Origin of the sequence: Serratia sp. PF-27, from assembly GCF_030053255.1 — a bacterium.
GTDB classification, from domain to species: Bacteria; Pseudomonadota; Gammaproteobacteria; order Enterobacterales; family Enterobacteriaceae; genus Serratia; species Serratia bockelmannii.
The window spans coordinates 23,953-79,313 of sequence record NZ_JASGBT010000008.1 but is presented as its reverse complement, the minus strand read 5'-3'; the positions used below and the strand labels follow the sequence as shown (position 1 = coordinate 79,313).

60 protein-coding genes and 2 pseudogenes are annotated in these 55,361 nt (G+C 56.4%); 48 read left to right on the top strand and 14 right to left on the bottom strand.

Annotated elements, in window-relative coordinates; all coding sequences use genetic code 11:
- Positions 1–190 precede the first annotated feature (190 nt).
- From QMZ29_RS03865 to repA (QMZ29_RS03780), 19 genes are all read left to right on the top strand, one after another.
- Positions 191–739, top strand: a complete 549-nt coding sequence (locus QMZ29_RS03865; RefSeq protein WP_283225738.1) for a conjugal transfer protein — start codon at positions 191–193, stop codon at positions 737–739.
- Positions 711–3,761 carry an ATP-binding protein gene (locus tag QMZ29_RS03860; RefSeq protein ID WP_283225737.1) on the top strand — a complete coding sequence of 1,017 codons (3,051 nt, stop codon included), beginning with the start codon at positions 711–713 and terminating at the stop codon, positions 3,759–3,761. Before QMZ29_RS03865 ends, QMZ29_RS03860 begins: the two co-directional genes overlap by 29 nt.
- Before the next feature lie 18 nt (positions 3,762–3,779).
- Entirely contained in the window at positions 3,780–5,003 is a 1,224-nt protein-coding gene (traW, locus tag QMZ29_RS03855; RefSeq protein WP_283225736.1) for a conjugal transfer protein TraW, read from the top strand.
- A 17-nt stretch (positions 5,004–5,020) separates the two neighbouring features.
- Complete coding sequence (locus QMZ29_RS03850) at positions 5,021–5,782, top strand: prepilin peptidase-dependent protein (protein ID WP_283225735.1); 762 nt, start codon at positions 5,021–5,023, stop codon at positions 5,780–5,782.
- Positions 5,779–6,351: a conjugal transfer protein TraX gene (gene traX, locus QMZ29_RS03845; RefSeq protein WP_283225734.1), complete on the top strand. Its 573-nt coding sequence runs from the start codon at positions 5,779–5,781 to the stop codon at positions 6,349–6,351. Before QMZ29_RS03850 ends, traX begins: the two co-directional genes overlap by 4 nt.
- Positions 6,352–6,363: 12 nt before the next feature.
- Positions 6,364–6,774 (top strand): hypothetical protein, encoded by a 411-nt coding sequence (locus QMZ29_RS03840; protein ID WP_283225733.1) that lies wholly within the window; start codon positions 6,364–6,366, stop codon positions 6,772–6,774.
- A gap of 20 nt (positions 6,775–6,794) precedes the next feature.
- Positions 6,795–7,211 carry a hypothetical protein gene (locus QMZ29_RS03835; RefSeq protein ID WP_283225732.1) on the top strand — a complete coding sequence of 139 codons (417 nt, stop codon included), beginning with the start codon at positions 6,795–6,797 and terminating at the stop codon, positions 7,209–7,211.
- 88 nt (positions 7,212–7,299) lie between these two features.
- Positions 7,300–7,503, top strand: a complete 204-nt coding sequence (locus QMZ29_RS03830) for an Hha/YmoA family nucleoid-associated regulatory protein (RefSeq protein ID WP_283225731.1) — start codon at positions 7,300–7,302, stop codon at positions 7,501–7,503.
- Positions 7,504–7,578: 75 nt separating this feature from the next.
- Positions 7,579–7,872 (top strand): hypothetical protein, encoded by a 294-nt coding sequence (locus tag QMZ29_RS03825; protein ID WP_283225730.1) that lies wholly within the window; start codon positions 7,579–7,581, stop codon positions 7,870–7,872.
- Between the two features lie 72 nt (positions 7,873–7,944).
- Positions 7,945–10,080, top strand: a complete 2,136-nt coding sequence (locus QMZ29_RS03820) for a DotA/TraY family protein (protein WP_283225729.1) — start codon at positions 7,945–7,947, stop codon at positions 10,078–10,080.
- 66 nt (positions 10,081–10,146) lie between these two features.
- Positions 10,147–10,830 carry a plasmid IncI1-type surface exclusion protein ExcA gene (gene excA, locus QMZ29_RS03815; protein ID WP_283225728.1) on the top strand — a complete coding sequence of 228 codons (684 nt, stop codon included), beginning with the start codon at positions 10,147–10,149 and terminating at the stop codon, positions 10,828–10,830.
- Between the two features lie 103 nt (positions 10,831–10,933).
- A complete protein-coding gene (locus QMZ29_RS03810; RefSeq protein WP_283225727.1) occupies positions 10,934–12,148 on the top strand; it encodes a secretion/conjugation apparatus DotM-related subunit in 1,215 nt (404 codons plus the stop codon).
- Positions 12,149–12,158: 10 nt separating this feature from the next.
- Positions 12,159–13,265, top strand: coding sequence for a thioredoxin fold domain-containing protein (locus QMZ29_RS03805; protein WP_283225726.1), 1,107 nt, complete (start codon positions 12,159–12,161; stop codon positions 13,263–13,265).
- Positions 13,252–15,444: an F-type conjugative transfer protein TrbC gene (trbC, locus tag QMZ29_RS03800; RefSeq protein WP_283225725.1), complete on the top strand. Its 2,193-nt coding sequence runs from the start codon at positions 13,252–13,254 to the stop codon at positions 15,442–15,444. Before QMZ29_RS03805 ends, trbC begins: the two co-directional genes overlap by 14 nt.
- A 19-nt stretch (positions 15,445–15,463) precedes the next feature.
- Entirely contained in the window at positions 15,464–16,135 is a 672-nt protein-coding gene (locus QMZ29_RS03795) for a hypothetical protein (RefSeq protein ID WP_283225724.1), read from the top strand.
- A gap of 175 nt (positions 16,136–16,310) precedes the next feature.
- Positions 16,311–16,844 (top strand): phospholipase D family nuclease, encoded by a 534-nt coding sequence (locus tag QMZ29_RS03790; RefSeq protein ID WP_283225723.1) that lies wholly within the window; start codon positions 16,311–16,313, stop codon positions 16,842–16,844.
- 115 nt (positions 16,845–16,959) lie between these two features.
- Positions 16,960–17,211 (top strand): replication regulatory protein RepA, encoded by a 252-nt coding sequence (gene repA / locus QMZ29_RS03785; RefSeq protein WP_283225722.1) that lies wholly within the window; start codon positions 16,960–16,962, stop codon positions 17,209–17,211.
- A gap of 240 nt (positions 17,212–17,451) precedes the next feature.
- Complete coding sequence (gene tap, locus QMZ29_RS25805; protein ID WP_071825190.1) at positions 17,452–17,523, top strand: RepA leader peptide Tap; 72 nt, start codon at positions 17,452–17,454, stop codon at positions 17,521–17,523.
- Positions 17,516–18,382, top strand: a complete 867-nt coding sequence (repA, locus tag QMZ29_RS03780) for a plasmid replication initiator RepA (protein WP_283225721.1) — start codon at positions 17,516–17,518, stop codon at positions 18,380–18,382. Before tap ends, repA (QMZ29_RS03780) begins: the two co-directional genes overlap by 8 nt.
- Before the next feature lie 1,432 nt (positions 18,383–19,814).
- On the opposite strand, the gene QMZ29_RS03775 is transcribed toward repA (QMZ29_RS03780), so the two are convergent.
- Together QMZ29_RS03775 and QMZ29_RS03770 are read right to left on the bottom strand one after the other, a co-directional pair.
- Positions 19,815–20,324: a hypothetical protein gene (locus tag QMZ29_RS03775; protein WP_283225720.1), complete on the bottom strand. Its 510-nt coding sequence runs from the start codon at positions 20,322–20,324 to the stop codon at positions 19,815–19,817.
- A gap of 44 nt (positions 20,325–20,368) precedes the next feature.
- Positions 20,369–20,926, bottom strand: a complete 558-nt coding sequence (locus QMZ29_RS03770; RefSeq protein ID WP_283003293.1) for a methylated-DNA--[protein]-cysteine S-methyltransferase — start codon at positions 20,924–20,926, stop codon at positions 20,369–20,371.
- 166 nt (positions 20,927–21,092) lie between these two features.
- Here QMZ29_RS03770 and def point away from each other — a divergent pair, with 166 nt between their 5' ends.
- Positions 21,093–21,593 (top strand): peptide deformylase, encoded by a 501-nt coding sequence (gene def, locus QMZ29_RS03765; protein WP_283003294.1) that lies wholly within the window; start codon positions 21,093–21,095, stop codon positions 21,591–21,593.
- Positions 21,594–21,636: 43 nt separating this feature from the next.
- On the opposite strand, the gene QMZ29_RS03760 is transcribed toward def, so the two are convergent.
- Positions 21,637–22,308, bottom strand: a complete 672-nt coding sequence (locus tag QMZ29_RS03760; protein WP_283003295.1) for a DNA-3-methyladenine glycosylase family protein — start codon at positions 22,306–22,308, stop codon at positions 21,637–21,639.
- A 256-nt stretch (positions 22,309–22,564) separates the two neighbouring features.
- On the opposite strand from QMZ29_RS03760, the pseudogene QMZ29_RS25800 reads away from it, so the two are divergent.
- The 12 genes and pseudogenes from QMZ29_RS25800 to QMZ29_RS03705 all read left to right on the top strand — a co-directional run.
- Positions 22,565–22,819: pseudogene (locus QMZ29_RS25800) on the top strand (hypothetical protein); the annotation flags it as partial.
- Positions 22,820–22,825: 6 nt separating this feature from the next.
- Positions 22,826–23,092 (top strand): annotated as a pseudogene (locus QMZ29_RS25795) (methylated-DNA--[protein]-cysteine S-methyltransferase); the annotation flags it as partial.
- On the top strand, positions 23,089–23,829 hold the full coding sequence (locus QMZ29_RS03750) for a 2OG-Fe(II) oxygenase (protein WP_282981183.1): 741 nt from the start codon (positions 23,089–23,091) through the stop codon (positions 23,827–23,829). The pseudogene QMZ29_RS25795 and the gene QMZ29_RS03750, both read left to right, overlap by 4 nt.
- Positions 23,830–23,836: 7 nt before the next feature.
- Complete coding sequence (gene alkB, locus QMZ29_RS03745; RefSeq protein WP_282981184.1) at positions 23,837–24,475, top strand: DNA oxidative demethylase AlkB; 639 nt, start codon at positions 23,837–23,839, stop codon at positions 24,473–24,475.
- A gap of 379 nt (positions 24,476–24,854) precedes the next feature.
- Positions 24,855–25,727: an alpha/beta fold hydrolase gene (locus QMZ29_RS03740; RefSeq protein WP_282981185.1), complete on the top strand. Its 873-nt coding sequence runs from the start codon at positions 24,855–24,857 to the stop codon at positions 25,725–25,727.
- 59 nt (positions 25,728–25,786) lie between these two features.
- Positions 25,787–26,851, top strand: a complete 1,065-nt coding sequence (gene ada, locus QMZ29_RS03735) for a bifunctional DNA-binding transcriptional regulator/O6-methylguanine-DNA methyltransferase Ada (RefSeq protein WP_282981186.1) — start codon at positions 25,787–25,789, stop codon at positions 26,849–26,851.
- On the top strand, positions 26,848–27,585 hold the full coding sequence (locus QMZ29_RS03730; protein ID WP_282981187.1) for a 2OG-Fe(II) oxygenase: 738 nt from the start codon (positions 26,848–26,850) through the stop codon (positions 27,583–27,585). Before ada ends, QMZ29_RS03730 begins: the two co-directional genes overlap by 4 nt.
- A gap of 7 nt (positions 27,586–27,592) precedes the next feature.
- Positions 27,593–28,261 (top strand): DNA oxidative demethylase AlkB, encoded by a 669-nt coding sequence (alkB, locus tag QMZ29_RS03725; protein ID WP_282981188.1) that lies wholly within the window; start codon positions 27,593–27,595, stop codon positions 28,259–28,261.
- Between the two features lie 3 nt (positions 28,262–28,264).
- Positions 28,265–28,513, top strand: coding sequence for a hypothetical protein (locus QMZ29_RS03720; protein ID WP_282981189.1), 249 nt, complete (start codon positions 28,265–28,267; stop codon positions 28,511–28,513).
- Entirely contained in the window at positions 28,476–28,745 is a 270-nt protein-coding gene (locus tag QMZ29_RS03715; RefSeq protein WP_282981190.1) for an Ada metal-binding domain-containing protein, read from the top strand. The genes QMZ29_RS03720 and QMZ29_RS03715 overlap by 38 nt, the downstream gene beginning before the upstream one ends.
- A gap of 189 nt (positions 28,746–28,934) precedes the next feature.
- Positions 28,935–29,381, top strand: a complete 447-nt coding sequence (locus QMZ29_RS03710) for an ester cyclase (protein WP_283003298.1) — start codon at positions 28,935–28,937, stop codon at positions 29,379–29,381.
- Positions 29,382–29,515: 134 nt separating this feature from the next.
- The gene (locus QMZ29_RS03705; protein ID WP_283003299.1) at positions 29,516–30,226 is read left to right on the top strand and encodes an alpha/beta hydrolase; all 711 of its coding nucleotides are present in this window, start codon (positions 29,516–29,518) and stop codon (positions 30,224–30,226) included.
- Positions 30,227–30,624: 398 nt separating this feature from the next.
- On the opposite strand, the gene QMZ29_RS03700 is transcribed toward QMZ29_RS03705, so the two are convergent.
- Together QMZ29_RS03700 and QMZ29_RS03695 are read right to left on the bottom strand one after the other, a co-directional pair.
- On the bottom strand, positions 30,625–31,257 hold the full coding sequence (locus tag QMZ29_RS03700) for a glutathione S-transferase family protein (RefSeq protein ID WP_283003300.1): 633 nt from the start codon (positions 31,255–31,257) through the stop codon (positions 30,625–30,627).
- An 88-nt stretch (positions 31,258–31,345) separates the two neighbouring features.
- Positions 31,346–32,233: an aldo/keto reductase gene (locus QMZ29_RS03695; RefSeq protein ID WP_283216816.1), complete on the bottom strand. Its 888-nt coding sequence runs from the start codon at positions 32,231–32,233 to the stop codon at positions 31,346–31,348.
- Between the two features lie 147 nt (positions 32,234–32,380).
- Between QMZ29_RS03695 and QMZ29_RS03690 the strand changes: the two genes are divergently transcribed.
- Positions 32,381–32,638, top strand: a complete 258-nt coding sequence (locus QMZ29_RS03690) for a hypothetical protein (RefSeq protein WP_283216817.1) — start codon at positions 32,381–32,383, stop codon at positions 32,636–32,638.
- 200 nt (positions 32,639–32,838) lie between these two features.
- Here QMZ29_RS03690 and QMZ29_RS03685 read toward each other — a convergent pair whose 3' ends face one another.
- Genes QMZ29_RS03685 through QMZ29_RS03675 form a run of 3 tightly spaced genes read right to left on the bottom strand, consistent with a single transcriptional unit; the run spans position 32,839 to position 36,853 of the window.
- Positions 32,839–34,665 carry a CocE/NonD family hydrolase gene (locus QMZ29_RS03685; protein WP_283225719.1) on the bottom strand — a complete coding sequence of 609 codons (1,827 nt, stop codon included), beginning with the start codon at positions 34,663–34,665 and terminating at the stop codon, positions 32,839–32,841.
- Between the two features lie 12 nt (positions 34,666–34,677).
- Positions 34,678–36,084, bottom strand: a complete 1,407-nt coding sequence (locus tag QMZ29_RS03680) for a YfcC family protein (RefSeq protein WP_283216819.1) — start codon at positions 36,082–36,084, stop codon at positions 34,678–34,680.
- Entirely contained in the window at positions 36,074–36,853 is a 780-nt protein-coding gene (locus QMZ29_RS03675) for an IclR family transcriptional regulator (RefSeq protein WP_283216820.1), read from the bottom strand. Before QMZ29_RS03675 ends, QMZ29_RS03680 begins: the two co-directional genes overlap by 11 nt.
- Before the next feature lie 954 nt (positions 36,854–37,807).
- Here QMZ29_RS03675 and QMZ29_RS03670 point away from each other — a divergent pair.
- Together QMZ29_RS03670 and QMZ29_RS03665 are read left to right on the top strand one after the other, a co-directional pair.
- Positions 37,808–38,170, top strand: a complete 363-nt coding sequence (locus QMZ29_RS03670) for a hypothetical protein (RefSeq protein WP_283216821.1) — start codon at positions 37,808–37,810, stop codon at positions 38,168–38,170.
- A gap of 224 nt (positions 38,171–38,394) precedes the next feature.
- Entirely contained in the window at positions 38,395–38,640 is a 246-nt protein-coding gene (locus QMZ29_RS03665; protein WP_283216822.1) for a DUF2767 domain-containing protein, read from the top strand.
- Positions 38,641–38,650: 10 nt separating this feature from the next.
- Here the strand turns inward: QMZ29_RS03665 and QMZ29_RS03660 are convergent, their stop codons facing one another.
- Positions 38,651–39,331 carry an SOS response-associated peptidase family protein gene (locus QMZ29_RS03660; RefSeq protein WP_283225718.1) on the bottom strand — a complete coding sequence of 227 codons (681 nt, stop codon included), beginning with the start codon at positions 39,329–39,331 and terminating at the stop codon, positions 38,651–38,653.
- Positions 39,332–39,385: 54 nt separating this feature from the next.
- Here QMZ29_RS03660 and QMZ29_RS03655 point away from each other — a divergent pair, with 54 nt between their 5' ends.
- Complete coding sequence (locus tag QMZ29_RS03655; protein WP_283225717.1) at positions 39,386–39,631, top strand: DNA polymerase III subunit theta; 246 nt, start codon at positions 39,386–39,388, stop codon at positions 39,629–39,631.
- A 211-nt stretch (positions 39,632–39,842) separates the two neighbouring features.
- Positions 39,843–42,962 carry an MFS transporter gene (locus QMZ29_RS03650; protein ID WP_283225716.1) on the top strand — a complete coding sequence of 1,040 codons (3,120 nt, stop codon included), beginning with the start codon at positions 39,843–39,845 and terminating at the stop codon, positions 42,960–42,962.
- Between the two features lie 55 nt (positions 42,963–43,017).
- Here QMZ29_RS03650 and QMZ29_RS03645 read toward each other — a convergent pair whose 3' ends face one another.
- Both QMZ29_RS03645 and QMZ29_RS03640 read right to left on the bottom strand, forming a co-directional pair.
- Positions 43,018–43,932, bottom strand: a complete 915-nt coding sequence (locus tag QMZ29_RS03645; protein ID WP_283225715.1) for an Rpn family recombination-promoting nuclease/putative transposase — start codon at positions 43,930–43,932, stop codon at positions 43,018–43,020.
- A gap of 3 nt (positions 43,933–43,935) precedes the next feature.
- Complete coding sequence (locus tag QMZ29_RS03640) at positions 43,936–45,117, bottom strand: conjugal transfer protein TraE (protein WP_283225714.1); 1,182 nt, start codon at positions 45,115–45,117, stop codon at positions 43,936–43,938.
- 481 nt (positions 45,118–45,598) lie between these two features.
- Here QMZ29_RS03640 and QMZ29_RS03635 point away from each other — a divergent pair, with 481 nt between their 5' ends.
- From QMZ29_RS03635 to QMZ29_RS03615, 5 genes are all read left to right on the top strand, one after another.
- Entirely contained in the window at positions 45,599–45,955 is a 357-nt protein-coding gene (locus QMZ29_RS03635; protein ID WP_283216831.1) for a hypothetical protein, read from the top strand.
- Positions 45,956–45,995: 40 nt separating this feature from the next.
- Positions 45,996–46,679, top strand: coding sequence for a hypothetical protein (locus tag QMZ29_RS03630; RefSeq protein WP_283216832.1), 684 nt, complete (start codon positions 45,996–45,998; stop codon positions 46,677–46,679).
- Positions 46,676–47,464, top strand: coding sequence for a site-specific integrase (locus QMZ29_RS03625; protein WP_283216833.1), 789 nt, complete (start codon positions 46,676–46,678; stop codon positions 47,462–47,464). Before QMZ29_RS03630 ends, QMZ29_RS03625 begins: the two co-directional genes overlap by 4 nt.
- 149 nt (positions 47,465–47,613) lie before the next feature.
- Entirely contained in the window at positions 47,614–48,408 is a 795-nt protein-coding gene (locus QMZ29_RS03620) for a ParA family protein (protein ID WP_283216834.1), read from the top strand.
- On the top strand, positions 48,395–48,646 hold the full coding sequence (locus QMZ29_RS03615; RefSeq protein WP_283216835.1) for a hypothetical protein: 252 nt from the start codon (positions 48,395–48,397) through the stop codon (positions 48,644–48,646). The genes QMZ29_RS03620 and QMZ29_RS03615 overlap by 14 nt, the downstream gene beginning before the upstream one ends.
- Before the next feature lie 202 nt (positions 48,647–48,848).
- Here QMZ29_RS03615 and umuC read toward each other — a convergent pair whose 3' ends face one another.
- The 3 genes from umuC to QMZ29_RS03600 all read right to left on the bottom strand — a co-directional run bounded on the left by umuC (position 48,849) and on the right by QMZ29_RS03600 (position 51,005).
- Complete coding sequence (gene umuC, locus QMZ29_RS03610; RefSeq protein ID WP_283225751.1) at positions 48,849–50,123, bottom strand: translesion error-prone DNA polymerase V subunit UmuC; 1,275 nt, start codon at positions 50,121–50,123, stop codon at positions 48,849–48,851.
- A gap of 8 nt (positions 50,124–50,131) precedes the next feature.
- Positions 50,132–50,581: a translesion error-prone DNA polymerase V autoproteolytic subunit gene (umuD, locus tag QMZ29_RS03605; protein ID WP_241798757.1), complete on the bottom strand. Its 450-nt coding sequence runs from the start codon at positions 50,579–50,581 to the stop codon at positions 50,132–50,134.
- A 169-nt stretch (positions 50,582–50,750) separates the two neighbouring features.
- Complete coding sequence (locus tag QMZ29_RS03600; RefSeq protein WP_241798756.1) at positions 50,751–51,005, bottom strand: helix-turn-helix domain-containing protein; 255 nt, start codon at positions 51,003–51,005, stop codon at positions 50,751–50,753.
- A 410-nt stretch (positions 51,006–51,415) separates the two neighbouring features.
- Between QMZ29_RS03600 and QMZ29_RS03595 the strand changes: the two genes are divergently transcribed.
- The 6 genes from QMZ29_RS03595 to QMZ29_RS03570 all read left to right on the top strand — a co-directional run bounded on the left by QMZ29_RS03595 (position 51,416) and on the right by QMZ29_RS03570 (position 55,205).
- Positions 51,416–52,345 carry a DUF1281 domain-containing protein gene (locus QMZ29_RS03595; RefSeq protein WP_283225713.1) on the top strand — a complete coding sequence of 310 codons (930 nt, stop codon included), beginning with the start codon at positions 51,416–51,418 and terminating at the stop codon, positions 52,343–52,345.
- A 34-nt stretch (positions 52,346–52,379) separates the two neighbouring features.
- Positions 52,380–52,622: a hypothetical protein gene (locus QMZ29_RS03590; RefSeq protein ID WP_241799077.1), complete on the top strand. Its 243-nt coding sequence runs from the start codon at positions 52,380–52,382 to the stop codon at positions 52,620–52,622.
- A 349-nt stretch (positions 52,623–52,971) separates the two neighbouring features.
- Positions 52,972–53,616: a DNA methyltransferase gene (locus QMZ29_RS03585; RefSeq protein ID WP_283225712.1), complete on the top strand. Its 645-nt coding sequence runs from the start codon at positions 52,972–52,974 to the stop codon at positions 53,614–53,616.
- A gap of 17 nt (positions 53,617–53,633) precedes the next feature.
- A complete protein-coding gene (locus tag QMZ29_RS03580) occupies positions 53,634–53,867 on the top strand; it encodes a YubE family protein (protein WP_241798825.1) in 234 nt (77 codons plus the stop codon).
- Between the two features lie 439 nt (positions 53,868–54,306).
- Complete coding sequence (locus QMZ29_RS03575) at positions 54,307–54,744, top strand: antirestriction protein (RefSeq protein WP_241798824.1); 438 nt, start codon at positions 54,307–54,309, stop codon at positions 54,742–54,744.
- A gap of 47 nt (positions 54,745–54,791) precedes the next feature.
- Positions 54,792–55,205, top strand: a complete 414-nt coding sequence (locus tag QMZ29_RS03570; protein ID WP_283225711.1) for a hypothetical protein — start codon at positions 54,792–54,794, stop codon at positions 55,203–55,205.
- Positions 55,206–55,361: the final 156 nt, after the last annotated feature.

Below are 55,361 nucleotides of genomic sequence, written 5' to 3'. Positions count from 1 at the left end.
AGGCAGTTTTCTTCTGACCGCCATCAGACTGACGCTGCATCATCGCTACCAACCTCTCTGATTTTTCCATCACTTCAGCTTTTTAATCTCCATCAGGCCCTGCCTGTAAGGACCCGCTATGTCTGCTTATTCATCACCTGCTCAGACGGGCGGGCTGCTGCCGCTCGTGCCGGACGTGAGCGGTGAAGACGTGCCCCCGAGGCCCGTTTCTGTCGAACCCGGGCCGCCCTGCCGCTGCTGCGGCACGCGCGCGCAGCGCCTGTGGCAGGGGCCGGATGCACAGCCGCTCTGCGCGCTGTGCTGGCTGACCATGAATCTCGACAGCCCCACCGCTGCGCACGGGCATTTCGCCTGGCTGCCGGACGCGCCGGCGGCGGACATCATCAACCTGCAGCGCCGGGCCCTTATCGGGCTGCGCAGCGACAGCAAAGCCGTGCGCAAAACGTCCCGCCGCATCTGGAACTGGCTGGCCCGCCACGCGCGCGAGGTGGAGGGCATGTGGGGCACCTCCCGCGCCAGCGAGTTTGCGGCGGCCTTTCGTCAGCTGCCGCCGGCGAAGCGCGCGGGTCTGCAGCAGCGGCTGGAAGGCTGCGTGCTTATCCTGCCTCATGACGTGTTCAGTGACCTGACCCTGCTGCTGCCGATGGGACGCATCGCCGCAAGCGCCGTGCACACCCCGGCCTGGAATACCTATACCCGGAGCGACCTGTATGCCAAACCGCCTCATCCGCTGGACTGAAGAAATTATTACCGCCGCGACGCGCTTTGCCGTGTCGCGCGACCTGCCCGACTACTGCGACCTGCACACCGTGGTGCGCCTGAGCGACGACGATCGCATCCGCCACCCGGAGCTGAAGGCCCCCTATATAAGTGTTACCCAGAACGGCGACTTTGTGACGGTATATGAAGTGGCCGGCAGCTACCGCGAGCCGGACGAAAATCTGCCGGCCACGCATGATGATTCCTGGCAGGGCCGGCTTGACCGCATGACGGAGTCGCTGACCGCACATTATCGCTTTGCCGGTCACAAACTCAGTACCGTGCACGAGTGCGATCCGGACGGGGGAGAGGCCGAAATCAGACGGCTGCTCAAACCGCAGTATCAGTCGCTGAAGCGCACGGGCCTGGAGCTGGATTATCTGCTGAACGAGCAGGTGACAAAGCTGTCGCCCTGGGTTAACGCCGAGCGCACCTGGCTTGTGTGCTACACCGGCCGCGGGGTGCTCGCCGGGCACGAGCTGCGCGATGAAAACGCGCGTATCAGCGAGCTGGTAAAGGGCAGCCCGACGGCCGTGTTTGGCCAGAACCCGCTGCTGACCGAGCTGCCCGGCCTGAAAATCCGCCATGACGCCTTTCTTTCTCAGGTGGAGCGCGCACTCGGCGACAGCGGCAAGGGCGTGCTGATGCGCCGCATGGACGTCCACGAGGCGGGCCGCGTGCTGCGCAGGCAGGTCGACCCGGGCACCGGCGAGCACTGGCAGCCGCTGCTGCCGGACGATCGCATCGTGGCCCGTGGCGTACGGCAGGGCGACGACACCACGCCGTTTCTGGCGCCCTGGCTGAACTTTCAGGTCATGGGGACGAACGTCCAGGACATCCAGAACAACCTGCTGAAAATCAGCGGCGTGTGGCACGGCACGATCGCCGTGAACCTCGGCCCGCAGAACCCGCAGAGCTTTGCGAAGCTGCGCGAGCTGATTCCCCGCAGCGTGCCGTTCCGCATCCGTCAGGACCTGATGCCCGGCGGCATGCGCCGCCTCAGCGGCAAGCACGGCGTGCTGAGCTTCAGCGAGTGGGTGCCCGGTCTGAGACCCATCTTTCAGTCGATTTCGATGCTGGCCGCGCGCGAGATGCACGAGCCGGTGTGCGTGATGACCATCACCGCGGCCACCTGGGGAGACTCGCCCGCGACGGTGACGCGCAACCTGACGCTGCTGCAGCAGGCGCTGACCTCCTGGGGCATCTGCGGCGTCACGCAGACCTTCGGCGACCCGGTGAAGGCGTGGGTGGCCACCCTCACCGGGTCCTCGGCGGCCAGCGGGCCGTGCCTGATGTATCCGCCGCTGTCGGAGGCGCTGAACCTGCTGCCGCTCTCGCGGCCCACGACGGCGTGGAACGAGGAGGGCGATGCCCTGTTTGTGGGGCCGGACGGCAAGCTGATGCCGGTGGCGCTGGCGGCCTCCAACCAGACCAAGAAAACCTCCATCGTCGCCGGCGAATCCGGCGGCGGTAAGTCGGTGTTTATCAACCGTCAGCCCATCATTCTGGCCATGTCCGCCCAGCGGCAGCTGCCCTTCTTTGCGGGGATTGAGAAAGGCTTCAGCGCAACCGGCATGACCTCGATACTGCGGGCGGGCCTGCCGCCCGAGCGTCAGGACGAGGTGCTGAGCATCATCCTGCGCAACGACGTGAAATACTGCCGCAACCTGTTCGATATCCAGCTGGGGCTCAGAAAACCGCTCAGCTACGAAGCTGAGTTTATGGAAAACGCGCTGGCAGCCCTGTGTATCGACCCCGGGACCGGCGAACCGCCTAACGGGCGCGACACCCCCGCGATTCTGCGCCGGCTTGTCAGCGATTCGTTTAAGGCTGCACGCGAGGATCCGCGCCGCTATGAGCCCGGGCTGGTGCCGCCGGTCGACGCTGCGCTGGAGGAGGCCGCCATCTGGGAGAAACATCCTGACTACCGCGACAACGCCACCTGGTATGAGGTGTGCGACCTGCTGCAGGATGCCGGCAAAACCGAGGCCGCGCAGCGGGCGCAGTTTCAGGCCGTGCCGGAGCTTGCCGACATGTCGCCGCGCCTGCTCAGCGAGGATTACAAGAGCATGTACGGCACCATCGAGCGCGACGGCAGCAGTGAGGCCCTGATTAGCTATATCGCCCGCTGCCTGAGCGACGCCTGCGGTCAGTACCGTATGTTTGCCGGGCGCACGCGCTTTATGATCAGCCCCAGGGCGCGCGTGATTACGGTCGACATTCAGTACGTGGCCGGGGACAAGTCCAAGGCGGGCTACCTGCAGACCGGGATGATGTACCTGTTCGCCGGGCACATCGCGGGCGGTGACTTCGTGCTGCCGCAGTATCAGGACGAGCTCTTTCCCGCGCTGCACGAACGCTGGCACGCCCTGCATCGCGCCCGCGTGCAGCAGCTGGACGAGGAGGTCAAAACCAAACAGTACGACGAGCTGCACAACGCGAAGGGCGTCCCCTTTATCTTCCCGATGCTGGAGACCGCCGACCGCGAGCAGCGTAAGTTCGGCGTGCGCACCGTGCTGGCCTCGCAGTATTTCCGTGACATGCCCGAGGCGCTGCGCCAGTCGGCCAACTCCGTCTATATGGTCGGCGTGGATCCGGAAGACCGCCGGCTTCTTAAAGAGCGATTTAAGGTACCGGACGTCACGCTGGACCGCTTTGAGCGCATGGGCAGCGGGCCGTCGGCGGACGGCAGCGGCGTGCCGTTCCTCGGCATTTTCCGTATCAAAGGGGGCAGCACCATTGCCCACATCATGAAGAACACGGTCGGTCCGGAGGAGCTGTGGGGCCACAGCACCACGCCGGTGGACATGTCGCTGCGCCGCACGCTGGAGAAAGACGTCGGCGCCGCGACCACCCGCCGCATTCTCGGCCGCTTCTTCCCGAACGGCTCTGCCGAAAAAGTCATCGAGCACCGCCGGCGCACCGCCGGTGAGGAGCGCGGCGACAGCGTCATCCGCCAGCTTGCCACCGAGCTTATCGATAAACAGGGCTACGACCTCTGACCCTTCAGGAGTGCTGATATGCAACCATCCACACACTGGCGCCCTGCGGGGCGCCGGCTGCTTGCCGCCTGCGTGCTGGCGGCGCTTTCCCCCGGAGCCCTGGCCTATCCCGTCGAGGTGATGACCAGTATCCCGGTGCAGACGGTTATCCAGCCTGCGCTGGGCACCATGCAGGCCACGCTCGGCGAAATCCTCTCCGCCGAAACGGAAACCGGTACGGCCGTGGTGCAGAACGCCGACAAGGTCACCACGGCCGTCACGGAGGCCGCGCGCACCCAGCGCGAGGCGGAGAACTTCAACCGTCAGGCCGACCGGCTGGAGAAGGCGCGCGCGGCCTACACCGTGCCGGACAGCATCTGCAGCGAGTCGGCCTCCGGCACGGCCTCACAGGTGAGCCAGGCGACCCGGGCATCGGCGTCGAAGCTTGCCGGCGGCAGCGGCGTGTCGAGCGCGGCCGTACGCGAGACGCTGGCGAGCCTCCCGGTATCACCCCGTCAGGGCGGCTACCGCAGCGCGCTGATCCACGCGGCCTACTGCACCGCAGAGGAGGCAAAGCTCTACGGCGGCACGGGCCTGTGCCCGTCGGTCTCTCAGCTTCCGGGGGGCGACACCGAGGCGCGATCGCTGTACGACGGGGCGGGTCCCGCGGGCAAAGACCCGGAGCTGACCTTCACCCAGGCGCAGACGGACGCGGCCATGGCCTACGTGAACAACTCCGCGAAGCTCGACGCCGGGCGCACGCCCGGCAAGGGCGAGATTCAGACCGCCACCGGGCAGGAGTATCAGGGCCTGCTGACGCAGTACAAGGCGATGCAGAGCGCGGCGATGCAGCCCCAGCTGGACATGGTGGCGGCGAGCCAGCCGCAGGACGCCACGCAGGCGGCCCTCACCGAGGCCCGTCAGGCGCCGTCGGCGGAAAGCTACTTCCAGCAGACCGCGTCCGCGCAGGCAAAGCAGACCGGCACCATGAGCGAGCGCGAGTTTGAGGCGTTTGAGGTCGGGCGCCGCTACGCCAACACCGCGTGGGTCACCGACCTGCAGGCGATGGACGGCGACAACCTGGCGCGTGAAATGGCGCGTCAGCAGAGTCTGGCCAACTGGCTGGCGCTCGGCATCAAAAACGAGCTGCGTCAGGCCAACATCATCAGCGGTCAGCAGCTGGCGCTGGCGGCTAAAAATGAATATGCCCCTCAGCTGCAGGCGCTCTCTGCCCAGCTGAGTGCCGGCGTGAGCGCACAGTAACCCCCACGGAGACAACAATGATAACGAGCGGTACCTTCGCGCCGGACGCCGGCGCGCTTTCATCCCTGCTGGACGCGGGCGAGGGCCCGGTGCTGGTGCTGGACCCCTGCGGTGCGCTGTGGGAGGCCTTCTGGCAGTCGCCGCGCTGGAAAAACGCTTGGCAGGCGTGGCGTCTGGCGCCCGGACAGACGCAGGAGGGCAACGTCTGGGACGTGCTCGGGGCGCTCAGGCAGGTGACCGCCGAAGACGGCTGCCGTGCGCTGGCCACCGCGCTGTTTCCGGCTGATGACTACAGCGACCTCACCCGCGAGCTCATGGCCTGCGTGCTGACCTTTGCGGACGACACCGGCCACTTCACCGGGCGCAGCGCCGGGCTCGGCGGGCTGGCCGGGCAGCTGTGGGCGGACGACCTCTGGACGGCCATCGCCCGCTGGAGCCGCCTGTATCAGAAGCACCCGGCGCTGCAGACGGCACGCGCGCTGCTGACGCAGGACGGCGCGGGCGAGTCGGCGCGGGCTATCCGCGACCGCATGGCCATCTTTCACCATCCGCACGTGGCGGAGAGCTTCACGGGCGGCGCCGGCTTAGACCTGCGCCGCTTACGGCAGCGTCCGGGGCAGGTCATCTTTCTGACGCCCGACATCCGCTGCATGGAAAGCGCCGCGATCACCGGCGTGTACGCGTTCCTGCTCGATGCGCTGCGCGCATTCGGCGTGCTGCACCACGTCACGTTTTCACTGGCTGAACCCGTAATTATCCCGGAAGGAGATGCACCATGACGCAGTCTGATAACCGCACCCCGGAGACCGGCGCGAAAAAGTCTTTTCTGACGCCGAAGCGCGTGGGCTGGATAGCGCTGAACGTGGTGCTGCCGGCGTGGGAGGTGTCCAGCGTGACGCGCCACGCCGGGCGCAACGTCTCGCGCCTGTGGCAGCGCATCCGCGACGTGACGGCCGGGCGCGGCGCCGGCGACTACCGCCCCGCGGACTGGTCGCAGGCCGTGGCGGACAGCGGGATGACGCCCGCGCGCCTTGTCCGTAACTTCCGCGTCAGCCGCTGGATCTGGTGGGGGCTGATGTGGCTCACCGGACTGCCCGCCGCCGGCTTTCTGCTGATGCTGACGGCCGCCGGCAGCAGCGTGAGCGGCACCGGCTGGCTGCGCGTGGGCTGCGTGGTGCTGGTCCTGCTGCTGCTCGCCGCCACCGGCTTCGTGCAGGCCCTGAAGGTGAGCTATCGCCTGTGGCAGCTGACGGAGAAACGTGTGTCGGCGTCAGAAGAGGGCAGTTTTCAGGCGTACCTGCAGGAGACGCGCTGGTGCCGTCAGGTGCTGAGCGGCGGTCTATTATGAGGGGGAGGGCGCATGCGAAATAAACAGCGTGAAGAAATCATGATCCGCCTGATCACCCTGCTGGACGATGCGGAGCTGGGTGAACGGGGTGAGATCATTTTACACCTGCTGCACCGCGCGCGACAGGCCAGCCGGGCGCGTGACCTGACGGCCGGACAGCACTGCCTGGATGCCCTGAGCCAGCTACGTAAAGCCCGTCACAGCCTGCGGACGGCAGGTGCGCCAGAGCAGATCCTGACTCCGCTGGAGTACGCCGTCGAGCTGCTGCAGCCGGTATGCGATGAGGCTCAGGCTCAGCGCGTCCTGTTGATGTCGGAATCGCTGGTATGGCGCGCTCTGCTGCTACTGGGGCTGCTGCCCGCCGGCCTGACGCTGGCCATCGGGGCGGTGGTCTGGAGCACGCGCCATCTGCTGCAGCTCTGAACGTACCGGGAGGAACTGAAATGTATATCCGGCTGGATGTGTTTGCCGGCCTGCTGAACGTCAGGCCGGGTGAGGTGCTTCACGCCGCTCAAACGGACGGCCTGCTGGACGGCATGACGCTGCCCGCCCGCCGTCAGGTGCGCGGGGCGGCGCTGATGTTCGATCAGGCCGAGGCCACGGCGTTCGCCGAGAAGTGGCACGCGCGGGAACCGGAAGCGGGACCGGAGGCGTCCGGCGCCCCCCTGATGACGCTCGATGCCGTTGCCCGGGAGGCGGATATCGCTCCGCTGGTGCTGTGGCAGGCGGCAAGTCGCGGAAAGCGCCTGCGCGGCGTGGCGCTGCCCGTGGCCGCGAGAGAGGGCGGTCAGCTGCTGTTTGAGCCGGCGGCGGTGACGAAGTTTGTGACTGAATACCGCAATCTCCAGCCGAAAAAGTGATGTGAATTCAGCCTATTCACTGTATTGCGCACAAACATTTTACGGCACTATGCCAATCCCGCATTGCTATCTCACCCATGAGAACAAGATGACCCGAACCGAATGGCTTATGAAGTTCCGCCGCTGCCAGTCCCTTGATACGCTCGAAAAGGTTTATGAACACCTGAGCTACACCGGAGATGCCAAAGAAGCATTTGTGATGACTCAGGCCTATGACCACCGCAAGGCGGAATTTGCCGCCGGCAAACTGTTTGACCGCGTGCCTATGCACGTCTGGCAGTACGTGAAGTAAACCCTTCTGACCCCGCCTTTCACCGGGCGGCGTCCGCCCGCCGGTGAAGCACCGGCGCACTCAGAGACCCCTATCATGTTGAACAAAACACTGAGCGTCATCGCCCGGGTGGGCATGGCCGTATTCTTCATTTACGCATTGTGGCCACACATCATTCTCCTCCGGGACCACGCACAGTCGGGGAACATGACACCGGTGGAGTGGATGGTGCTGACTGGCTCTCTGCTCTTCGCCGCCTGCTTTGCGCTGGCGCTGGCTGCCGCCGCGATGATCGCTGCGTTCTGTGTGGTATCCGCTGGCGTTCGTGCGCTGAAAACGCACCTTGCACTCATCCTGCGCGACGCGACCTCGCTGCCGTGCGGCCGCTGATAACGCCCTAATAGCGCCGCGCTGCGGCCCTCACTTATTCCATCCGGTCAGCTCCTGACCCGCAGGTAATCCATGAAGCTACTGACAAAAATTCAGGCGGCGGCTCTGCTGTGCGCCGCGTCCTGCCCGGCGCTCGCCGACGGCGTGGACTATCAGACCATCAGCGACGCCGCCAGCAAAACCGGGGACCTTTCCCGGCAGGCGCTGGTGATGATATTCGGCGACGTCGTGATTTCGCCGTTCCAGCCCGGGCAGGCCACGCTCATCGGCTCGCTGTTCGCGCTGCTGAACGGCGTGCTGTGCACGGTGGCGCTGGTGTGGTTCCTTATCGTGACGCTGAAAACGCTGTTCAAGGGCGGGCAGGACGGTAAGGTGTTCAGCGCCGGACGCTCGATGCTGCACCCCGTGATGAGCTTTGCCGGCTTTATTACGCTTATCCCCACCGCATCCGGCTGGTCGCTGTCGCAGCTGGTGATGCTGTGGGCGGCCTCCACCATGGGCATCGGCAGCGCCAACCTGCTCACCGACAAGGCCGCCGACATGATAAGCAGCGGGATGTCGCTGGTCGTGCAGCCCACGGCGCCCTCCACGCGATCGGCGGCGCGCGCGGTGTTTGAGATGAACCTGTGCAAATACGCCACCAACCGCGAGCTGTCCTCGCTGTACCAGGACGGGCAGGCGCGAACGTCGCTGATGGAGACCAAGGGCGGCAATGGCGACTACACCACCGGCAACGGCAGCGCGCTGTGCGGTAGCGCCCGCATCCCGGAGCCTTCAACGGGCGTACTCGACAGCCTGTTCGGCTCGGCGGTGAACACGGCGAGCGTGACCACGGCGCAGCGTGGGGCGCTGGATACGATGCAGTCCACGCTCGATGCCGCGGCGCAGGCCTATGTCGACGCGTACCTGAGCAAGCGGGACCAGGACACCGGCACGCTGAGCGACCCGGAGACCACGATTCAGAACGCGGCGGCGGCCTATGAAACCACGGTCAACAACGCGCTGAACCAGCTCAACTATCAGGACTCGCTGCAGAGCCAGCTGACCTCGCAGCTCAAAACCTACGGCTGGATTTCGCTGGGCGCCTGGTACAACACGTTTGCAACGGCCAACAGCAAAACGAACGAGGTGGCCAACGCGGCCCCGGTGACGTCAGGCGCAAGTCTGCACGGCGAAACGGGCACCGGCGACCTGTATCACCAGGTGTTTACGGCCTACCGGTCGCAGGTGCAGAACAGCACTTACACCGCGCCGCTGGGTTCGCAGACGGCTAAGGATGACGGTGCAGCTCTGAATGTCACTGATCCAAATGCGGTGTTTGTGAGCTTTTTTAGCAGCCCTGTGCAAGTAATGACAAACTGGATTGCGACTCAGAATTTAAGTTCAACTGCCAGCTTTAATAATCAGGTCAACCCTCTTATCCAGATGCAAACCATCGGTGATTACACATTAGGTGCCACAGAAACCGCTATGGCGGCTTATACCCTTACGTTGGCTGCCGCATCGACTGCCGATAACTCTGTATTAGGTAAAATTGGTGGTCTGCTGTTTATTAACCCGGGAGCAGTGGTTAAAGATGTTCTGACTGAACTTTCTCCGCCTTTCTATTTCTTGATGTTGCTGTTGTTCGCCGTAGGTTTTTCATTGGCCGTATTCCTCCCGGCTGTGCCTTTCCTGTACTGGATGGTCGGGGTATTTAACTGGATTGTCAGCGTCATGGTGGGATGTGCAGCGGGCCCGATGTGGTCTGCCACGCATCTCGGCGCTGAGGAGGATAAGGGCAGCCGCAGCGCGTACGGTTATATTTTCCTTATCGATATGATGCTCCGCCCCTCTCTGATGGTCTTGGGGTTCTTTTTTGCCTCCGTCGCCGTGATGGCGGGTGGGACGCTGCTGAACTTGTTGTTTGGGCCCGCGCTAGCTAACGCCAATGCCGATTCGATAATGGGATTGGTTAAGCTCATAGGGTGGTTGATGATGTATGCACGTATTGCAACGTTTGGCGTTACGAGAGTCTTCGGGCTGCAGGCTACGCTAGCAGATTATGTGATCACGTTCCTTGGCGGTGCAGGTATGGCCGGCATCATGGGCGGAATGGTTGATGACGTTAAAGGGATGTTTGCAGCGGCAGGAGGAGGATCGCGCAGGACACCCGGACTGCAGAAAGTCCAAAATAGCGGCTCGCCTAAAGAAGACGGAATTAAGTAATTATACCTGGTATTATGCACAGGTGTGCGTATAATTTAATCAGAGGATTAAAGGCAGGAGGATGCCATGAAAAAAATACAACGCACTGATTCAAAGCTTGAAAACATGTGGACCATTATAAAGTTTGTTTATTATTTCATGGCACTGCCAATGTTGGTTTGTTATGGAATCATTTCTTTATTAATTCTTAAGGGAGAAGCTAACGGTCGAGACCTTGGCAGTTTTGGAGGGGATTTCCATTTATTCTCTTTAATGGTGTGGGCGGCGATCATAGTGCCCCTTGCTTTTCGCTTTTATGCCAAAAAAGCCCGACGTCGTAAGCTCAACAAGATGGTAGCAATGCTGACCAGCGATGAGCGTTTCAGTCCGCAGAAGCAGCATCAGGTACTGGATGCAGGGCGCGGTAAGTATCTGGGTATTGATACGAAACACGGCAGCATTCTGTACATTCACATGTTCAAAAAGGGCATTGTGGACGTGGTGGGGCTCACCATGAATGACTGGTCGGACAGCGAACTGGAAGGCAGCACGCTGCGCGTGAAGACGAAGAATCCTGACCTGCCGGAGCTGAGCATTAACGCGCATCCGATTGTGGCTAAAGAGCTGTTTAATACGCTCGGTGCGATGAGCCATAACAGCTATTCAGAGCCGTACCCGAAGGAGCCGTGGCCACTGCACGTTGGCATCCAGAGCCGCTTTGTGGAATACGAGCACAACGTGGTGGTACCGCAGGCCGCTAATCTGGCCTGATACACTGACATCCTGACGCTTTTCCTCTGACACCGGCCACGCGCCGGTGTTTTCTTATCTGCAGTCTGACGGACCTCCCGTCTCCGCTTCCGGAAACTCTCACATGTACTCCCAACATCCGAACGCCGCCGGCAACAATGAGCCGGCCATGGTGCTGATCACCCTTGGCCTCACGGCGCTGCTGTGCTGGCTCTACTTTGCCGACTTCGTGCGCTGGAGCTGCTGGCTTCTTTACTGGCTGTGGCGCATGGCGGACTTTCCGGCCATCCATCGCTACGCCGCCGAACGCATCAACCTGCTGGCCGCCACCGGCAACGGCGCCGAAGCGGTCAGCCTCAGCGAATGGCAGGGCGTGCTTAACGCCACGGCCGGCATCCTGTTCGTGCCGATGGTGCCGCTGATAGCCGTGACCGGCTGGGCGCTGGCGCGTCACCCCGCGCTGGGCTTCCGCAGCCGTCGCGCGATCGACATTCACTCACTGCCCCGCGTGATGGCCACCTTTGCGCCTTCCGTTATTCCGGTGCTGGCCGGGCATCGCGGCGACGGGCTGATGAACGACAAAACTGCAGAAAACGCCTGGGCGCTGAAGCCCGAAGAGTTTGCGGAGCAGCAGGGCCTGATAAAGCGCCGGGTGCTGGACCGCGACGCCGCCCGCGCGGCGTTTGACGCGCAGACCGGCCCGGCCATGACGTCACCGGACCAGTGGCAGCCGCACGAGCGCGCGCTGCTGGCCGTATTCGGGCTGCAGGTGTTTGCGGATGACCGGTCGGCTGCGACCACGCTGCTGGACGACCTGAACCGGTCCTGCATGACCCGCAGGCTGTTCCGGGCGCCGGAGTTCCGCAGCGTCCCCGACTGGAAGGTCTCCGAAGCGCAGGTCGCCCGGGTGCTCGCCTGCCCGGGCGTCAGCGAGTGGCTGAAGCGGCACGGCACGGTGCGCTCCGCGCTGGCGGGACTTTACGGCCGCGACCTCAGGCTGCCGCCGGCGCGCTTTCGCTGGCTGAAGGGCTGTGACCGCACGCTGTGGTACGGCCTGCACAGCGCCGACACCGCCAAGGTGTTTGTCGAGGGCGCGGGCATCGTGGCGCAGGCGCGCGCGGAGCAGATGGCCATGAAGCTGAGCCTGCCTCGTCCGCCGCTGATGACGGACGAGGCGATTGCCGGGCTCCAGTACGAGCTTGAATCGCTGGGTCTCGTTTACCCGCGCGATGCGCGTACTCAGCGTGCAAAACCACAGCGCGAAGTGCCATTCCCGGACGCACTGTATCTGCCCGACGCGGGCGAAAACGAATTCACCGACGGCGCCGGCGTGCGCTGATAAGGAACTGATGATGAGCATGACACGCAGAGAAGGCCCGTTCACCGCCGAAATCCACGGCGACCTTATGAGCGCCCGCCGCCATACGCCGGAAGAGGGACACGGGATGAACGGCGCACATTTCCATACCCGTGCAGTATCAGAACCGCTGTTCATCCTGCCGCTGGCAGAGATGCCGTGGTTTGTGATGCACGGTGAGGGTCTGTACGCGCAGAACGCCCGGGATGCCCTGACGCCGCTCTACCGCGGCGATGACGCCGCGCAGCTGCTGCACTGCATTACCGGCCTGCTGACCACTGTAGAGAGTAAGCGCCTGCGCAGCAAGCGGCACCGGAAGTACGCTTATGTCGCGACAGCCCTGATTGTGGCAGGACTTTTGCTTATTAAGCCCGTCGCCCTTTCCGGCCTGATACCGGCTCCTGAGGGCCGTCTGCTCACCACAGTGGATGCGCCGCGCCCCGTTCTGCCGCCACCTGCCCCCGTCGCCTCACCGGTAATGCCGTCCTATGACAATGGCCTGCGTACCGAACGCCCGGCACCGGCTCCGCAGCCTCCCGTGACCACCAACGACAACGGCTGGAGCCTGCCACAGAACGTGCGCGCGGAGCTGCCGGGCAATCTTAAAAAAGCCGCGGCACGGGGGCTGTTTACCGTGCCTCTCTCAAGCGGTCACGCGCGCACGATTTACGTGTTTGCCGACCCGGCCTGCCCGAACTGTCAGCGCATGGAACGCCATTTTGAAACCGCCGCCGGCGCCGTCAACGTGGTGATTTTCCCCGTGACCATTGAGGGCCGCGAGGCGTCATTGAACGTGCTGACGCCGGTGATGGCACTGCCGGAGGCCGAACGTGCCGCCGCCTGGAAGCAGCTGTTTGCGGCCGATGCTGGCATCGGCGTGCCGGGCGGTGCGCAGAGCGCGCCGGCGGTGACGGATGAGACGAAGGCCGAAACGGCCCGCGGGGCGATTGGCGTCAACGAGGTGGCTTTCCGGGCTTACCGCCTGCCGGGCACGCCGTGGACGATCGCTGACGACGGGCGCTACGTGCCCCAGAGCGTGCTGAGCTCGCCGGCGGCGCTGACGGCGTTTCTGAACGGAGGAGATTATGTCGGACAATAACTCGACGCTGGATAACGCGCGCGTGAACCGGCACGTCGGCCGCTCCTGGCTGACGGACATGCTCAGCGAAGGCGGTACGCTGTTCTGGGCCATGCCGGCGGCGGTGGTCGCGGGTATCGTCTGGCCCGCCACGCTGCTGCTGAGCCTGCCGGTGCTGCTGTTCTGGTCAATGGTCGTGGCGCCGGCAGGCCGCTGGAAAATGCCGATGCGCATGCCGACGGACATGAACCGCGATGACCCCTCCACCGAACGGCAGGTGCCGGCGAAGGTGCTGGGCTTTCTGCCGGTGGCCAGCATCCGCATCCACACCGGCCGCGCGGCCGGCATCCTGTACGCCGGCTACCTGCGCGGCAAAGACGCGGGGCGGGAGCTGTGGCTGTCGATGGACGACCTGACACGGCACGTGCTGATGTTCGGCACCACCGGCGCCGGTAAAACCGAGACGCTGCTGGGCTGGGTGTTCAACGCACTGTGCTGGGGTAAGGGAGTTATCTTCTCTGACCATAAGGCGCAGAACGACGTGGCGATTGCCACGATGTCCATGGCACGCCGCTTCGGCCGCGAGGACGACCTGCGTGTAATGAATTTTATCACCGGGGGCGCCTCGCGGGCGCAGCAGCTGCTGGACAACGTCAAGGGGCGGCCGGAGACCAACAGCACCTCCGTCTTCGGGCTGGCGCAGGAAACCTACATCGTTAACCTGATGGACTCCATGCTACCCAAAACCGGCAGCAGCGGCGGCGAATGGCAGGAAAAGGCCAAGGCCATGAACCAGGCGCTGATTTTTGCGCTGGTCTACAAGTGCCGCCGGGAGGGCACGACGCTGTCCCAGCGCACCATTCAGCAGCACCTGCCGCTGCGCAAAATCGCCGGCCTGTACATCCAGGCGGTAGAGGAGCAGTGGCATGAGGAAATCCGCCACGTGCTGCAGAACTATCTGGACACGCTCTCCGGCTTCGACATCGAGAAGGTGGCCACGCCGTCAGAGTGGGACCCGGAGGCGAACCGCCAGCACGGCTACCTGATGCAGCAGTTCACCCGCATGCTGAGCCTGTTCAACGACACCTACGGCCACGTGTTCGCACGCGACGCCGGCGACATTGATCTGCGCGACGTGGTGCACAACGACCGCATCCTGATCGTGCTGGTGCCGGCGCTGGAGCTCTCATCCAGCGAAAGCTCCACGCTCGGCCGCCTTTACCAGTCTCAGCTGGCCATGATTTTAAGCCAGGATCTCGGCGAGAAGCTGGAAGGCCGGGCGAAGGACAACATGAAGGTGCGGAAATTCAAAGACCGCTTTCCGCTGCTCTGGATTATCGATGAGGTTGGCGCCGGCTACAGCGAGAAGCTCGGCGAACTGGCCACGCAAATCCGCTCGCTGGGCTACTGCCTGCTGCTGGCTGGTCAGGAGGTCCAGCGTCTGAAAACGGCCGCAGGCGACGCGGTCTGGACGCTGATTGCCAACATGGGCGTACGCATCACCGGCAAAATCATGGATCCGAAAGATACGCTGGAAATCCTGCAGCTGATGGCCGGCACAGAGTATCGCGCGCACATGGGCAGCATGGTGCAGCAGGCCGGCATCCTTGGCGGCTGGAACGATGATAACCGCCTGCAGGTGAGCGAGAAGAAAAAGGTCGACGTTGATGAAGTTCAGGCGCTGCAGGAGGGGGAGAACGTCACGCTGTTCAGTGGGAAGGTCATCCGCGGCAGCTCGCTTTACATTAAGGATGCCGACAAATTTGCGCAGGACGCGGTGCGGATAAACCGGTTCGTTGAGGTGAGCCCGCCCTCTGAGCAGCAGCTGCTGGCCACCATGCCGTTCCGCGAGCGCCGCAGCTACGTGCGCGCCGATCGCGTGCAGCATCTCCTGCGCGTGCTCGATGCGGCACCGGGTCCGCAGGATACACAGCGCCTGGTGCTGACCGACCCGGCGCTGGCCACCGTCTGTGAGTTTGACCTTGAGTGTGAATACAGCTGGAAGCGATCGCCGTCGGCCGCGGTGCGCTCAGCGGTTCTCTGGAACATGGTGCTGGCCAGCCTGCCGGCGCGGGGGCGCGGATATAAAGTACGCCTGCGCGAGCCGCGTCTGCTGGACGCGGGCCGCGAGGCCATCGAGCGTGCGGCGCAGAACTACGTGGCGCCATCACCGCTTAAAGCGGCGTCACAGGAAGCCTGACAAACGGGATATCACAGACATGATGACTGAAATCAGGTCCGGTGAACGGCGGGCCTCAAAAGAGAATTCCGTTTGCATCAGCGGCTGGCGGCATCTTCATGCGCTAGCCAGGATGGAAGGGCGCCTGATGGTCATGGCGGCGGCCAGCAGAGTGCGTGGCTATCTGACGGAAAGCGAGCGCACCGAAATTGTCTTCACCGGCATCGAATTTGTCCGGGCGGGCTACAGCGTCCGTCCGGCCCTGCAGATGAGCTGCGCAATTCTGGCCGCCCGCGTTGAACAGCTGGCCCTGCAACTCGACGGGGGGGAATGGATCTGGGCCGTGGATTATGAGTCCGGCGCCTGGCAGATGGCGCAGGGGAATGAGAACGCCGCAGAGAATATCGTGTCCGAAGGGATCGAGTACCGGCCCGTGCCGCACCGCAGCAATGCCGTCGGTGCGGGGGGGTATGTCCAGGTGGGGGCGTCCGGAGATCATCATTTCGGTGTACTTGAGCTGAGCACCGGCAGGCAGGTGGCCATACTTCCGTCGATGTCACTGGCCAGGCACGTCGCCAGCTATGCCGTATCGGTCAGCGGCGGGTACGGTGACGTGCTGATAAGAGAAACGTCAGAGAAGCCGACTCACCTGAGCTTTGACGCCTGGCTGACAGGCTCACCGTTCACTTCTGGCCAGCCTGCCGGCACATGAAACCGCTGAGCACCTCAGCGGCTAAAGCTTCCGAATGTTCTGCCGATACAATGGGTAAGGCTGCTCCACAGCCCCACCGATGCAAGAGTGAAAAATTCATTTGTGTTATATGTGCAGAACCCTTCAGGGGCCTTTTCAGGTCCCTATTTTTTTATTTTCCGCTAAGGAATCCGCTATGAAATTCATATCAGGCGCAATCGCATTGGCGATCGCGCTCAGTTTTGCCACGTCCGTGTCTGCGACCGTTCCTTCGATTGACGTCGGATTTTCTCCCGAAGGCAGCGCGCAGCAGCTGGTCCTCCGCACGCTGGATGATGCGCACGAGAGTATACGGCTGATGGGCTACAGCTTTACCTCGCCCGAGGTGGTCAAATCTCTGGTTGCGGCAAAGCGCCGCGGCGTAGACGTCAGGGTCGTGGTGGACGAAAAGGGCAACCGCAGCAAAGCCAGCCAGGCGGCGATGAACGTCGTGGTGAATGCCGGCATACCGCTGCGCACCAACGACCAGTACAAAATCATGCACGACAAAGTGATCATCACGGACGGGCAGAACGTGGAGCTGGGCTCATTCAACTACTCCCGCAGCGCGGCTGAGTCCAACTCGGAAAACGCCGTGGTAGTGCGTGGCGTACCGTCGCTGGCGCAGACCTATCTGACGCACTGGCAGTCACGATGGGACGGCGGGACAGACTGGCATTCGACTTACTAACCAAATCGCTAATGTGTCCAGGCGGCAACCTGGGCGTGTTATAAAGTTAAGTCGCTGATTATGAGTACCTGTAGTATGCTCTGCCTAGTAATGAATCGTTATCGAGGAGGCAGAGATGTCACAGCACACAAAAGAAGTCACTTCCTCAAAAATGTTAAGTGTGGGCGCAGCCGTTCCGAGAAGGCCTCTGACTGATTCTGAGAAACAGTTAGCTGCTGTTGCACGCAAACGGAAAACGCATAAAGAACTAAAGGTTTTCGTCCGTAATCCGTTGAAAGACTTACTTGTTGATGCATGTACTAAAGAAGGTATCACTCAGGCTCAATATATTGAGCGCTTACTGGAAAAATCCTTGAATCATCAATAAATTTCACGGTAAAGACTTTACTTCCTTGCCTGATTTGATTGCTGGTGATAGATTGCAGATCGATTGAGATCTTTGGTTAGCCACGCCGAAAGGTGGCAGGAGACTGGTGCTGACTGATTAGTTAAGGCCAGAAAAAACAAAACCCCGATAATCTTCCTCAAAGTTTGCCGACCTAGAGAAGATTAACGGGGCCCTAAAAACTGCATAGAAGCTGTTGCTCTATGCGGGGAGTATAGATTCATGCCCGAAAAACTGCAATACCTTCGGTGCCTGCTCCTTCTGTGCAACATAAGCGCAGGAAGGTTTGAATAAGCAGGTAACTGATAACTCATCATTTTATCGTCAGGTGAAAAACCCGAATCCGGAATTTATTCCGGAAAAAGGCAAAAAAACCCTGCCGTTCTGCGAAAAAATCCGTGAAAAAGCGTCGGGCTTTACGCAGCGCATCGAGTTCCAGGCACTGGTGGCCATGGAAATCGCCCACGGAGCACGCAAGCGCCGTCCGCCTGAACTCCGCATCCGCGCGCTGGAAGCCGCGCTGCAGGCGCTCTGCCACTATTACAACCCGCTGGCCAACCGCGTGGGGGCCTCGCTCACGACCATGAGCATCCGCTGCGGTCTGGCCACGGAGAAAAAACGCCTCTCGATCACCCGTTTCACCGGCGCCGTGCAGTTCCTGGCGCAGCTGAAGCTCCTCACCTACACCACCGAATATGACAAAGACATTGGCTGTAACATCCCTACGGACATCACCTTCGCGCCGCTGATGTGGCAGGTGCTCGACGTGTCGGAAGAAGCCGTCGCGGCCGCGCGCCGCAGCCGCATCGAGTGGGAAAACCGCCAGCGCGAGAAGAAGGGCCTGCCGCGCGCCGACGCCGGCGAGCTCATCAACGCCGCCTGGGCGTTCGTGCGCGAGCGCTTCCGCGAGTACCAGAAGTCCCGCCGCGAGCACGGCATGAAGCGCCACCGCGCGCGCAAAGACGCGCCGCGCACCCGTAAGGACATCGAGCAGCTGGTCCGCCTGCAGCTTCAGAAAGAAATCCGCCACGAGCGCTTCTTCGGCGGCCTGGACGCGGTGAAAGCCGAGATTGAGCGCCGCGTCACCGAGCGCATGAAGCTTTCACGCGGCCGCTACGCCCGACTGGACGACGATCTGCTGGTCACGACCTGACACCCGCAGAGACCTCACGCAACTCACTGGCGCAGCCGCGCCGGCTTTCCCCTGCCCGGAATCCGGCCAGAACGGCCGTTATCCCCCTCACTCCGCCCCGTTTTCAGCTATCCGGTTTGCGCCGGAGGCCTTCGCACGTCCGCAGCAAGCCATTCGCATAAAATTCATCCACATCAGCCTCTTACTCCGGCCACCCGAATGGGATCCGGCGCACAGATTTTGCGCCGGTGAACTCGTTTTTAAGTTATCCACATTAACCGCGAGAGGCCTGTTTTCATAACTCCTGACCGCATAGTCGGTTAACTGCTGTCCGGCGTTTTTCTAAACCGCGCTGTTCCTTTTAAACAACCGATCTTTATTCTTTTAAAGAACTGGTATTACTTACCTTTAAAAATAAAACCTATTCGCCACCCGTCCTGTGGACAGGTGAATAACGACCGCCCTTGCAGCGGACTCCGTCCGCGCCGGTTCGGTTTAGCCGCTTCGCGTCAGAAGTAGCTCCCGCCAGAAGCGGCGGGCATAGCTCAACAGTTGCAGAAACCCCTCCATTACCGAAGGTAGCCAGCGGCCATACACACCGGCACAGACTGAGCATCGAGCGAAACCCACCTGAAAAGCGCCGCCGCCCCGGCCCGCAGGGCCGGAACAGAGTCGCTTTATAGATGGATGATGTAACTAGAAAATGGAGCTGCTTTAAGACTGAGGCCTGCGGTTTCTATCTTTCGTCTACGACCATCAGGCTAATGCGCGCCTGAAAGGCCGCTGCTTAAACGGCGTCTGACAGGGAGGGGTTGGGCTTTCGCCATATTTAAGCCTGTAACCGGCTCTGCCGGGCTCACGGCGCCCGATGGCATAAGAGCCGTCCTTAACGATTTCTGGCGCCTCCATGCCGCTCACGCGGCATTCAGGGGCAGGCTGCGCACTGCTCGCCCGCCTCAAAAGCTCAGGCGGGGGATTTAAAGCTGAACTAGGATTGCTGTGTGGCAGATGCTGAAAATTTCTGATTTCACTCAAAATTAAATTACAGGAAGCAGGCCCTGACTTATCGGTTTACAGCCAGAAAAGACTTAACAGTGTAGTCAGGAAGCGATATGAAAGGCCGGGAAGAAGGCGAGACTATGAATCACCCCCATAGTGGCTTAATAAGTATGGTGCATCCATCGGTCGAACTCACAGCCAAAATCAGGCACGTCATAATAATCTGGCCGGAGAAATATTGCTCATTGCGTTTTTCAACATATTCTGGTTTGGTTTGTTATCATCGTTACAGATAACTAATAAAAACATGATAATTAGCCAATCACATAGTGAATTGATTGATGCAATGCTCTAATTATTTAAAAATAACTTAAAATATCAATAACAAACATTTATTCATGCTTTTTATTGGAAGTGGGTGTATTCCTGAACATTATTTAATATAACTGCTCCGTTACCATCCGTTATAAGATTTGATTAAATTCATCCATACAGATAACATTCTTTTATCATGAAGCGTTTTCAGAACATCTCCCAGTGACCACGTGCAGGGTACCCGGCGCAACCATGTTGTATCCTTTATTTTCCCCTGATACAGCCAGATAAGTGTGGCTATCATGATTTGCTGAATCTGCGACCGTTTTCTGTATCCGGCGCGCCATTTTTTCATCTCTTCTGGCTTGACCAATCCCGCCTCGTAGTCGAACGCAGCCGGGGCAATCGTCTGATGCTGCTGACCCGGGCGGTTAAAATCAAAGAAACAGGTCAGATCAAACAAGGTAATGACATTTCTTACCTGACGGTCAAAACTATCGGACTGTTGCGCATACACCTGGTCAGCGTTCAGTTCCTCAGGCAGCCGAAGCCGTTTTCGTTCATCAGACGCTAAACGACTCACTGCCGCAACAAACCATGCCGCCCGACAATCAGTGGCGCCGTCATTCAGACACAGCGTGCCGTCCACTGCGGATACAACCTCCTGAACAGGCAATACGTTATTTCCGGTTATCATTGTGCTTCTCCCAGAGGACGCAGTGGCTCGTTCAAATCAGCGGACATTGCTGACGTAGAACACTCTCTTTCAAGCAGCAACTTTTTACGCCAGTATCCCCAGCGGAAACCCGAGAGAGAACCGTCTTTTTTTACGACCCGATGGCAGGGAATAAGAACGGCAATTGTATTCGCTGCGCATGCCTGGGCGATCTTTTGTGCTTCACGTGGTTGCCCCATCTGCTTTGCCAGTTCACCGTAACTTATCCGCCTCCCTGCCGGGATCTCTCTCAGCAGTGCCCAGACTTTCATCTCAAATTCGCTGCCGGAAGGTGCCAGCGGGTAAGAGAACGTTGCGCCGGGCATATCCATGACGTCCGCCAGTGCTTGTGCGACTTCTCTGAGCTCTGCATCGCTGTGTGTAAAACAGCCTTCCGGATATTTTATCTGCAGGCGGGCTAATCCGTTGTTTATGGAAACGCCTGGCTCAAGCATGACCAGACCTGATTCTGACACGGCGAAAAAAAACTCGCCGAGTGAACTGTCACCAGAAGAATATTGTATTTTCACAGGCATTTCGTATCTCCTTTGCTGTTGTAATCTTATTTTCTCTATTCATTAATAAAACTCACTCGGCTTCTTGCTTTTTATTTTTTTATATAAAAAGCAAGAAGCCGATATCCATAACTGACCCTCCCTGCCATCTTTACATTCAACTGTACGTCGTGAGGAAAGAACAAAAATGGCCGTAAAAAATATCCGACAGTTTCCGGATCCTGTATTACGCAAGCGGGCTAAGCCGGTTGAAATTTTCGATGAACAGCTCGTTCTTCTGACAGATGACCTTAAAGATACTATGTATCATTATGACGGCATTGGCCTGTCTGCTCCTCAGCTGGGGGTATCGCTCAGGGTGATTGCCATCATGGCTGAAGGGAAACGTTCCGGTGCGATGGTTTTAATTAATCCCGTCCTTAAGTCCGTCAGTCGTCAGCGTTCTACCGAAAACGAAGGTTGCCTTTCGATGAATGCTGTGTGGTGTCCGGTCTCAAGGCCGGTCAGCATAATCTGGTGTGCCCGTGATGTTTATGGCAATCATATTGAGGGTGAAGCTGATGGCTGGCTGGCCAGAGCGATAATGCATGAGACAGATCATCTCAATGGAATATTAATCAGCGATTACCAGCCAGTAAAATTCAGACAAAAAATCAGGCGGGGAAATCCCTCCAGGTTATATAAGTGAAGTGATTGCAGATCGCGAGCAGCCTTCTGCGCAGGTTTATTGCTTAACGTCCTGGTCTGGAGGCTTTGAATTCGCGATAGCCAGGCAGCTGCGGTATACGCCAAAGATACCAGGACGCCACAGTCCGGTAAGGCGCGCATTTTTCACTGAGTATCCGGAGTTCCCTCCTGGACAACACACCTTCAGGCGCATAAAGAAAATGCAGCCCCTCTGCGATACCGAAGTCATCAAGCGGCATGATATCCATGCGCTCAAGCGTATAGATAAGCAGCATTTCGACCGTCCATCGCCCGATCCCTTTCAGCGATGTCAGCCGGGCGACAAGCTCCTCATCACTGAGCATGACCGCTTCTTTTCTTCCCGGAACGAGACCGGTCCGCGCCCCCTGCGCTATAGCCTGGAGAGTCGCGACTTTTCGGGTAGAAAAACCGCACTGACGCAGGAGTTCCGGGCTGGCATTCTCAAGCTGAGCTGGTGAAGGAAATGCGGAAGCCTCAGTCATAAACGCCGCGCGCAGCCTGGCGAGAATGGCATCGCCCGCTCTGGCAGTCAGTTGCTGGTAGGCTATAGCGCGTATCAGAGCTTCATAGGGCTCTCTTTCCGGCTTAGCCTGATGACCACATGGACCAACGCGTGTAATAAGGGATGCCCATTCGGGTTGCTTTGACAGCCAGAGAGAGGCCCGTTCGTAAGAAGCTTCACAGATTTCAGACATCGTTATATCTCATTTTACTAAAAGTGCCGCAGCTTACCCGCACCCCATAGTTTTTCATCCCGTTATTTGCTTTCTATTCTTCAGCAGCATCGTATCTGCGACGCGGACTGCACCGACCGTGAGTGATTTTTTGTTTTATCTGAACGAAAAAGAACTGCCGGAAGCTCATAAAACGAAAACGGCAGATATAAAAAATCAGAAAGCAAGAGCCGGAGAGTTCGCTGAAGGCGCAGAGGCCATACTGTGTTCCCTTAATATGGAGACGGTGAATATGAACACTTCAATCGAAAAAATTCGCTATGCCATCGCACAGTCTGTGCTGGGCTATTTCCTTGTGGCCACCAGTGAGAAAGGCGTGTGCGCCATTTTTATGGCTGACGAAACGGAATCACTGCTGTCTGAGCTGAAGCAGACTTTTCCCCGGGCGCAGCTGACAGAAGAGAATCACGCGCTGAGCAGCCTGTCGCAGGACGTGGCGGCATACATCAGTCACCCGGATTCCTCCCGGCGTTTCAAACTGGATGTGCGCGGTACTCCCTTTCAGCAGCGCGTCTGGAAGGCGCTGAGGGCTGTTCCGGCGGGTGAAACACGGACATACCAGCAGATAGCGGGAGAACTGGGTGATAAGGGCGCAGTGCGGGCCGTGGCCGGCGCCTGTGCTGCGAACGTTATCGCCGTAGCAATCCCCTGTCACAGGGTTATCCGTAAAGATGGTTCGCTTTCTGGATACCGCTGGGGTATTGGACGTAAACGTCAGTTGCTCAGTTCGGAGATCGTGCTATGAATCCGGCATTTCCGTTATCTGCGGCAGGTGATGTGCCGTCACGCTGTGAAGCTGTGGACTGGACATTTATCAGACGGGAACTGGATGCCCAGGGGAGCGCTGTTTTCCCCGGCATCCTGACTCGTGAAGAATGCTCAGCCATGGCCGCCCTTTACAGCGAAGGCGACCGCTTTCGCAAACGCGTGGTTATGGCCCGGCACGGATTCGGACGGGGCGAGTATCAGTATTTTCGTTATCCGCTGCCGGACCTGACGCAAACGCTGCGTACGCAACTTTATCCGGGCCTCGCCGACATCGCTAATACGTGGCAGGAAAAACTCGGTCTGACAATACGCTACCCGCGCGATCACGCCGAGTTTTTGTCTCGATGCCGGGATGCCGGACAGCAGAAGGCGACCCCGCTGCTGCTTGAATATCACAACGGAGATCATTGTTGTCTGCATCAGGATCTTTATGGTGAACACGTTTTCCCGCTGCAGGTCGTGATCCTGCTTTCCGAACCCGGGCGGGATTTTGAAGGCGGCGAATTTATGCTTACCGAACAGCGCAGCCAGATGGCGTCCCGGGCTGAGGTTGTGCCCCTGAGGCAGGGAGATGCCGTTGTTTTTGCTGTCAATCAGCGACCGGTAAAAAGCGCAAGGGGCTATGCCAGAGTGGCTATGCGACATGGCGTAAGCCGGCTTCACAGGGGAACCCGCCATACGGCCGGGATCATATTTCATGACGCCCAGACCTGAGACCTCTATGACACAGCTATCTTCTTCCGGTAACGAGCTCATCCGGATGAGCGAAGGCGCAGTGCTTCTCAAAGGATTTCTGCTTAAACATGAGCAGGAACTCCTGCGCAATCTTGAACGTATTACTGACCTGTCCGCATTCAGGCACATGGTCACGCCTGGCGGGTATCGCATGTCAGTAGCCATGACCAACTGCGGGCCGCGCGGCTGGGTAACCGATGAACGGGGATACCGTTATTCTGAGACCGATCCTGAGACGGGGCATGCCTGGCCTGAAATGCCCGCCCTTTACAGCCAGCTGGCCCGGCAGGCCGCCGCTGTCGCGGGCTATCACGACTTCTGTTCCGATGCGTGTCTGATCAACCGTTATATACCGGGTGCCAGATTGTCTTTGCATCAGGACAAAGACGAAAAGAACTTTACTCATCCCATCGTCTCGTTTTCGCTGGGGCTGCCTGCCACGTTCGATTTCGGCGGGCGAACACGCAGCGCTCCCGTTACTCCCTATCTTCTTGAGCATGGGGACGTAGTGGTATGGGGGGGGCCTTCGCGGATGTTCTACCACGGCATCCGGACGCTTAAAAAAGGTCACCACGAACGGATGGGGAGTCAACGTATCAACCTGACATTTCGCCGCGCACACTGAGGCGCGGGTCAGGAACAACAGGAAGCATAATGAGCAATACTAATGGAGCCCGCCACGCCGGGTGCGCAGCCAGCCCTGACAGGCCGGCTGTATATCAGATGACGGCTCCTCTCGGCCAGGAGCGGCAGACCGCAATGGACGCAATGAAGACGTACACTGACGCGGGACTGGCTGAATGGGTCTGTCATGGCAACTGCCCGCAACTGCACTTTACCGACGGACGTATTTATATTTTCGGTCCTTATGGCGTAACCCGGCTGGCCTGAAAAAATTAAAAAGCAAAAGACGGAGTGTCCTGCGGTGAGCATTTCACCACAATAGCAGCCTGACAGTAATGACATCGCCGGCCGTCAGGCCAGCCTGATAACAGAGGTGAATTATGACGCATACAGAATTTGATGCACTCCGCCGTACGGTAACGATCCCAGAAGGTACCATCAGCTATGCCGAACAGGGGAACGGCCCCGTGGCCCTTTTCGTTCACGGGCTGATGGTTAATGGTTATCTGTGGCGTCATCAGCTGGCGGCTCTCAGTGATATCCGGCGCTGTATTGCGGTGGACCTGATGGCCCATGGACATACGGAAACGCCAGTTTCGCAGAACGTCTCTTTTGAAGCACAGGCTGACATGCTGGATGCTTTTCTCGACAGCCTTGATATTGACGCCGTCGATCTGGTTGCCAGCGACAGCGGTGTCGGGGTAGCACAGATATTCGCCGTGCGTTATCCGTCCCGCGTCCGAAGTCTTGTACTGACCAACGGTGACGTCCATGACAACTGGCCACCGCAGTCGTTCTCCGGTTTTCTCGACATGGTTAAAGCCGGAGGGCTCAGAGACACGCTTCGCGGCATGGTTGAACATCCTGATAACTACCGCGCAGAGACCGGTTTCGGGCTTGCCTATGCCCGGCCTGAGAACGTGTCTGACGAAACGGTACAGGCCTATATCGGGCCACTGCTTCGGAGCGAAAACACGGTAGAAAATCTCAAACGATTTGTACTGGCGTTTGACAATCAGCAGACCGTTCGCATCGAAAAAGCACTGCAGCAGGTTGCCGCACCGGCTCTGATTGTGTGGGGAACCGATGATCCCTTCTTCCCCGCACAGTGGGCCAGCTGGCTTGCGAAGACGCTGCCGGGTACGCGGGAGTGTATTGAACTGCCGGGTGAGCGAATGCTTTTCCCGGAGGAACAACCCGCCGCGTTTAACCAGGCCCTGCGTGACTTTTTTGTGAAGCATTCAGCGGCCTGATGCGGGGCAGATCCGGTCAGCCGGTGGCTATGACCGGGTCTCGGATAACAGGTATACATATGAACAAAGTATCACAGTGGGCAACGGATGATGCGCGCTGGCAGGCTATTGTTGAGCGTAATAAAGACGCTAACGGTCATTTTGTGTATGGCGTACGCACGACCGGCGTTTACTGCCAGCCTTCCGGCGCGGCGCGCCTGCCGAAACGCGAAAACATTGAATTCTTCGACACGCCGGAAGCCGCGGAGGCACAGGGGTACCGCCCGAGTAAACGCCTGCGTCGGGGACAACCGGAACTGGAAACCGATCACTCTGCCAGGATTGCGGAAGCCTGCCGGTATATTGAAGCGTGCGAGGGAGAGGCAGCGCTGGCCGATATCGCCGTTCACGTGGGCATGAGTACGTTTCATTTCCACCGGCTGTTTAAGTCAATAACCGGACTGACGCCAAAAGCGTATGCCAGCGCACACCGTAATCAGCGACTGCGCGAGGCCCTGAACGACAATGTCAGCGTGACGGACGCCATATTCGATGCCGGTTTTAACTCGAACAGCCGCTTTTATGAAAATTCATCGGCAATGCTGGGAATGACGCCCAAAACGTGGCGGGCGGGGGGGAAGGGCACAACCATCTATTTTGCACTGGGCATCTGTTCACTGGGTGACATTCTGGTGGCGCAGAGCGACAAGGGGATCTGCGCCATTCTGCTTGGCGAGGACCCGGACGCCCTGCTGAAGGATCTGCAGGATAAATTCCCGCAGGCCGATCTGGTGGGAGGAGATGCTGATTTTGAGAAACTCGTTGCGCGGGTCGTAGGATTCGTTGAGGCACCGGAACTCGGACTGGATTTACCGCTGGATATCCGGGGAACGGCATTTCAGCAGCGCGTCTGGCAGGCTCTGCGCGATATTCCCGTTGGCGCAACGGTCAGTTATTCCGATATTGCGCTGCGGATAGGATCACCCAGAGCTGTCCGGGCCGTAGCCGGCGCCTGCGCGGCTAACATGCTGGCGGTGGCGATCCCCTGCCACCGCGTCGTGAAAAATGACGGTGCCCTGTCGGGATACCGCTGGGGCGTGGAGCGTAAGCGTGCCCTTCTGAATAAAGAGGCAAAAGTATCATGAGTAATACAGCACAAGGGCCGGCAACAACGTTGCTGCAGGATCGGCTAGGCAAAATTAACTGGGACTCCGTCAGCGAAGAGCTTTCTGCGTTTGGGTGTGCTCGTCTGCCGCAGCTGCTCACTCCGGAACTCTGTGACGGCCTCGCCGCACTGTACCCGGACGGCGATCGCTTCCGTACGCATATCCATCTCGCAAGGCACGGATTCGGAAAAGGGGAATACAAATATTTCAGCTATCCGCTACCGGACCCTGTTACGACGCTGCGCACAGAGCTGTATCCGGGACTGGCAGACATTGCCAACCGGTGGAACACCCTGATGAATATTGATGTACATTATCCGCCAACTCATCAGGCTTATCTTGAAAAGTGTCACGCCGCAGGTCAGACCCGACCGACGCCGTTACTGTTACAGTATGCGCAGGGGGATTACAATTGCCTTCATCAGGATCTATACGGCGATCTGGTTTTCCCGCTGCAGGTGGCCTTTCTGCTTTCTGAACCGGACGTTGATTTTACCGGCGGTGAATTTGTCATGACCGAGCAGCGTCCGCGGATGCAGACGCGGCCCGAAGTGGTGCGCCTTGGTAAGGGAGATGCGGTAATTTTCGCCGTTCATCACCGACCGGTACAGGGCACTAAAGGCATTTATCGCGTCAATATGCGACACGGCGTCAGCAAAATACGCAGCGGCCAGCGCCATACGCTGGGCGTGATTTTCCACGACGCTCAGTGATCCCCTTATGATAGAGGATCTCTTTTCAGATGATGACAGCATGGTGCGACAGTGGGAAGAAAAGGTCGCGCCGGGCGCCACTATTCTGCGGGGATTCGCCGGTGACGACACAGCACGGCTGCTTGGAAGCATAAGCACTATAGCCAGCATGGCACCATTCAGACAGCTCCGCACCCCTGGCGGACACGTTATGTCAGTCAGTATGACCAGCTGCGGAGATCTGGGCTGGATGAGCGACGAATTCGGGTACCGGTATACGGCAACCGATCCTGACACAGGGCGGAGCTGGCCATCCATGCCCGACAAGTTCCGTCAGCTGGCAGAAATGGCAGCCGCGGCGGCGGGATATCCGTCGTTCAGCCCCGACGCCTGTCTGATCAACCGATATTCCCCGGGCGCAAGGCTGACCCTGCATCAGGACAAAAACGAACGCGATATGTCTCAACCCATCGTTTCCGTGTCGCTGGGACTGCCGGCCGTCTTCCTGTTCGGCGGGCTGAGCCGGGAACAGGCATGCGCCCGATATATTCTCACACAGGGCGATGTGATGGTCTGGGGAGGCCCCTCCCGCCTTAACTACCACGGCGTTCTGCCGCTGAAGGGCGGGATCCCACCCTGGCCGTCGACAGAATGCGTTCGCTTTAACCTGACGTTCAGGCGAGTCAGGACGCACTGAGGAATGAATATGACATCCGGTCATGAAAGAGCGTTCGTCAGCGATGTTGCCGCCATGCTGGGCGAAATGGTCATTCGCTGTCATCTGAAGGGCATTACGGTCAGTGACGACAATCTGAAAGCCTGCCTGTCATCCTTTGACTTTACGGGTGATCCGCACTGGCGCGCGGTGTGCCGGTACGCCCTGTCCATACTTGATAACAACTGGAGTGACGATGAAAACATCATGGACCCTGCTGGGGAGCGACGGTAAACCTTATGAAAGCCGAACTCCGGGGCGGCTTGGTGGCCATCGCAGGAATAAGATTTACGGGCGCATGGACTGTCCGGCTGCGCTCAGAGCGCTGGCAAAGGGCCACTATGTCAAACACCGCGTTTTCTTTGCGGATGAAATGACGGCGATCGCCGCCGGCTATCGTCCCTGCGGAACCTGCATGAAAGAAAAATATCGGGAATGGAAAGCGTCGCAGACCCGTCCTGAATAACCGCCAGTTATCGTCGCGTCATTTTCAGGAAAGTAAAACCTGATTTTTTTTATTTTTTTCCTTTGCCATAAACTCACGAAAAATATATTCAGTTAGCAAGAAACAGAGGTTTTCATAAAGACGAAGTCGGTATCTTTAACCTCGCGGTGAACGACAGCCGCATGACTAAAGATAACAGGAGTAGGGATTATGAGTAAAAATAAAGAACTGGTCGCCAAATGGTTTGATTCAGTCTGGGGTGCAAACTATAACCCGGAAGTTATTCGCGAACTGGCGGCGGATGATATTTTCTTCCACTATCCAATGCACGGTGAATTCCGCGGTCCGGAAGCGGTCATCGCCATGCTGACTGACTTCCGTGAATCTTTCCAGGATCTGAACTTCTGGGCAACCGGTGAGTTGATCGAAGAAGGTAATAAAGTGGTTGCCACCTGGGACGGCGGCGGTACGCATACCGGTAAAGCCTTCACTGAGTCGCCATTCGGTGGACCTCTGCCGGCCAATTCCGGTAAGGTCATTCGTTTCACCGGCACCACCATTATCGAAATTGAAAACGGTAAGGTGAAATCCGAAGTGGGTCAGGAAGGTGCTATTGACGCACTTCTGCAGATGGGCCTGGTAAAAAAAACCAGCTGATGTCTGCGTGACTGAACCGGCGCTGTGTCTTCCAGGGAAGGACGTGTAGTGTCTGCCGGTCAGTCAGCTCCGATACCCTCAGAAAAAGCCGGGAATAACATCCTGGCTTTTTTCATTGTCTTCAGAGAATCATAATGAATGAATCTGATGAAATCAGCAGCAATCTGTTCCCGTCCATGCATGAACCCGACACGACCGCCGTTAAGCGATACACGCTGACGCTGTCGGATTATTCAGCATCCTTATCGCTTCCTTCACTCAAAAGCAGCGCGCCAGCTCCCTTAGTTATCTTCTTCCACGGAGCGGGCGGCGAAGATGGAGGTGCACTGGCTCAGCTGCATAACCTGTCGGAGACGTTCCGGTTCATTCTTTTTGCTCCCCGCTCCGGTGCGGATTCATGGGATCTGCTGCGCGGCGGATGGGGTGAGGATGCAGACGCTGTTGTCCGGCAGCTGGCGTGGCTGAAGAATCGGTACACGATAGATGACAAACATATTGTGATGGCAGGCTTTTCCGATGGCGCATCCTATGCGCTCAGCCTGGGAGGGCGCTGTGCTGAGGTTACCCACATCGTTGCCTGGTCACCGGGATTTTATCTGGGAAACGTTACGGGGAAAAATATCTTTATCAGTCATGCAGATAATGACAGAGTCTTACCCTACTGCATGACGCAGCGCATGGCGCGTGAGCTAGAGGTGAATAACAACAACCTTATTTTCCGTTTCCATCAGGCGGGACACTCCGTGCCGGGTACGTTTGTGGAGGATGCACTACATTACTGCCTGGCTGCGGACAGGATCGGCTGTGAGCAAAAAGAACCGCCTGTAAAAACAGAAAAGCGCTGAGGACATTTACCCCTCTACTGTCAGGATGCTTACCCGGCAGAGAATAATGCCAGTCAGTGCGGATCGTTTAAAAACTCATGCCTTTTACCGGGTTTGCTTAAATGAACATGCGCAAAGGGGGCGCTTGTGAAGAGGGTGTCAGCCGGGTCCGATTCATTCGCCGGTCTGTGCCGGTACCCGCGCCGGGAGGACGGCGTCGGCTCCGGATAAGGGCGGTTTTTTATCAGCAGTGAGGGCGTTCAGGATTTCTTGCGCGCTGAAGGACCCCGATATTTATCCTGAACACGTCTCACCGGCGTCTACACATTATGCAGCGACAGGACTGAATATGCTTTTTAAAGTGAGAACATGGCGCCTCCCGATAAACCGGAAGTGCCATGCGGGGGAGTTTGACGCGATTACAGCTCAGTTGATTCCTGCCTGAGCGCCGCAGTCACGCTATCATCCCTGCCCATGTGCTTATAAAAGCGGTCCAGCGAAGGATAATCTGTCAGTTTTACGTCGAGCATTTTAGACCAGCGCAGAATGACCAGAAGATAAGGGTCAGCCACGGAGCGCCTGTTATTCACAAGCCAGCGGTTTTTACCCATCGCATCGTTCAGTATGCCGAGATGATGAACGAGCGTCTGCAGCGCTTTGCTTTTCACCTCCGCTTTCACGTCGGCGGTCCCGGGTATCCGTTCAGGGTGGAGCAGCGGAGTGAACGTCTTATGCACATCGGAATTAATGTAGCCCAGCCAGCGCAGGACGCTGATCTCTCCCCGTGAAGAAGGGTCTCCCAGCAGTCCGGCCTCCGGAAACTCCTGTGCCAGGCAGAACAGAATGGCAATGTTCTGACTCAGCGTCCATTTTTTTCCGGGAAAGTCTGCTTTCAGCACCGGAACGGTACCGGATGGGTTCATCATCAGAAAACTCTGCGAACGGCGGGTTTTTTCATCTGTTTTTACAAGAACATAATCCGCTCCCGTCCAGTTCAGTACTATGTGCGCCGCCAGCGAGCAATAGCCTGGCCAGTAATACAGCGTGTACATATTCGTTCCTCCTTATTAGCACAGCCTTTAACCGGCTGTGCAGGGATGTACCATCCGGGCGTCGTTTCCCCCGGATGACCCGGCCTCATCAGGCCCCTGGTCCTGGCGTTTCTGGCGCCTCGCGTCCCAGCTGGTCCAGCAGGCGAAACTCTTCGTCCGTAAGGTGAACACTGGCCGCCGCCACGTTCTCTTCGAGATGGCGGATTTTGCTTGTGCCCGGAATAGGCAGCAGGACCGGGCTTCGTTTCAGGACCCACGCAAGGGCGATCTGGCTCGGACTGTAACCCTTCTCTCTGGAGAGCGTGTCGAGTAACGACCCTGACTTGGCGAGATCCCCTGCTCCCAACGGGAACCATGGAATAAATCCGATATTGTTTTCCGTACAATAATCGAGCACGTCTTCATGTGTGCGGGTAACGAGATTAAACATGTTCTGAACTGACACTACCGGGAAGTGGCGTTGTGCACACTGAATCTGTTCAATACTGACTTCACTCAGGCCGGCGTGCCTGATCAGCCCCTCCTTCTGCATTTCTGCTATAACACCAAACTGTTCATCAGCGGGAACAAGAGGGTCAACACGATGCAGCTGCCAAAGGCCAATCTGTTCAACTCCGAGTTTGCGGAGGCTCATCAGAACGGTCTGGCGAAGATACTCAGGCCGGCCAACCGGTTTCCAGACATTCGGACCGTGACGGGTAAATCCGCCCTTGGTGGCAATCAACAGGTTGTCGTAAGGATGTAGCGCTTCCCGGATGAGTTCTTCACTGATATCAGGACCGTAGCTGTCAGCCGTATCGATGAAGTTAACCCCTATTTCCGGTAAGCGGCGCAGTGTTTCAAGGCAGGATTTTTTATCTGCCGGCGCTCCCCAGATGCCGTCCCCGACAATGCGCATTGCGCCATAGCCCAGTCGATTTATCGTGATATCACCCAGCGTGAACTGACCGGATGCCGATGCGTTTATCTCTGTCATAGGAACTCCATTGTGTGTATTTCTCATAAGCAGTGTACTGATACGCCAGACATGAACTCTCTGTTTATTGCTTTTCAATAAACGAAGTTGAATGCAGTTTAAAAGGATGCTATCCCTTTCTTTTACTCTGCAATGAGGAAAGTGAAGATGAGTCATGCGAACATAACGAAAGTTATTTTAAGCAGTGGTTATAGTCCGTCGGAAAAAAAAGAGCAGTTAATAAGTTCAGTACGGATGCTATCCTGTCATCGCGGGGAGGATTTTGAAAACACATGTAAGCTTTTACAAAAAAGAATAAATGTGGACGTTAATGGCATTGAGGATGAAGCGAAAATATTGCTGGCTTATTTTTATCTAAAAGAATTCTGCACTTCAGGGCAGGGTAACCTTGGTGAAGGAAAATAAGCGATATAGCAATTTTAATTCTCTGCGCCGGCAGCCTCACACAGATATTAAGTCCCCCAGAACGAGGCCATTTAAAGGCCTCTTCGTCAGCAGAACAAGTGGCTACAGGAACGGAGCCACTTGTTCTGCTGACGCATAATGTCCAGCTTACAAGTTTAAATTCATTCTCCTGAACAAATCAGTAACTATTTAAAACGCTCTCAGGTGGCTTCCAGCACTAACAAGGATAGATGTGAGGGGGTATGATTTCCGAACCAGACGGTGTTGCGGGCAATCCGGGTTACTCGTCCATCGCAGGGTTTAACGCCCGTATTTGGATTGCAATCGAAGTGGGGGAAGTTACTGCTCGCGATATCGAGTCGGAGACGATGTCCAGCCCTGAACAGGTTGCATGTCGCAAAAGGTGTGATAACCAACTCAATCTGCCTGTCGCCGGTAATGTCCCCGGCTGGCTCTCCACCGTTTCTGTATCTACATCTGATTATGCCGTCAGTAATATTCATTGCATATCCCTGAGGATAATCTTCATTCGGAGGATAGACGTCAATAAGCTTGGCGGTAAAATCGGTATCAGGCGCATCACTGCTTACCCATAGCGTAACGGCGATTTCTCCCGCAACGAGAAGATCCTGCTCAAGTACGGCTGTCTGAAAAGCCAGCACGTCTGCGCGGGCGCTGAGGGGTAAGCCATCTCCCCGGGTGCCAAAAAATTCCGGATATTCTCTCTGATCAAATGCCCCTCCCCTGAACACGGGTAATCCTGAGGTCAGCGATCCACCTATAGTGGGCACTGGATTGCGGGGGTCGGAGAGGTAATTTATGCAGTTCTGCGCGGCGGGTTTTTCTGAGGCAAGTTTTCCTCCCGCATCAAGCCAGAATGTTTTCTGAGTTGTGCCCTGCAGGGGCCATTTATCACTGTGAAGCCATTTTCCTCCATGGTCGAGTCGGCCCTGATGATTTTTTTTTCCGGTCCCGCCGCCCATACAAAACACAGAAACATCCGGGATTATTTTGTCGTTTTCGGAATGCCGGATGGTTTTATCAAACCATTTGAGTCTGCATTCAAGCCAGGTGGTTTCAATATTTCCGTCGAAGCAGGCCTGTTCTCCGAAATCCACATCACCGCTGAAGCTTTGGTTTCTGTCGCCATGTAACCACGGCCCCATAATCAGCCTGTGCCTGTGGCTACCTTTACCGAAGGCCCGGAAATTGTTTAGCGTAGAACTGACATAATTGTCATACCAGCTCGACATAAATAAAACCGGAATATCCGGCAGATCGTCATAACAGCCCTGTGCCCAGATACCGTTGCGCTTCCAGTATTCATCAAAATCGCAGTTATTCCATTGTTCCAACAGGTAGCTCTCATATTCCGGCACATGCCGAAGAGGTGAATGCCCCGGAAACCAGGGAAATCGTCTGAACCAGTCTGTAATATTTTCATTGTCAAGTGCATCGCGGATCCGCTGGTCCCCTTTGGCGCGGGGGCTTTCCTTCGCCTGTCTGTATGCCCAGGTGACCTGTTTCATTTCAAATGCACCTCCCTGGCGTATTCCACATTCCCACGCGTTACTGAAACCGCCGGAATCAAGAACCATAGCGCACAGTGCAGGAGGCTTAAGGCAGGCCATTGCCAGCTGAGTATGCGCGGCGTAGGACAGTCCCATGCTGCCTATCTTTCCGTTGCACCACGGCTGGCTGGCCAGCCATGAAAGTGTGTCGAACCCGTCCTCCCCTTCACCGGTATACTTAATGAAAGTACCCTCAGATTCATATCGTCCCCGGCAATCCTGAATAACCAGAACATACCCTCTGTCCGTGAAAGACCGCGCCATCTCCGTCCTGGAGATTTTCGCTCCATCAGAAGTGGATTCTGAACGTGAGTATTTATTTTTTCCGTAAGGTGTACGCTCTATAATAACCGGCCAGCAGCCTGTGCCGGAAGGAAGATAAATATCCGTTGATAATTTTATCCCATCGCGCATGGGTATCATTACGTTCATCATATGACGGTCGTCAGTAATCATTATATTCTCCGGTCAGTATCCCGTGTAAATTGCAAAGCTGAGCATGCCGATTGCCATAAGGGCATATATAAAGAAAAGAGGAAGAATGAATTTCGCCCACTGAGCCCAGCCTACCTGTGCCGCGGCCAGAAGCACTAACAGTCCGCTTGATGTGGGTGTTATTAAATTTGTCAGGCCGTGCCCCAGCAAAAAAGCAAGCACGGTGCTCTGGGCTGATACTCCTGATAACTGACCCAGCGGTGCCATGACAGGCATGGTCACAGCCGCCTGACCGGAGGTAGAAGGTATAGCAAAATCCAGTATTAGCTGAGTTGTAAACATACTGTATGCGGATACCAGCGGGCCGTGATTACTCACCAGATTAGACAGATTAAAAATAATCGTATCCAGAACCTGAGCTTTAGTGAGGACAATTTCAACGGCGGTTGCGAGTCCAATAAGTAAAGCTGCAATAAGCGTCTTCTTCATTCCTTCAACAAAAGCATCAGCGCATGCGTTAGCGCTCATGCCGGAGAATGCGGATATTACAATGCTCATGAAAAGATACCAGGCAGCAATATCATTGTTTTTCCAGTGCCATTTTTGCGCGCCAAAAACCATTGCAGCTACACCTGATATCAGCAGCAAAAGAAGCATACGCTGTCTGCCGGTCAGGGTCGTTTCGCCCCCTGTTTCCCGCTGATATGGCAGACAGCCGTGTCTGCGTATCGCCATAATCATAAACAGAACGCCAGTTATAAGAAAAATGATATAACCGCCAATTCTCAGAGGCATACCGCTAAACAGTGGCACGCCTGCCAGCGGCTGTGCGATGGTCAGCGCGTAGGGATTGGTAACTGAAGACATGTATCCAAGCTTTACAGAGATGGCGACTATCCCGAGGCCATAGATGGCAGGTAAACCTATCCGGGCTAAAAGCCCGACAACAAGGGGTACCAGCAGCAAGTATTCCTTTGCTAATCCCAGGAAGGTAGACCCTGCCGAAAAGCAGAGCATGAGCGCAGGCACAAGAACAATAATTCTGCCTTTGGTAATATAAAGTACTTTTTCAAGCCCTTTCATTATGGCTCCGGTCTGGTTAAGAATGCCGAACATCCCTCCAATAAACAGAACCATGATGATTAAACCGGATTGTTTAATTATTCCTTCCGGTATGGATCGAAGCGCTTGAATTATTCCAGCCGGCGAAGCTGATTGTGTATCGGGCTCTCCCGAAGACAAACCAAGAATATTTTCAGGCGTGCGGTTTTTATTAATAACGTGATATGTGCCGGCAATGATTTTTTTATCACTTCTTTGATATTCCCCGGAATCAATTATCCACGTCAGTACTACCGCCAGAATCAAGACAACAAGTAAAACAAGAGAAGGATTAGTATTCTTTTTTTCCTGTAATGCATTTTTTATTTCAGCAGTCATTTTCGCTCTCCAGATTGAGGGCCGTATACGCCCTCTCCAGGTGCTCTTTCGGACAGGCTAATTCAGCAGAGAGCTCGCATGAACAGGTCACAAGAGACTTTATGAACTGCCTCTCTTTATTCATCGCTCGCTCAGCAGGCGCACTAAGGCTCATAGACGCAACACACATCATATTTTCATCAAAAACCGGGACGGCAAACGCCCATATCCCCGGCGTTATAGCACCTTTGGTGATGGCAATATTTTTCTCACGAATGTTATTCAGATAATCCGTAAATCCGATGCCGTTTTCATTTTCTCTGATAAAGATTTCCTGCACCGCCTGTGGAGCAAATGCCAGAAGCACTTCGCCGGAAGCGCCCTCGCCAAGCCTTCTGCGATTTCCTGCACGGCTTCTTACCTGTAATGGTTGCATTGAAGCCCTTGACATAATTTGTACCATTTCATCATGCTCACGGACCCGGATCTGAAGATTTTCATCATGCATTGACTGCAAATGGTCGAGGATCGGACCTGCGAGCCTGACGAGAGTGTTCTGCTCTTTTGCGCTTCGCCCTACCACAAGAGCCTGATAACCCAGCCTGTAAACAACCGGTTCTCCGGACTTAACGATGTAATGCCTGTCTTCCAGCGTACACATAAGCCTGTAGACGCGGGATTTATTGATGCCGCTCACTCTGGATAATTCTGTAAGACCCATTGCGCCTTTTTCAGCAATGATATTCATCAGCCTGAGCGCGATATCCACACTCGCAACGAGATGTTCCATACTGCCTCTGCATGGTTTGATAGGCGAACCGTTGTTTCATTTTAATGGAGAACCAGACTCGCATATTGTTCATGCAGATACAAGAATGCACCGAAATACTAATTTATTTGTTCTTCTTGGTTTAATAATCTATTTTATTTATTTTAGTGATGTTAGATGATGGTTCAGTAAGCCATTTGCAGGAGTTTTAACTTTATTTAAAAAGCAATAATCTGAACAGGTTTTATAAAAAATGATGCCTGGATCAAGATATCAGGTTTTTTTATGTTTCATAACGCAAGAAAAACGTAAATGTGTACATCTGAATGTAGTTTCATCAGATTGCTGCAACGATCCTGTCACAAATCAATTTTGTGATTCTATCAGGTTACGAGTGTTTATCGTTCAGGGTTGGGTCTGATGTCGTGACGGTCTATTAAAGACATTTATTTTCAATTTCTACCGAATGCCTTTATATTCACCTGAATAATAAGATGGAAAAAATTATTCACGGATGACTCGGTTGTCATTTTACAAACAGGGGATTCAGAGTAAGGGGGAACCTTCTCCGGACAATAAATGCCGGAACGGGTTTGCTGACTTAAAAACGTCGATGCAGATCGGTCGCCGCACACGCTCTTGGTTAATGCATCAATGCGCCGGAGCATCTGCCTGTCTCGGGATATATCAATTCGCTTGATGCCGCCATCCCTTCCATTTTTATCAAACCAGGCCCCCTAAAGGATTGCTCCAGAAAGACGTGGTAGCGTACTGCTTCGGCGTTTTTATTTATTTCAGAGTATAAAATTTTCAACTCCGCAGGAACTGTCGCCAAACCCGCGCGTTTTATTACTAAACAGCATCGGTATCAGATCAGATATCCAGCCAGGACCGGCTGCACTACAATGCTTATTTGTGATCGTGGCCAGCATGCACTGCTGCCTGCGGATTTTTGATGAGTTCCTCTGAGGATGTATGACCGAGAACGAAGAAGCAGAGTTTGCACAGCTGATGGGTGTCGGAATAAAACAGTGCGTGGTGTGGTACCGCGATCAGGATTTCAGCCGGATGAACGAGGACGCGCGGGCGGAGCTGGAAAGTATCTTCAGCCCCGGCGACGAGTACGACGTCAGCGCCAGCCTGCAGATTGGCTTTAATATGATGATGATTGGTCAGCTGTGGGAGGACAGGCGCTTCATGGACTTCGCTGCCAGGGCCGCCCGCACGTCCTGTGACGGGAAAACCATGGGGAAACTTCCCGGAAAAATGGCCCTGAGGCAGCTGCTGGATGAAGTCAGCGAAGCGCTCAGAGAGCCCAAATTTTACGAGACTGAATAGCCTGATGAATGCCGGGGCCATCTGCTGCCCCGGATGACCGGTCAGGTGCGGAGCTTTATCCCGGTCCTGCGACAGCTGTACATTGTGCAAAAAATGTACTCACACCGCCTGCGGCGGTGTTATTCTGAGACTGAATCTTCTCAGGCCGCGGAAACCCCTTCCTGAGCCCCCGTTTCACTGAAAATACGCATTCATTATCAGATACGACGTCAGCAGGAGTCCTTATGATATTTAGTGAAGATGAAACCGACAAAGAAATTTATCACAACGCCTGCTTTGCGGCCGGCATGTGCTGCATGCAGCTCGCCAGCGAGGACGGCGAAATAACCCGGGAACGGCTGGCCACCGAGCTGATCCGTCTGCTGGGCGCCTGCATTGAGAAAAAGGACTTATGCCCCTCTTCACTGATTTTCGCGATTGAACAGCTGCGCGGCGAACCGGATGAGGAAGCAGAAGAAGCCCCCCGCTAGGCCAGACGCGTCAGCCATCACCTTCCGGGACGGGCACAACCAGCTCCCTGCCCTGATTATGAATGTTGCCCACCTTTCTGCTGACCGGATGCCACGCAAACGCCTTTTCCGGCAGGGCGGCGTCATGGGCAATTTCTTCTGCCCGCGAGGGCGACGTCTCCGGGCTCAGCCACTCACGGACGGCGTCAGGGGAAAGCACCAGCGGGCGCCGGTCGTGAATGTCGACCATGCCCTGACTGCTCGCCGCCGTCACAATGACAAACCCCTCTTTGCCGTGGTCCTCTCCGTAAGGCTGTTTACCGATCGCCGCAAAAAAGAGCGGGCGATCGTCCCGGTGGTGGATGAAAAACGGCTGTTTACCTTTTTCCTGTTTTTGCCATTCAAACCAGCCATTTGCCGGCACGACGGCACGTCCGTGGTGCCACAGGGGCTTAAACATCCGCCCGCTGGCCGCCGTTTCCCCGCGTGCGTTAATCAGCGGCTGTTTATCCCACCATTCCGGTCCGTACCCCCAGAAAACCGGATCGAGATGCAGCTGCTCCTCCCGGTCATTCAGCAGCAGCACCTTCGTGCCTGGCGCGACGTTATACCGCCCGATGGGCTCAGGGTCGAACGTGATTTCATCCGGTTTCAGGCCTAGCGCGTCAAAATACTCATCACGGCTGCTGTACTGCGCAAATCGTCCGCACATAGTCACCTCCTGCTGTAAGGATAGCGGGGTATACTGACGTCAGGAGGATTTCACATGTCACAGAATTTAGCCGCACGCAGCCCGGAAGAACGGGCGAAGGTTAACGCGGATCTGGCCGCCTCGGGCGTGGCGTACAGAGAGCGCCTGAATCTGCCCGTTATCCCGGCCGAAGCTGAAAGGCAGCAGCCGGAGGAGCTGCGCGAATACTTCAGGGAACGGCTGCAGTATTACCGCAATCTGGCCCTGCAGTACCCGCGGGGAACCGATCCGGTCTATCAGAAAGAACCAAAGGGGGAGTGACCCGGGATAAGGTCACTCAGCCTGCCAGTTCAGATTTTTGACATGTCCCGTAAACCGGGCTGCATGAAAATGTTATTTTGGCATCATCAGGGGAGGTATTATGGGATAGTTGACCCGATCCAGACCTTTCACAAACACGCAAGTTACTAAACATCACATCCTGCATATGATTTCACAGGGATTAAATTAAACCAAAAATAAAGGAGCGTATATGCTCGGGTGGGTAACAAACAAAACTGAGTATCTCGCAAAAAAATTTGTGCAAACAAAAATTCTACAAAATTCAATATATGCACATTTGAAATGGAACCCGCTGGAAAGACTTATAATCAGACTTTCATCTACGCCGGTTATTTCTGCATTTTGTCTGCTATGCGCAGCTCTTGTGATGCTTATAGCAGGTTTTTTGCTAAAGGTTCCCATAAGGGAATACCTGTCTTCCTTTTTTCCCTACCGTCACTCTGTTTTAGAGTGGCAGACTACAATTCTGAGTGGCCAGCTGACTATAATCGGTATTGTTTATCCGCTGGTGATAGGGCTTGTCAGCGTGGTCTTTCAGAAAAAATCTGACAGAAAAGTGGCACAGAGTGCCTATCAGCGTTATTCAGGGTTCATGCTGGCAGGGCTGAGCGGATTATTCCTGTCAGCATTTATTCTTTTAAGTGTCCCCGTCAGAATGATTTTTGGAGATTATCTCTATGGCATCGCCTGCCTGACAAGTGCTGCATGGCTTACCATTAACATTCTGCTTTCCGTCTGGTTTTTTATCGTCAGCCTGGAGGTTCTGGATGATGACAAGCGGCAGGCTGTTGTAAAAAGATATATTTCTTTTGGTATCGTCAGAAATCATGTTAATGAAAAAGTTGCCGCCTCGTTAAGGCTTAATCCTGTTTACCCCCAGACAATTTTTTCTAATCTTGAAATCAAGCTTGTTGATAATTCGGTTGAAAATCAGCACGTATCCGGGAAATTTCTGAAAACAGACGTACTAAGCCTGTATCATCGGCCATTCAGATTAGCCCTCAGGCTGATTAATAAACAGATGATTAAAAATGGCAGTGTTGGTCACCTCACAGTGGGAAACAATTACATAAGCGGTGATGAGGTGGACAAAAAGGTTCTTTTCAGTTTGCGCAATATTGATTCTGAAAGCTATCCCGTCAGGTTACTGAAAAAATGTTTTTACAAGGTAAAGGACCGGCGAAGCTTGTCAACATCCAATACTATCATGCAGCCTCTGACGGCAGATATATATTCGTGTTTGCGCGATTCAGATATTAACGGCTTCGATGATGCCTCTGGTGTTTTAATCGATAATTTCACGACTCTTTGTGAGTTGTACTATTTTCAGAATAATGATGCGCCGGATAACTTTTTATTACTTAAATCAGAACTATTCGAAATATCTATACAGGATGCGTTTTCTAATGAAATTTATTCTATTTCAGCGAAAGCAATGGATAAAATCGCAGAGTCAGAAAGGTTTTTTGAACTGTGCCTGTGGACCGGACTGCGCATACTCAATAACCGCAAGCTGTTAACTACTGCTGAGCTGGGTATATACATAGGGATCACCCGCTCTTTCTGGTCAACCTTAACAAGCTGGTACACTCAGAATCAGCCGCTCTCCAGTGTCACTCTCAGAACGCGCTATGACCGGTTATTAAGAACATTTATTAGCATCTGGGAACGTCATCAGGATGTAGTCAGTTCAAGGTTCTGTAATGCAGATGACGCGGAGCTTTTTGATTTCTTCTGTAAAGCACAGCTTCAGGACATTTCAGTGATGGTTATTGAGGCAATACAGACGCGCGATCGCGTGACCACCGATATGGCTGTTGACCTCCTTAACAGGTGGCAGCATTCCATGAATATTGACAGTCATTCGATTGAAAAATACAGCTACCAGGGCCAGTTGTTCAGTCCCGGTATTTTCATAATAAAACACATGAACTGTATAACTGACCGCGACTGGTTCAGCATTGCCTGTATGAATGCTCTGATCGACATGCGCATTTGCGTGAGCTTATATCTCACATCCAGAATGAAAGCACAGGATAAATTTATCACGCATTTCGTAAGATTAATTCTTCAGGGTGATCTCACTGACCAGACTGGTGGTTTAGAAACGAAATCAGAAAAAATAGATGACGGCGGAGAACTGATAAAGTCCCTGATACGAATTTGTCTGTGGACGTGGTCAGAAAAAATGGAAAGCCGCGCCTGGCTGACCGGGCTGGCGCGTCGAATGAGTGATTACGAAAAGCCGGATATGGTTTCAGGTCGCCTTTACAGTGGAATATATGATCGCGGGTTCATTGATATGCCCATGGCCTGGGCTCAGTTACTTCTGGTTGTGTCTGGAGAAAGCAGCCAGATAAGCAAAGACGTTAGAGAGGCCATTGAGGACGATTATATAACCTATCGTGAGAAGCAGCATCTTCTGGGTGTATTATCCGGCGTTCATAAGCAGCTGGAAACACTGGAATGCCCCTGTCATTTAAACGAAAACGAAATCGCTGTCTCAAAAGCTAATCTCAATAGCCTCCTTGGACAGCACATCGATCTTCTTAAGCAAAACCTGGATACCCAGCTGAAGGAGGCCGTCATCGATGCATCCCGGCTGGCTGTCACGGCTGCTAAAACTTCAGAATATCTTACCCGGCGCCTGCAAAAGCCCGTTCCGCTTTCTCTCTTCAGGCTTACCCGATTTGTGAAAAGTGCTGAGGGTTTCACGGAGCGGAGGCCCTCAGTCCACATTGAAAAAGAGTCTTATGCTGAGGGGATCGATGCAATAGCGGCGGCAAACGAAGGCGATTTCCAGGCCGAGTGCATTGTGAGCGATATTCAGCGTATCGCAGTACATAAACTCCTGCACTCAGCAGCGTCGCGACAAATCTTCATCGAAGATTTCAATATGCTGCTTGATAACATCAAAGCCTCATCTGATTTTTCACGTAAGTATGTTCTGGTAATGAGTAAGGAAATTTTCCAGCAGTATAATAATCTGATTTTCGCAGGCGCTGAACTCCAACGGATTATGAAGATAAACCGTGACGGCTCCAGAACTGTCACAACCCATAATGGCGACTGTCATATTTTCTTTATGCCGTTCGTTAACCAGCCGTGTTCACTGGTTGTTGATGAGGATTTTTTCAGTGCTCTCTCACTCAGGGAATTTGAGTCTGGCAACCTGGTGGAAATTACTTCTGAGAATGTCCGGAGCGACTCTGACAGGTTTGACCTCATTCTGATGTATCAGGCAGATATCACCTTTAAAGGTTCGCCATCAATCAGGATTGAACACCCGAAAAGATCTGATACCGATTAGGAAGGTTAACGGTGCCCTCAGGGCACCGTTATGACACAGAGAGGCGATGTCTCTGTCAATGGCGGATAAGACTCAGGTCGTTTTCGGTCAGCCCTGTCAGGCTGATAACGGTCTGGTTGTCCAGGCCCTTTTGCAGCATAGCCCGGGCAATTTTGATAGTCGCCTCACGTTCACCTTCGACGCGGCCCTGCGTCAGGCCTTTTTCCAGCCCTTTCTGCTCCAGTTGCTGTGCAATCGTCATCAGTTCGTCCTCATGCTGCGGCACTCTCTGTGCCAGGTTGCGTACGAAGGCTTCGGCGTCGTCGGTTTCGCCCGCCTGTACGAGGTAGTTTATCAGCGAAACCAGCTGCTGTCCCGTGAGGTGACCGGCCATCAGGGTGGCGGCCAGCCGGTCCAGCAGGTCGGTCAGGTCCCGCCGGTGGATATGCTTCTGCAGCAGGGTCAGCGCGGCCATGCTGCGGTGGTGCATGATCTCCTCGTCCGGGATCACCGTGACGTCGACCAGCGGGAACGGCGCGCTGTAGAGGCGCCCGGCCAGCGCCGGATCGTCAAACGCCTGCAGCCAGTCGGTGGAGTACGGGTACGGGCTGCGCTTCCCGGTATAGAACAGCACAGGAATGACCAGCGGCAGCTTTTTATGACCGGCATCCAGATGGCGCTGCATGGCGGCCACGGCGTAGCGCATCAGGCGGAACGCCATGTGGCGGTCGGGCGTTGACTGGTGCTCGATCAGCACGTGGATGTAGCCGTCGCCGGCGGCGGTCTTCAGGCTGTAGAGCACGTCGCTGTAGTAGGCGCGCAGGCTTTCCTCTACAAAGCTGCCGGATTCCAGCTTCAGGGTGCTGAGGTCACAGACGGCGCGCAGCTCTGCCGGCAGATGCAGCTCGATAAAGTCCCGGGCCGTATCCGGATGCGTCAGGAAGGCCTTGAATGCGGCGTCGTGGGGTACCGGCGTCGGTTTTTTCTTCATAAGCTATTTATCCTGTTCTGCAGCACTGCAGGTCCGGCCATCGTCATTTCTGTCTGCCGGGTCATCTGCGGAGCTGTGGTACCGGTTAAAACTGTCTTCCAGCGCCGCGCTGAGCGAAAAGTACTGTTCTTCACCCTGACCGCCATTCCACAGCGAGACCCTCCACCCTTCCGGATAGCTGGAATACTGGTTATACACGGGCTCAAATGTTTTCCCCGGCGTCCCGCAGTAAGCAGTAACGTACTGTCCGAATTTCATTTCCCGGTAATGAGCGGAGGATTTACCCAGCACGCTGCGGGGATCCCACCATTCAGCGCGGTTGAGGGCTTTTTCCAGCTGGTCGGGAAGGATACGGCCATGATAAATCCGGTCAAAAATGGCCTCATCGACCGAACAGCCGTGAAAACGGATCCCGCCTTTTCTGCTTGCAAGCTCGCTCAGGAACCTGAATACCAGCTTCAGGTCAGCGCGGCATTTCTCGTAGTTCCAGCGCTGAAATTCGCAGAACTCATACCGGCTGACGCTGGAATCACCTGCCCTGTTGCGGTACCGGAGCAGAAATCCCATGCCTAAGTGATGCTCGTTGTCGTCATGCTCCTCGGCTATTTTAAAGTCGACGCCGGCGTTTTTGACGGCATAGACATCAAGCTCGCCGTACCGGATGTTTCGCTCGATCACGGCGGCGGCCATGCTCTCAGGGCATTTGTACCAGTGAAGGCTCCGGGTTGGGTAGACGGCATTGCTTTTGGCACTGAGCCACGACGTCTGCACGCCAAACCAGCTGCTGACGGTGGCAAGGAGTTCCGGGGTGATGAGGTCGAGGGTGGCGTCGCGGGACTTCAGCTTGGACAGCGTGAAGCCGTGGCCGGTGAGCATGCGGCTCATCTGCAGCGGTTCAATGCCGTGGCTTTCAAACAGCAGCATCAGACGGTCGTACATGGTATCGATGCGGCTCTGATGCGGTGAGGTCTCGATGTTGACCACGCCGTCCACGATGATATTGATGAACTGTGAAACGGAAATGCCCAGCGCCTCACTCTGCGCCTGCAGGTAGGCGCGGGTCTGCGGCTTCAGCCGTATAGAGGTGACCTCTTTACGTCCGTCGTCTTCTTCTTCCATCTGTTTGACCGCCCGGTCATGTCCGCCGGTCAGCAGCGAGTGCAGAATTTTCGTCAGGGAGTGCATGCAGCGTCCTTTGTAGGTGTTTGTATTACACATTCGCATCATGAATCGCTTCAGAATGAAAGGCAATACATGCGCATACATTTAAAGCGAATCGCTCTCTGCCGACACGAACAGATCCGGAAAAGTATAGAACCGGATCATTCCTCTCCGTCGGCGGTTTTTCGCCCGAAATACTACATATAGTGGCTCGATCAGCTGCTCAGAGCACAACATACGGGATGCGTCAGGGAAGCGCCGGCAGGAAAACGGCGCCTGACCCGCCGCGACGGGCGCGCCACGCTTCCGGGAAAGTGCTATATTGGCAAAAAAGCGGATCCGGCGCAGACGGCGGTCAGGTAATTTAATAGAGTGTCTATATGTCTGCTTATTATAAAGTGAGGTATTATCGTTCAAGTTAAAACTTCCAGAATGAATCAATCAATAACTCAAAGTAATATTTACTTCCGTGACTACTAACCTTCAGGTCATAAAGGAGTTCAGGATGGGACGTGCCGTACCGTTAATAATTGGTCAGAAGGCATTTGCTTCCAAAAAAGCCGCCGTGGACTATTTCATGGGTCAGCGTGAGGAGCTTAAAGCCTCAGGCCCGGTAAAGAATGGCGAACTTTTCGGAGAGCTTAAGGCGCTCTATACGCGATATTGTGAGGTCACGCAGTGGGATCTGAGCAACAGGGTGATTTACGCGTTCAGCGTGGATTACGAACAGCGTAAGAACGGACAGGCCTGGACGTCACGCCTGTGCTACTGGGTGCAGTTTTCACCGAAGGACAGGCTGAGCTTTTCGGTCAGGGAAGCGGTGGATGCGATTACAAAATCTGGCACCACTGCACAACCGTAATTGAGGACGGGATTTAGCACTTTCAGGTGAGTATAAGTTTATGGTTGAGGGGATTTCGGTCTGGGTGCCGGTTATCAGCGCAGGAGCAGGTATCGTTGGTGCACTGAGCAGCCAATGGCTGTCGCATATTTTCATAACACGCCGTGAAAAGAGGGCGTCACAAGAAAAGCTGAATCGGGAGCGGTACTTTATCGGCACCGAGCTGGTCTTTCTGCTGGAGCAGTTCGCGGTGGGGTGCGCCGGCGTGACTAAGGAATTTGATTACACCTCCGGCGATAAAAACCCTCAGGTCTCCCGCCCCGTCCTCGATTACGCCGCTGTGACGGGGGACTGGCGTGCCCTTCCCGACCGGCTGATATACAGCATCCGCGAGCTGGCTGTCCTGCAGAAAGAAGCTGACAGATCCGTGGCCGTTTCACCCGGAAAGGACAACTCTTTTCATCATTTCGAAGTCGCCAGAGAGCGCCATTATCAGTATGCCCGGCTTGGCATCAAAGCAGTGATCATTGCCCGCCGTCTTCGTAATGAGGCTGGTTTTCCTGACACCAGACTGGACGCCATGCCCTGGTCAGCACAATGGGTGCTCTGGAAAGTCTGGCGGAATGAAAGACACCGACGGTCAGTCGAGGCCACTCTGCGGAGACAGGAGCTGGCCCGAATTGAGATTAAGAACGCAATGAGAAAACAAACAATGAATAACCCGCGCTGCGGAGACGGCCTATGATCACGTCTCCGATGAACCTCCCGGTTGTGGGACAGTTTCCGGCGCAGCAGCTGCCTGTGGCCATCGACTACCCCGCGGCGCTGGCGCTGCGCCAGATGGCCGCGCTGGTTGACGACCTGCCAAAGTACCTGCTGGCGCCGGAGGTCAGCGCCCTGCTCCACTTCATGCTCGACCTGCGCCGCAAAATGCTGTTCACCACGCTGTGGAACACCGGCGCGCGCATCAGCGAGGCGCTGGCGCTGACGCGGGGGGACTTCCTGCTGCGCCAGCAGTACCCGTTCGTGCAGCTGGCCACGCTCAAGCAGCGGGAGGACAAGGCGGAGCACCGGGCCGGACGCCGCGCCGCCGGCGTCGTGCCCCACCGCCTGGTACCGCTGTCCGACGCGCAGTACGTGACGCAGCTGGAGATGATGATAGCCACCCTGCGCATACCCATTGAGCGCCGGAGCGAAAAGACGGGGCGCACGGAGCGGGTGCGGCTGTGGGAGATTACCGACCGCACGGCGCGCACCTGGCTGAACGAGGCCACTGAAGCGGCGGCGTCAGAGGGGGTCAGTTTCTCAGTGCCGGTCACCCTGCACACCTTCCGGCACAGCTACGCCATGCACATGCTCTACGCCGGCACGCCGCTCAAGGCGCTGCAGAGCCTGCTCGGCCACAAGAGCGCGAAGTCGACGGAGATTTACACAAGAGTGTTTGCGCTGGACGTGGCGGCCCGGCACCGGGTGCAGTTCCAGATGCCGGGATATGATGCTGTGAATTTATTGAAAGGAATTAAAGGTTAACTTGCTGTAAATATTGATATAATCATAACTTAGTGTATATACATGAGTATATACATGAACATTATTTTGCATATACCTATGTATATACATTGACAGCGATCATCTATAAGTTAATATGCATATACTTTTGTATATACACGGTGGTGATTATGAAAAAGCCCTACATTATCTCTTTCGCTAATAGTAAAGGCGGTGTGGCCAAAACAACCAGCTGCATGTCCGTTGGTTGTTCATTAGCTTTGGCAGGCTATAAAACTCTGCTGATTGATTTAGATCATCAGGGAAATCTTAGTGATGATCTGGGACGTGGTGATGAGGATTACACCATCACGGACCTGTTTGCGGATCCTAAATTTGATATCAATAAGCTTATTTATTCAGCGATGGACGGTGAGGGCACGATTGCTAACCTAGATATCATACCTGCCGATATAACCCTTGCGGTTGAAGCCCGAAGTGCAGAAAGATTTCGCCATAGACTAAGCATTCTTGAAGAGGGTTTGAACAAGGTAAAAAATTCCTATGATTTCATCCTCATTGACCTTCGTCCTGCTATTGATTTGAGCATTGAAAACGCCCTGCTTATCACTGATAAAATTGTCATCCCTGTAGATATGGATAAGCGTGCAGTTAAAGGCATTAAAGATTTATTTCAGGTGGTTCAGGAAGTGCGAAGAAATGAGCCTTTTGTATATACACTTGTAAAGACAAAAGTAAACGAATCTCACTCCAAGATGAAAAAATCCATTGAGGGACTGATCGAAGAAGCCGGATATGTTGTAGCCAAGACCGAAATACGTCAGAGCGAGCTTTTTAAACAGGCGACCGATGTTCATCGTCCTGTAATGTTCTTCGCTAGAAATGAGCGTCCTTACAGAGATTATAAAGCTTTCACTCAAGAACTCCTGGAGCAAATAAAGGGGGCCGAAATTGGCAAGAAGTGATCGCATAACCAAAGGGGTTACCCGAGTTGCTGAGAAGCGCAACATCACAACGGGCAGACAGATGAACCTGCGGCTTACGGGTTTGGATGATGATGCTCTTTCTATGCTAGTTGAGAAAATGCAGGAATTACTTCCTCAGAAAAACATTACCCGTTCAAGAGTTTTACGCGCAGCCTGTTATTTAGATGATGATAAAATTCTCCAGAAGCTTGCTAACTTATTGATTGAAAACACGTGATAGACGTACTTGTATATGCAAGTGCATATACAAAAATTTAACTGTTACGAGTTTAGGAATGTTTTTTATGACAGGTATGTATATGCTTATGTATATACATACCTTACCGAAAAGTCTGACCATCTAAGTCATAAATGTATATGCAAAAACATATATATTTGTATATACAAACGCATATACAAATATTCGATAAAGATCTTTTTTACCTTACGTGTGCAACAGGGATGTCATCCCATCGGGTAGTCCACGCAGGTGAAAGCATCTCACGCTTCATTTTCCATTCGGTACTTATTCCCTGACCTGCAAACCACACGTTGCCCAGCCCGGACTGGTTAATGCCATCGAGCACCTTCATGAGCTGAGCACTGTTGGCCCGGGGCTGCGCATCGTCAAAGAGGCTGAGCTGGCTGACCCCGTTGGGGGTGAAGTCATCGAGCATAATGCCGGCCTTCATATAGCGCCGGTCATCAAGCCAGATACGGTCCAGGCTCCGCATGGCCACCTCAATGATGTCGCGCGTGTCCTGTGTGGGCAGTGGGAGTTTCTCACCGGCAGTGTTGCCATAGAAGACTTCGTTCACGGCGTGCGGTGACGTCCGGATGAAGACACTGATGCGCCGGCAGAACTGCCGTTCACCGCGAAGTTTCTCTGCCGCGCGCGTGGCGTACTGGCACAGCGCCTGCTGCATGGCCACCTTTGAGGTGATGCGCTCGCCGAAGGACCTGGAGCAGCAAATCTGCTGTTTGGCCGGAGGCAGTTCCTCTATCGGAATACAGGATTCGCCGTTCAGTTCGCGCACGGTTCTCTCCAGCACCACGTTAAAGTCTTTGCGGATGAGGGCAGGGTGCGCGCGCGCCAGCTGCAGGGCGTTGGTGATGCCCATGACGTTCAGCCTTTTTCCGATGCGCCGGCCCACGCCCCAGACCTCCTCCACGGGCTGATTGGCCAGCAGCGTTTCGGTGCGTTTCGGATTGCCCGGCGTGAGCGCCAGCACGCCGCGGAACTGCTTCCACTCCTTGCTGGCCCACTGCGCGGATTTCGCCAGGGTTTTAGTCGGTCCCATGCCGACGCCCACGGTCAGACCCGTGGTGGCCAGCACGTGCGCGCGCAGGCGCCGGCCAAAGTGCTCAAAGTCCTCGCAGCCATCGATGCCGGTCAGATCGAGGAACATCTCATCGATGCTGTACTGCTCGACGCGGGGTGTCATTTCCTCCAGTGCCGTCATTACTCTCGTGCTAAGGCTATGATATAGCTCGTAATTACTGCTGAAGACATGCACGCGCTCCGCAAAGTCCTGCGTTTTAATCTGGAACCACGGCGCGCCCATTTTAATGCCGAGCTTTTTGGCGCCGGCGCTGCGTGCGATCACGCAGCCGTCGTTATTCGACAGCACCACGACGGGCTTACCGCGCAGGTCCGGACGAAACAGCGCCTCACAGCTGGCGTAAAATGAGTTCACGTCTGCCAGGCCAAACATGGGCATGGTTACCTCCGGCGCGCGCGCGTGCTGTTAAACCACCAGGTGACCACGCCGAGCAGCTGCAGTTCCTCCGGATAAATCACCGGATAAGCCGGATTCATCGGCAGCAGCGCGAGGCGGGGCTGCAGCTGCAGCCGCTTGACCGTAAATTCACCCTCCACCTCGGCGATCACGATATCCCCGTGCGACGCCTCCTCGGCCCGGTCAACCACCATGACGTCGCCGTCATACAGTCCAAGGCCCTCCATGCTGCTGCCGCTGGCGCGCACGAAGAACGTGGAGGCGCGCCGGCGGATGCAGAGCTCGTTCAGGTCCAGCTCTTTTTCAACGTAGTCGGCGGCGGGGGAGGGGAAGCCGGCCGCGCACGGCTCTGCAAAAAGGGGGATGCGGACCCGCGGCGTTTTAACTGGGGGCCAGAACGGCGACAGGCCCTGAGCATAGGTGGCGTGTTTCATACTGCACCGCCCCCGGCCGGGCGCGGCTGAATCATCATATTTGTGCGCATAAATCCTCCTCTTAAATACTGTTTATACATACAGTATTAATGAGGCGGATTTAACTTACAAGCCGCACCGGCGGGTAATCCGCATATGTACCGCTCATCTGTATGAAAGCCGTCCGTTTTTATTTTGCGGCCGCGTCCCCGGTCATTTCCCGGAGCATCTTCATGAGAAGATCCTTGCTCAGCTGATCGGACTGCAGCGCCGGCATGATGTTGATAAGCGACAGGGTGACGGTGGCCATGGCCACCGCCCGCTTCACAGTTTCGGCGTTTTCGTAGTCCTTGTAAGTGCGCAGGCTGACGCCCAGCTCTGTAGCGGCCCTTTCACGGCTCCACATCAGCCCCTTGCGCCAGAGTCTCAGCTGCCATCCCGTCATGAGCGTTCTCTTTATCTGAAATGATGGACATTGTACTGCTATAAAAGTGCAGAAACTGCACTTTTTTTCGAGATTAATGTGCGGAAATATTCCTTCCTGTTAAGGCAGATGTCGCTGCGCTCCGTTTTTTAACGGCGTCTTCGCTTCGCCTGACGCCGGCTGTTGCCTCACCCCCCTGCAGGGCTTCATCTTTCAAAACTGCACCGTGCCTTCACCTTAGCCGGGCGGCCTCGCCAACAAGGGAAGCTGCGCCGACATACTCACCCGTTCCCCGCCGTGCGCGGGACATTCAGTCCGCTCCGGCGGCGCGTGCGGCTTCCGTTGTCGCCCCTGTTTGCTCAGCTGTTTGCCCGGCTTCCGTGGCGGCACGGTGCAGATGGCACCGTGCAACCCTTAACGGAGGAGTCGACATGCCGAACTGGTGTGCCAACAGGCTGCGGGTCACAGGCCCGGTAGAGGAAGTATCTAAGGTGAAGGCGCTGATGGAAGGGGGCGCTGGCGCGCCCGGATACGTGCGGGCTGCGGGGGAGGGGATCCAGCTTTTTCTGGCGGGCTGCGCCGGGCTGCTGCGCCCGACGGTCGCAACGGAATATGCGCCCTATCCGGCACTGACCGTGACGGCGGGCAGCGATACGCCGGAAAACCGCGCGTTTACGCAGTGGCTGGAACTGCTGCGCAGCGGCGCGGAGCTGACGCCGGAGACCTGCGAACGGCTGCACGCATTGTGGCTGGCCAGCGGCCTGCAGCGCATGACGTGGGCGTCCCTGACCGGAGAGCAGCGGACGGCGATTAGCGCGCTGTGGGAGAAAAAGAAGGGTGACTGGCACTGGACGATCAGCGGGCAGGCAGTGACTGACAAATGGGACGGACTCTGCCTTGAAGAGGCGCTTCCCCTCAGAACCCTGCCTTTCGACATGCTGCAGCTGATCCCGCCGCGCCTCGATGCTGAAATCAACGGCTATAACGGCCGCCTGCTTGAAGGCGTCCCCGACGGATTTACGGACACCGTCGACCGCTGCGGCACGAAGTGGCCACACGCGCACGACCTTAACCTGTCGTATTCCGGCGAAACAGTATTTAACGCCGACTTTGATACGCCCTGGTCGCCACCCTCACCTGAGGTAATGTGCGCCCTGACCGCCCGTTACGGCGTCACCGCTGAGCACTGGTATGCCGAAGCCGGCTGCGACTACTGCGGATGGGCGACCTACTCAGGCGGCCTTCAGCTGGATGAGCGCTGTGAGACGCTGGAATGGAGCGAGGAAGCGGATGAGGACGGGTACCGGGACGTGACCGGCCCGGAGTGGATTATCGATAACGTGGCCAGCTACGGCGGCTGAACCGGAGGCGGCGGGGCGACCCGCCGGATAAGCGATGAGAGCAATGACCGTACGGGAATTCAGGGCGCGGCTTGCCGCAGTTGGCGATGACGAGCTGTGCTGCGGCACCTTCTGGCTGGCAGAAGATTTTCTGTCCATTAAACCCTCCCTGACGCCGCAGGAGATTGCGGCGGCCATGGAGTATGCCGAAGACCATCATGATGCAAACGAGGGATTTAACTGGTGGCATCTGGAGATGGCCATCGATGCTGTCTTGCTGGAGAAGGGAGGGGCATAGCGTTGCCCGGTATGCAGCTGCAGATCCTCTGATGTCGCCGGTCACGGCGGCATCACTGCAGGAATGAAAAAAGGTTGTCGCTGCGCTCCGCCTTCATGCCGTCTTCCGTCCTGCGGCCGGAAGACGGCGGGCGTAAAGTGCCGTGCCCTCACGGTAGCCGGGCGGCCTCGCAAACAAGGTAAGCTGTCGCCGCCATCCTCACCCGTTCCCCGCCGTGCGCGGGACATTCAGTCCGCTCCGGCGGCGCGTGCGGCTTCCGGTGTCGCCCCTGTTTGCTCTGCTGTTCGCCCGTCTGTGTGGAGGTCACGGCACCACTACCGGTGCCCCCTTCATACACAGGAGCATCACTATGTCTCGATTCATGCACGGCGACAGCGTACAGGTTATGGGCGGCTTTCCGGACAAGAGCATTGATTTCATTCTGACGGACCCGCCGTACCTCGTCGGCTTTAAGGACCGTTCCGGCCGCTCGATTGCCAACGACGTGAACAGCGAGTGGGTGCAGCCGGCGAGCAACGAAATGTTCCGGGTGCTGAAAGACAACAGCCTGGCGGTGAGCTTCTACGGCTGGAACCGGATAGACATTTTTATGCAGGCATGGAAGGCGGCCGGGTTCCGCGTGGTGGGCCACATCGTCTTCACCAAGCCTTACGCCTCAAAATCGGCCTTCGTCGGCTACCAGCACGAAAGCGCCTACGTGCTGGCCAAAGGGCGCCCGTCGCTGCCGGCAAAGCCGCTGCCGGATGTGATGCCGTGGGAGTACACCGGCAACCGCCATCACCCGACCGAAAAGCCGGTCAGCGCCCTGCGGCCGCTGATTGAGACCTTCACACAGCCCGGCGCCATTGTTCTGGACCCGTTTGCAGGTTCTGGCTCGACCTGCGTGGCCGCCCAGGCGTGCGGGCGCCGCTGGATTGGTATCGAGCTGATGGAGCAGTACCACGCGGCCGGCCTGCGCCGCCTGTATGCCCACCGCGACGCCCGCGCGGCCTGATGAACGGAGAGAACACGATGAACGATCACACTATGCACACTGACAACGATACCCTGGCAGCCGACGTCGCCGACCTGGAAGAGTCGCTGTACGAATTTCATCTGCGCCTGCGCGACATGATTGCGCGGCACCTCTGGCACGGCGCCAGCCGCGAGCAGCGCATGGCCGGCCTGCTGATTGAGGGGATCGATAGCGACCTGGTTGAACTCTACCGGCGCGCGGCCGTGATACAGAAACACCTGAGGGCGTGACTGATTAAAAAACGAACGCCACTCTGCACCCCTGCCGGCGCACGGCAGGGCCGGTTTTATCCACAGGGTTCCGGGGCGGATATGCACCCCGGATGTGGACAAGACAATATGGATGTTGCTGCGCGCCTCATTGATGCCGCCTGCGGCGGGGGAATAAAAACCGTGCGGTCTGCGGCCGGTGCCGTGACTTCACTTTAGCCCGGCCGCTGCGTGTTCAAGAGCCGCAAGCTCGTCTCCTCCCCCGTTCGCACTCTCTCCGGCGCGCTTACTCCCGTCGCGCCTCCGCTCATGCTTCGCGTCTGCGCCGTCCGTAATCCCGCCTCCGTTCGCTTGCGCTGCGGCCTCGTCACCGCTCCTGAACACTCCGCTTTTCGCCGGGCTGTCATTCAGTCACGGCACAGGCCGGAACGGTTTACCACCCTGACTGCGGAGATTTCTGATGAATACTGCCACCCCTGCTTTTGAGTCCGCGCGCGTCCTTGACGGCTACGTGCGCCTGCGTTTCCTGCCCGCGCTCTTCGGCGACGATTTCATGCGCGCCGAAAACAACGTGTACCTGTACGCCGATCGTTACCTTGCGGACTACGACGGCGGCGTGTGGGACTTCGCGCAACTGCCGTCCGGCGGTGGCTTCATGAAACCCGCAGCGGAGGAAATCTGGCGTTTCGTTAACCCGGCAAACCACAGCGATGTGCGCCTGAGCAGCGAGGCGGCGGGCATCGTGATCACCTCTCTGGTGCTGAACCACCGCAGCTGGATGTATGACCGCCATGATGACACGGAGCTTTGCGCGCTTTACTGCCGCCGTCACCGCCAGCTGACCGACTACGCCTTTGCCCACCCGGAAGCCGCCGCGATTTTTGCCGCGCTGGACTGATTAACCCTTGGGGCGGCACGGGCCGCCCCGTTAACAGGAGAAAAAACATGATGCACGGTAACGTTAAAGAAGTGTGTGCCCACCTGATGGCGTCGTTCGGTGAAGACAGCCCGGTGGCTGTCCTGGTCTGGACGCTGGAAGACGTGATGGACAGCGCGGAATGCATGGATATCACAGAAAAAGAGGCGGGCAGGGTGCTGGAGTTCATCGCAGAGGATGGCGACCACCGCCGCTATGGCATCGGGCGGGACGAGGTACGGGACATACTGACAAACCTGCGCGAGGACGAGGCGCAGGCGCGGGAAGTCACCGTGTCCGCCCGCGCGCTGGCACAGGTGCTGCGCGTGGCGGGCGATTATATGCGGCTTGAGGATGCGCAGGGCGGAGAGGGAACAGCGGTTCGCCTCTTGCCAGAGGAACATGAGGCCATCAGAACAGTTATCGCGGCACTGGAAAAATAAGGCGGGACAGTGCAGGGCAGGGAAGCCCGGCGCCCCTTTCCGGCCGGAAAACCTTCCTGTCGCCTCCGGCGACCGGCGGCAGGCGTTGCCCGCTTCCGCGCCATCATGCATCTGAGTGAAGCTGACGAAATGCCCGGTTTTATGCGGGGAAATGCC

Bases quoted from the DNA above. Each gene is read 5' to 3' on its own strand.
- QMZ29_RS03660 (WP_283225718.1), bottom strand. From the start codon at position 39,331: ATGTGCGGACGATTTGCGCAGTACAGCAGCCGTGATGAGTATTTTGAC.
- QMZ29_RS03805 (WP_283225726.1), top strand. From the start codon at position 12,159: ATGATGAGCATGACACGCAGAGAAGGCCCGTTCACCGCCGAAATCCAC.
- QMZ29_RS03710 (WP_283003298.1), top strand. From the start codon at position 28,935: ATGAGTAAAAATAAAGAACTGGTCGCCAAATGGTTTGATTCAGTCTGG.
- QMZ29_RS03730 (WP_282981187.1), top strand. From the start codon at position 26,848: ATGAGTAATACAGCACAAGGGCCGGCAACAACGTTGCTGCAGGATCGG.
- QMZ29_RS03810 (WP_283225727.1), top strand. From the start codon at position 10,934: ATGTACTCCCAACATCCGAACGCCGCCGGCAACAATGAGCCGGCCATG.
- QMZ29_RS03575 (WP_241798824.1), top strand. From the start codon at position 54,307: ATGAATACTGCCACCCCTGCTTTTGAGTCCGCGCGCGTCCTTGACGGC.
- QMZ29_RS03835 (WP_283225732.1), top strand. From the start codon at position 6,795: ATGTATATCCGGCTGGATGTGTTTGCCGGCCTGCTGAACGTCAGGCCG.
- QMZ29_RS03825 (WP_283225730.1), top strand. From the start codon at position 7,579: ATGTTGAACAAAACACTGAGCGTCATCGCCCGGGTGGGCATGGCCGTA.
- QMZ29_RS03740 (WP_282981185.1), top strand. From the start codon at position 24,855: ATGACGCATACAGAATTTGATGCACTCCGCCGTACGGTAACGATCCCA.
- QMZ29_RS03630 (WP_283216832.1), top strand. From the start codon at position 45,996: ATGGTTGAGGGGATTTCGGTCTGGGTGCCGGTTATCAGCGCAGGAGCA.
- QMZ29_RS03830 (WP_283225731.1), top strand. From the start codon at position 7,300: ATGACCCGAACCGAATGGCTTATGAAGTTCCGCCGCTGCCAGTCCCTT.
- QMZ29_RS03655 (WP_283225717.1), top strand. From the start codon at position 39,386: ATGTCACAGAATTTAGCCGCACGCAGCCCGGAAGAACGGGCGAAGGTT.
- alkB (WP_282981188.1), top strand. From the start codon at position 27,593: ATGATAGAGGATCTCTTTTCAGATGATGACAGCATGGTGCGACAGTGG.
- QMZ29_RS03715 (WP_282981190.1), top strand. From the start codon at position 28,476: ATGAAAACATCATGGACCCTGCTGGGGAGCGACGGTAAACCTTATGAA.
- QMZ29_RS03675 (WP_283216820.1), bottom strand. From the start codon at position 36,853: ATGGAACATCTCGTTGCGAGTGTGGATATCGCGCTCAGGCTGATGAAT.
- ada (WP_282981186.1), top strand. From the start codon at position 25,787: ATGAACAAAGTATCACAGTGGGCAACGGATGATGCGCGCTGGCAGGCT.
- trbC (WP_283225725.1), top strand. From the start codon at position 13,252: ATGTCGGACAATAACTCGACGCTGGATAACGCGCGCGTGAACCGGCAC.
- QMZ29_RS03790 (WP_283225723.1), top strand. From the start codon at position 16,311: ATGAAATTCATATCAGGCGCAATCGCATTGGCGATCGCGCTCAGTTTT.
- QMZ29_RS03770 (WP_283003293.1), bottom strand. From the start codon at position 20,926: ATGCCTGTGAAAATACAATATTCTTCTGGTGACAGTTCACTCGGCGAG.
- QMZ29_RS03670 (WP_283216821.1), top strand. From the start codon at position 37,808: ATGACCGAGAACGAAGAAGCAGAGTTTGCACAGCTGATGGGTGTCGGA.
- QMZ29_RS03645 (WP_283225715.1), bottom strand. From the start codon at position 43,932: ATGAAGAAAAAACCGACGCCGGTACCCCACGACGCCGCATTCAAGGCC.
- QMZ29_RS03860 (WP_283225737.1), top strand. From the start codon at position 711: ATGCCAAACCGCCTCATCCGCTGGACTGAAGAAATTATTACCGCCGCG.
- QMZ29_RS03720 (WP_282981189.1), top strand. From the start codon at position 28,265: ATGAATATGACATCCGGTCATGAAAGAGCGTTCGTCAGCGATGTTGCC.
- QMZ29_RS03585 (WP_283225712.1), top strand. From the start codon at position 52,972: ATGTCTCGATTCATGCACGGCGACAGCGTACAGGTTATGGGCGGCTTT.
- QMZ29_RS03850 (WP_283225735.1), top strand. From the start codon at position 5,021: ATGATAACGAGCGGTACCTTCGCGCCGGACGCCGGCGCGCTTTCATCC.
- QMZ29_RS03695 (WP_283216816.1), bottom strand. From the start codon at position 32,233: ATGACAGAGATAAACGCATCGGCATCCGGTCAGTTCACGCTGGGTGAT.
- QMZ29_RS03750 (WP_282981183.1), top strand. From the start codon at position 23,089: ATGAATCCGGCATTTCCGTTATCTGCGGCAGGTGATGTGCCGTCACGC.
- traW (WP_283225736.1), top strand. From the start codon at position 3,780: ATGCAACCATCCACACACTGGCGCCCTGCGGGGCGCCGGCTGCTTGCC.
- alkB (WP_282981184.1), top strand. From the start codon at position 23,837: ATGACACAGCTATCTTCTTCCGGTAACGAGCTCATCCGGATGAGCGAA.
- QMZ29_RS03595 (WP_283225713.1), top strand. From the start codon at position 51,416: ATGCCGAACTGGTGTGCCAACAGGCTGCGGGTCACAGGCCCGGTAGAG.
- QMZ29_RS03820 (WP_283225729.1), top strand. From the start codon at position 7,945: ATGAAGCTACTGACAAAAATTCAGGCGGCGGCTCTGCTGTGCGCCGCG.
- QMZ29_RS03705 (WP_283003299.1), top strand. From the start codon at position 29,516: ATGAATGAATCTGATGAAATCAGCAGCAATCTGTTCCCGTCCATGCAT.
- def (WP_283003294.1), top strand. From the start codon at position 21,093: ATGGCCGTAAAAAATATCCGACAGTTTCCGGATCCTGTATTACGCAAG.
- QMZ29_RS03635 (WP_283216831.1), top strand. From the start codon at position 45,599: ATGGGACGTGCCGTACCGTTAATAATTGGTCAGAAGGCATTTGCTTCC.
- QMZ29_RS03600 (WP_241798756.1), bottom strand. From the start codon at position 51,005: ATGACGGGATGGCAGCTGAGACTCTGGCGCAAGGGGCTGATGTGGAGC.
- QMZ29_RS03840 (WP_283225733.1), top strand. From the start codon at position 6,364: ATGCGAAATAAACAGCGTGAAGAAATCATGATCCGCCTGATCACCCTG.
- QMZ29_RS03625 (WP_283216833.1), top strand. From the start codon at position 46,676: ATGATCACGTCTCCGATGAACCTCCCGGTTGTGGGACAGTTTCCGGCG.
- QMZ29_RS03580 (WP_241798825.1), top strand. From the start codon at position 53,634: ATGAACGATCACACTATGCACACTGACAACGATACCCTGGCAGCCGAC.
- QMZ29_RS03650 (WP_283225716.1), top strand. From the start codon at position 39,843: ATGCTCGGGTGGGTAACAAACAAAACTGAGTATCTCGCAAAAAAATTT.
- QMZ29_RS03685 (WP_283225719.1), bottom strand. From the start codon at position 34,665: ATGATTACTGACGACCGTCATATGATGAACGTAATGATACCCATGCGC.
- QMZ29_RS03665 (WP_283216822.1), top strand. From the start codon at position 38,395: ATGATATTTAGTGAAGATGAAACCGACAAAGAAATTTATCACAACGCC.
- QMZ29_RS03795 (WP_283225724.1), top strand. From the start codon at position 15,464: ATGATGACTGAAATCAGGTCCGGTGAACGGCGGGCCTCAAAAGAGAAT.
- QMZ29_RS03620 (WP_283216834.1), top strand. From the start codon at position 47,614: ATGAAAAAGCCCTACATTATCTCTTTCGCTAATAGTAAAGGCGGTGTG.
- excA (WP_283225728.1), top strand. From the start codon at position 10,147: ATGAAAAAAATACAACGCACTGATTCAAAGCTTGAAAACATGTGGACC.
- umuC (WP_283225751.1), bottom strand. From the start codon at position 50,123: ATGTTTGGCCTGGCAGACGTGAACTCATTTTACGCCAGCTGTGAGGCG.
- QMZ29_RS03680 (WP_283216819.1), bottom strand. From the start codon at position 36,084: ATGACTGCTGAAATAAAAAATGCATTACAGGAAAAAAAGAATACTAAT.
- QMZ29_RS03640 (WP_283225714.1), bottom strand. From the start codon at position 45,117: ATGCACTCCCTGACGAAAATTCTGCACTCGCTGCTGACCGGCGGACAT.
- QMZ29_RS03760 (WP_283003295.1), bottom strand. From the start codon at position 22,308: ATGTCTGAAATCTGTGAAGCTTCTTACGAACGGGCCTCTCTCTGGCTG.
- QMZ29_RS03690 (WP_283216817.1), top strand. From the start codon at position 32,381: ATGAGTCATGCGAACATAACGAAAGTTATTTTAAGCAGTGGTTATAGT.
- QMZ29_RS03570 (WP_283225711.1), top strand. From the start codon at position 54,792: ATGATGCACGGTAACGTTAAAGAAGTGTGTGCCCACCTGATGGCGTCG.
- repA (WP_283225722.1), top strand. From the start codon at position 16,960: ATGTCACAGCACACAAAAGAAGTCACTTCCTCAAAAATGTTAAGTGTG.
- umuD (WP_241798757.1), bottom strand. From the start codon at position 50,581: ATGAAACACGCCACCTATGCTCAGGGCCTGTCGCCGTTCTGGCCCCCA.
- traX (WP_283225734.1), top strand. From the start codon at position 5,779: ATGACGCAGTCTGATAACCGCACCCCGGAGACCGGCGCGAAAAAGTCT.
- QMZ29_RS03700 (WP_283003300.1), bottom strand. From the start codon at position 31,257: ATGTACACGCTGTATTACTGGCCAGGCTATTGCTCGCTGGCGGCGCAC.
- QMZ29_RS03590 (WP_241799077.1), top strand. From the start codon at position 52,380: ATGAGAGCAATGACCGTACGGGAATTCAGGGCGCGGCTTGCCGCAGTT.